This window comes from Pantoea sp. MBLJ3, from assembly GCF_000816655.1.
GTDB lineage: Bacteria > Pseudomonadota > Gammaproteobacteria > Enterobacterales > Enterobacteriaceae > Pantoea > Pantoea eucalypti.
This window is the reverse complement of record NZ_JSUT01000004.1, coordinates 115344-172407: the sequence shown is the minus strand read 5'-3', so window position 1 is coordinate 172407 and position 57064 is coordinate 115344. Positions and strand designations below refer to the sequence as shown.

Here is a 57064-nt window from a genome sequence, read left to right as displayed (position 1 = left end):
GCTGGATTGAAACCAACGACTTCGAGAAGGTGCCACCGGATCTGCGCTTCTTCGCCGGTGGTGACCGCAGTATTCGCGGTTACAAATACAAAAATATTTCACCGCGTGACGACGACGGCAAACTCACCGGGGCATCAAAACTCGCCACCGGATCGCTGGAATATCAGTATAACGTCACCGGTAAATGGTGGGGCGCGGTGTTTGTCGACTCAGGCGAAGCGGTTAACGACATTAAACAGAGCAATATCAAAACCGGTGCGGGTGTCGGTGTGCGCTGGTCTTCACCGGTTGGCCCCATCAAATTTGATATCGCCAGACCTATCGGGGATGACGAGGAGCATGGATTGCAATTTTACGTAGGACTGGGGCCTGAACTATGAAGCTGTGGAAAAAGGTCCTGATCGGTATTCTGATCTTTCTGGTTGTGTTATTGGGTGGCGTGGCATTTTTAATCGGGACCACGCCGGGACTGCATTTAGTGCTCAAGGGCGCATCGCGCTGGGTGCCTGGCCTGTCGATCAAACAGGTCGATGGCGGCTGGCGTAACCTGACCCTTAACGGTCTGCGCTTTGAGATGCCCGGCGTCAGTGTTGATGCCGGGCAGATTCACCTGGCGGTGGATCTCAACTGCCTGCTGCACTCCTCCGTGTGCGTCAACGATGTCTCCCTGCGCGATATCAGCGTGGTCGTCGACAGCAAGAAAATGGCACCTGCCGCCGCCGCACCGGAAGAGGAGAGTAGCAACACTAACCTCAGCACACCATACCCCATCACGCTGCGTCATCTTGGCCTGCACAACATCAATGTGAAGGTTGATGACACCGCGATCTCGCTGCTTGATTTCACCACGGGCCTGCAGTGGCAGGATCGTGCGCTGACGCTGAATCCGACCCATATCCAAAGCCTGCTGATTGCGCTGCCAAAAGCGGCAAAAGTGGTGAAGGAAGAGGTGGTCGATCCGAAAGTTCAGCAGCCGCATCCCGCTGAGAAACCGCTGGGCGAAACGCTGCAGGCGATGTTTGCGCAACCGCTGCTACCGGCATTGCCTGATTTCCGTCTGCCGCTGGATATTGACGTACAGCAGATTCTGGGCGAGCAGCTGCGCGTGACCGGCGACACCGATATCGCTGTCAGCCGGTTGTTGCTGAAAGCCAAAACCGCCGATCGGCAGATGCAGTTAACGACGCTGGAAGTGGACTCGAATCTGGGCAATCTGACGGGGAGTGGGCAGGCGACGCTGGCGGATAACTGGCCGGTCGATTTCTCCCTGAATGGCACGGTCAATACCGATCCGATTAAAGGCGAAAAGCTGGCGCTGAAACTTAACGGCGCGATGCGCGACACGCTGAAGCTGGGCCTGAATCTCTCAGGTCCGGTCAATGCGCGGCTGGATGCGACGACCCAACTGGCTGTCGCGGGACTGCCGCTGTCACTTCAGCTGACCAGTCCGCAACTGCGCTGGCCGCTAACCGGACCGATACAGTATCAGGCCGATAACCTGGACTATCAGTTCAAAGGCAAAGCCACCGACTATGTGATGTCACTGCAGACCGCCGTGAAGGGCGAATCTGTGCCACCGGCCAATGTCTCGCTGACGGGTAAAGGTAACGTTGAGCAGTTCAGCCTCGATCGCCTGCGCGTAACTGCGTTGCAGGGCAATATCGATCTCACCGCGCTGGTGGACTGGAGTAAGGCAATCAGCTGGCGTAGTGAGCTGACGCTGGCAGGGATCAATACTGCGAAACAGTATCCCGACTGGCCCGCGCGGCTGGATGGCAAAATCACCACGCGCGGCAGTCTGTATGGCGGCACCTGGCAGCTGAGCGTGCCGCAGCTTCAGCTAAAAGGTAACGTGAAAAAGAATGCCGTAACCGCTGACGGCTCACTGACCGGTAACAGCTACAACCAGTGGACGGTGCCGGGTATTAAGCTGGCGCTGGGACGCAACCATCTGGATGTAAAAGGGGCGCTGGGCGACAGTCTGGATCTTGATGCCAGTATCGATGCGCCACAGCTCGACAATGCGCTGCCGGGTCTGGGCGGCGTGGTCAACGGCACGATTAAAGCGCGTGGCACTCTGAAGGCACCGCAGCTGCTGGCCGATCTCAATGCCCGTGGTCTGCGCTGGCAGCAGATGCAGATTAATCGCGTCACCCTGAATGGCGATGTCCGCTCCGGCGAACAGGTCGCCGGTAAACTGCAACTTCGCGTTGAGCAACTGAAGCAGGATGCGCTGAACATCGGCCTGCTGACGCTGAATGCAGAGGGGAATGAGCGTCAGCATCAGCTGAAGCTGACTGTGCAGGGCAAACCGGTCTCGGGTCAGCTGGCGCTCAACGGCAGCTTTGATCGCCAGACCGAGCGCTGGAAAGGCTCGCTAAACGATACCCGCTTTGACACACCCGTGGGCGATTGGCGTCTGACCCGCGCCATGGCCATCGACTATCTGAACAGCCGTCAGACGGCGACCATCGGGCCGCATTGCTGGCAGAACCCCAATGCACAAATTTGTGTACCGGAGCCGATTGAAGCGGGCCCGGCAGGTAAGGCGCATGTGGTGCTGAACCGTTTTGACCTTGCGATGGTCAAGCCATTTATGCCGGAGGCAACCCAGCTCAGCGGCCTGTTCAGTGGCGATGTACGCGTTAACTGGACGGCGGATGGCAGCCTGCCAACCGGTACTGTGGCGCTGAAGGGTAACGGCGTAAAAGTGGTGCAGGATGTTCAGGGCAACAGCCTGCCGATCGCCTTTGACACGCTTAACCTGAATGCCGCACTGCGAAACGGTCGCGCACAGCTCGACTGGCTGATCCGCATTGCCAAAAACGGGCAGCTGGATGGCAACGTGCAGATCGACGATCCGCAAAATCGCCGCACGCTGGGCGGTAACGTGAACATCCGCAATATCTCGCTGGCGATGATCAATCCTGCGCTGATGCAGGGCGAGAAGATCAAAGGCAGCCTGAACAGCAGCCTTCGCCTGGGGGGAAGTGTGCAGCAGCCGCAGGTGTTTGGGCAGCTGGGTCTGACGGGTGTGGATGTGGATGGCAACTTTATGCCGGTCGATCTGACCGCCGCCAACCTGAATCTGGTGTTCAACGGTATGAGCTCGACCCTGAACGGACTGGTCCAGACTGCACAGGGCAACATTAATCTTAGCGGTAACGCCGACTGGAGCCAGCTCGATAACTGGCGTGCGCGCATTGCGGCGCAGGGCAGTCGGGTTCGCGTCACCGTTCCGCCGATGGTGCGTATGGATGTCTCGCCGGATCTGGTATTTGAAGCGACGCCAGCCGCCTTTAACCTTGATGGCAGCGTCGATATTCCGTGGGCGCGCATCACGGTGCAGGAAGTGCCGGAAAGCGCGACGGGCGTCTCGTCAGATGAGGTGATGCTGGATAAACAGCTGAAGCCGATTGCACCGCAAACCGCTGCGATTCCGATTAACAGTAACCTGGTGATCCACGTCGGCAACGATGTGCGCCTGTCTGCATTTGGTCTGAAAGCGAAGCTGAATGGCGATCTGAAAATGGTACAGGATAAGTCAGGACTGGGCTTAAACGGCCAGATCAACATTCCGTCCGGTCGCTTCCACGCCTATGGTCAGGATCTGATTGTGCGTAAAGGTGAGCTGCAGTTTGCCGGGCCGCCTGATCAGCCTTACGTTAACCTGGAAGCCATTCGTAACCCGGATGCGACGGAAGATGGCGTCACTGCCGGTCTGCGCGTGACCGGCCTTGCCGATGAACCTAAAGCGGAAGTCTTCTCCGATCCGGCGATGTCGCAACAGGAAGCGCTTTCCTACCTGCTGCGTGGTCAGGGATTAGGCAGCGACGGCGACAGTAACGCTCTAACGTCGGCACTTGTTGGCTTAGGGGTTGCACAAAGTGGTCAGGTTGTGGGTAAAATCGGAGAGACCTTCGGTGTCAGCAATCTCGCCGTTGATACTGCCGGTGTTGGCGATAGCCAGCAGGTGCAGGTCAGCGGCTACGTGCTACCGGGTCTGCAGGTAAAATACGGTGTTGGCATATTTGATTCACTGGCGACGTTAACCTTGCGTTACCGCCTGATGCCTAAGCTCTATCTGGAAGCCGTGTCCGGTGTGGATCAGGCTCTCGATTTGCTCTATCAGTTTGAGTTTTAGCAATGCGAATAATTGTCTACGGCAGTTTACGGCGCAAACAGGGAAACAGTCACTGGATGACCAATGCGCAGTGGCTGGGTGATCACCAGATTGAAGGCTTTGAGCTTTATAGTCTGGGCCATTATCCCGGCGTTATAGAGGGCAATGGAGCGGTACATTGTGAGGTGTACCGCATTGATGCCTCAACCCTGGCGGAGCTGGATGCGCTTCGCACCAAAGGGGGAGAGTACAAACGATTTCTGACTCAGACGCCGTTTGGCAGTGCATGGCTTTATGTTTATCAACGCTCAGTGGCAGGACGCCAGCGCATTATGAGTGGTGACTGGCTAAAGCGTGATGAGGAGCCAGAGGCCTGAACAAAAACACCGTCCATTTGGACGGTGTTTTTTTTTTCGACTTACAAACCGGCAGCAGAATTACTTCTTCTGTGCGCGCTCATAAGAGGAGATGATTTCAGCTTTAGCGGCTTCGGCGTTATCCCAGCCATCCACTTTCACCCATTTGCCTTTTTCCAGATCTTTGTAGTGTTCAAAGAAGTGGGTGATCTGTGCACGCAGCAGTTCTGGCAGGTCGTTCACATCTTTGATGTGATCGTACTCTTTAGAAAGCTTGGTGTGCGGAACGGCAACCAGTTTGGCATCTTCACCAGACTCGTCGGTCATTTTCAGCACGCCAACCGGACGGCAGCGGATCACGGAGCCTGGGACCAGTGGATACGGGGTTGGAACCAGTACGTCAACCGGATCACCATCCAGAGAAAGGGTATGGTTGATGTAACCGTAGTTGCACGGATAGAACATGGCGGTAGACATGAAACGGTCTACAAACAGGGCACCAGACTCTTTATCAACTTCATATTTGATCGGATCAGCGTTCGCTGGGATCTCAATGACAACGTAGATATCTTCTGGCAGGTCTTTACCTGCTGGCACCTGGTTCAAACTCATCTGGTATTCCTTCAGTAGTCGTATGTTGAGTGTCGGCTATTATAGCCAACTGACTCTGAATGTATGCCCCCTTTTTGGCGTTTCGGAATGCGCCCAAACGCTACTTAGCTGCCACAAACAGTGAAACAATGCCTGCGGCAATCAGTGGCCCTACTGGCACGCCACGAAAGAACGCGACGCCTATCACCGTACCAATCAGCAGACCTCCGATTACAGAGGGTTGTACGCTCATAAAATTCACGCCACGACCGCCCAGCCAGGCGACAAAAATCCCCACCAGAATCGCCACAATCGACTTCCAGTTGGCAAAGGATTTGATTAAGGTGGAGGCGGGCAATGAGCCGCTGGCCAGCGGCGCCATGACTGCCACAGTAAGAATAATGATGCCTAAGGTAATGCCCTGTTTTTCGACGTAGGGGAAGAACTGCGCCAGCGGGGTAATTTTAATCGCCAGCAGCACCAGAATCGAAATTGTGACCGCATTGTTGTGTACGAAATAACTCAGCACGGCGAGGCAAATCAGAATGATGGTCGAGGCGTAAGCAGCCATGGTTTCTCCCTGAAGGTTATGGAACGCACTGACTTCCGCCAGTGCAAAAGCCAGTTATCGATCAGCAGTCATCGGGATTCGCACAACTGCCTTTAGAAAGTGATTGCAACATCAGCGCCTGATTACGTACCAGGCTCAGATGCTGCGCGCTCAGGGCCACGCTACCCAGTGTTCCCTGAGAACTGAGCTGACTGCGACTCGCCTCCAGCCAGCTGTCGCGGTAGCTCAGCCAGGCACGCTGAGCGGCACGCAGTTTGTTCTTCGGTTCGCCGGAGAGCGTTTTCATCAGCTTGTTGTACTGCTTATTCATCGCCTGATCCCAGACCTTGCTTGCTGCCGCGTAGCACTGATTCATTGCAAGAGTCGTTGAGGCATTATTGAGGCAGCGATCAGGCGAAGCGTCTGACGGCATATCCTCTGCCAGCGCCGATGTGCTGAGGCAGATCAGCATCAGAAACAAACCTGGTTTCATTCTTTTCTCCGGATAACGGATGGGCGGCAATCAGCTTGATGGATGTTTCTGTGATGATCAAGTTGTTAACACTAATCAGCGTTAAAGTTTCGGACCGTTACTGCCGATAATTCCTCCGCTTTGAGGCCGCTTGAAATTCGCCTTTTCACATACACGGAAACTATCAGGATGAAACAGTTATCACTTCGCACGGGGTTGCTGGCTTTGCTGGCATTTATGACACTGCTGCTGTTGGCGGTGAGTTCTATGGGTATCGTGGCAATTAACAAAGGAAACCGCTCGCTGGATGTGGTTAACCGCATTCAGGGGATCGAGCTGAACAGTCTTTATAAGAGCAATTCAGATCTGATGCGTGCCCGCGCTAACGCGGCGCTGGCAGTGCGTAAAATTGAAATTGGTATGCTGGAAGAGGGCGCGGCAGTTACAAAACTCTCACAGGCGGATGTGGTGTCATCACAACTCAACCTGAAGCGCTTTGTGGACGCAGGAACGGTGACGGCGCACGGTAAGATGCTGGCGGATGCGGTTTCAGCCAGTTACAAAGCCTATCTCGACCAGGGCATCAAACCGATGATGGACGCGCTGGATAAGCAATATACCGACGAATATTACCAGCTGCTGGAAGGCAACCTGGCAACACTGGCGGCCAGTTACGATAAGGCGGTCACTGACTTCAGCCAGTTTGCTGACCAGGTCACGCAGGCTCAGCTGGTGCAGGCGGCCCAAAACGAAACCAAAATGAAAATCCTGATCGGTGTGGCAGGGATATTAACGTTGCTGCTGCTGGTGCTTGCCTGGCAACTGCTGCGCCGGATGCTGCTGCAGCCGCTGAACCAGGCGATTGTCCATCTTGAGCAGATCGCGGCGGGTGATCTGTCGCAGGCGCTGCCACCGTCCAGCAACAATGAGCTGGGCCGGCTTAACCATGCACTGAGCGGGATGCAGGACTCATTGCGGACCTCAGTGAGTCAGGTGCGTGAAGCGAGTATGCAGATCGACATCGGCAGCCGTGAACTGGCGGCCGGTAACGTCAATCTGTCTCAGCGCACCGAAGAGTCCGCCGCCTCGCTGGAGCAGACGGCGGCCAGTATGGAGCAGCTTACAGCCACCGTGCGACTTAACGCCACAAATGCTCAGCAGGCGAACCAGCTGGCAAGCGCGGTCTCCGATACTGCCGATCGCGGCGCTGAGGTCGTCAGCTACGTGATGGAAAAAATGAATGAGATCACCGAAAGCGCCAATCGTATCGGCGACATTCTCAGCGTGATTGATGGCATCGCTTTCCAGACTAACATCCTGGCGCTCAATGCCGCCGTGGAAGCGGCGCGTGCAGGCGAGCAGGGCCGTGGCTTTGCGGTGGTGGCAAATGAAGTGCGCACGCTGGCACAGCGCAGTGCTAACGCAGCCAAAGAGATCCGCACGCTGATCAGTGACTCACAGTCTCGGGTGAAAGAGGGCAGTGAGATGGCGACGCGCGCCGGGGAAACCATGGATGAGATTTCTGGTGAGGTGATGCGCGTCACGGCACTGATGAAAGAGATCTCGATGGCCTCCGACGAGCAGAGCCGTGGCATTGAGCAGGTCAATCTGGCCGTCACGCAGATGGATGCCGCGGCTCAGCAGAACGCCGCGCTGGTAGAGCAGGCAACCGCTGCGACTCAGTCGCTGGAAGCACAATCCGACCAGCTTCAGTCAACGATGGCGCAGTTCAGATTGCAGACAGCGTAAAAAACAGATAGGGCGCGAAATCGCGCCCTATCTATATGACTTTTTATACTACTTCCGGATTAACCCTGACGGCAATCCGGGAACTCAGCCAGGAAACGCTCAACGTCGTTCACCATCGCCTCGTTACCGCAGTAGAACGGGCAACGCTGATGCAGCGTGACCGGTGGAATATCCAGAATACGTCTCTGACCGTCGGTCGCTTTACCGCCCGCCTGCTCGGCCAGGAACGCCATCGGGTTGCACTCATACAGCAAACGTAGCTTGCCCTGAGGATGGCTGGCGGTACTTGGATAGAGGTAGATACCGCCTTTCAGCAGATTACGGTGGAAATCCGCAACCAGCGAGCCGATGTAACGTGAGGTATAAGGACGATGCGTTGGCAGATCCTCTTCCTGACAGAACTTCAGATATTTCTTCACACCCTGCGGGAAACGAATGTAGTTACCTTCGTTGATCGAATAGGTGTATCCGGTTGGCGGATAGGTCATACGTTCGTGACTGAGGCAGAATACACCCAGTGACGGATCATAAGTAAACGCATGCACACCTGCGCCGGTGGTATAAACCATCATGGTGGATGAGCCGTAGACCACGTAACCGGCAGCAACCTGCTTGTTGCCTGGCTGCATGAAGTCCGCTTCAACCACTGGCGTGCCGGGTTCGCTAACGCGATGATAAATAGAGAAAATGGTGCCGACGGAAACGTTAACGTCGATGTTAGAAGAACCATCCAGTGGATCCATTAACACCACGTACTTACCGTTTTCCTCACCTTCAAAGATAACGAACTCGTCTTCTTCCTCAGAAGCGATACCGGCGACGATGCCACGTGCTTTCAGTGCTGCCTTCAGTTTTTCGTTGGCAAACAGATCAAGCTTCATCTGCTGTTCACCCTGAATATTCTCCACGCCGCTGGCACCGAGAATATCCACTAAACCGGCTTTGTTGATGTCGCGGTGGATAATTTTGGCACCCAGCTTGATAGCTGAAATCAGCGCCGTCAGTTCACCTGTGGCGTGCGGAAAGTCGTGCTGCTTCTCGACGATAAATTCGCCCAACGTTTTCATAACACATTCCCTGAATCTTCGATGGAGTGGCAGCACGCGTAACAGTCTGCCAACGGATGCGTACGCAGTTTAGCCGAATGAACTTCAAAAACCATAGTCCTAATCCGTTTCTTCCGTCTGCGAGCGGCGTTACACTGTGCGCCGAACTTTTGAGTAATGGATCATGTTATGCGCATTCACATCCTCGGGATTTGTGGCACTTTTATGGGCGGTCTGGCGATGCTGGCACGTTCACTTGGTCATCAGGTGACCGGTTCAGACGCCAACGTTTATCCGCCAATGAGTACCCTGCTCGAACAGCAAGGCATTGAATTAACGGAAGGTTATGACGCCAGCCAGCTGGATCCGATGCCTGACTTAGTCATCATCGGCAATGCGATGACGCGGGGTAATCCTTGCGTGGAAGCCGTACTGGAACGCAACATTCCCTACCTCTCTGGCCCACAGTGGCTGCACGATTTTGTGCTGCGCGATCGCTGGGTACTGGCAGTGGCCGGAACCCACGGTAAAACCACCACAGCAGGCATGGCAGCGTGGATTCTCGAGGCATGCGGCCTTGAACCCGGCTTCATTATTGGTGGTGTACCAGGGAACTTTGATGTCTCAGCAAAATTAGGAAAAAGTCCATTCTTCGTCATTGAAGCGGATGAGTATGACTGCGCGTTTTTCGACAAGCGTTCCAAGTTCGTCCATTACTGTCCGCGTACCCTGATCCTCAACAACCTTGAGTTTGATCATGCTGACATCTTTGATGATCTGCGGGCGATCCAGAAGCAGTTCCACCATCTGGTGCGGATCGTGCCGGGTCAGGGCAAGATCCTGTTGCCGGAACATGATCCTAACCTCAAACAGGTAATGGCGATGGGCTGCTGGAGTGAGCAGGAGAGCGTTGGCGAGCACGGGCGCTGGCAGGCGAAGAAGCTGACCAACGATGCCTCTCACTGGGAAATCTGGCTCGACGGCGAAAAAGTCGGGGAAGTGAACTGGGGCCTGGTTGGCGAACACAACATGCACAATGGCCTGATGGCGATTGCGGCCGCGCGGCATGTCGGTGTGAAGCCGGAAGATGCAGGCCAGGCGCTGAACACCTTTATCAATGCACGTCGCCGGCTGGAGCTGCGCGGTGAAGTGAACAGCATCAAAGTCTATGATGACTTCGCGCATCATCCGACCGCGATTCTGGCAACACTGGCTGCGCTGCGCAGTAAAGTGGGCGGCAGAGCACGTATCCTGGCGGTACTGGAGCCACGCTCCAACACGATGAAGATGGGCGTCAGCAAAAACGATCTGGCCCCGTCTCTGGCGCGGGCTGATGAGGTCTTCCTGTTCCAGCCTCACCATATTCCGTGGCAGGTTTCAGACGTGGCAGAAGCGTGTATACCGCCTGCGCACTGGAGTGCGGATATCGATACCCTGGTCGAAATGGTGGTCAAAGCCGCTCAGCCAGGCGACACGATTCTGGTCATGAGCAACGGCGGGTTCGGCGGTATTCATCAGAAGCTGCTGGACAGGCTGGCCTGATATGACAGGCGCCCGACAGGGCGCTTATTTTGCAGGAAAATCCTGGTAAATCCTTTCATCTCTTGCCGTTACAAATCCGCTCAGACTTCCTGCCCTGGCCGTGCGCCGTCTGAGCACGTCTGCCATGGCATTACTTCGCTTCGGCCAGCTCGCGCAGATACTGGAAAATCTGACGTGCAGACTTCGGCGGCTTATTGCCCGCTTTCTCTTTCTGCGCGTTACGAATCATGCTGCGTAACTGCTGACGATCGGCTTCGGGATAGAGCGCGATCACATCGCCCATCGCCTCATCGCCCTGCTCAATCAGACGATCGCGCAACATTTCCAGTTTATGGAACAGCGCAACCTGCTGATTGTGGCGATTATTGAGCTTGTCCAGCGCAACACGAATCGGCTCCACATCTATACTGCGCAGCAGTTTACCGATCAGCTGCAGCTGACGGCGGCGACCCTCTTTCTTAATGCGCTGCGCCAGTTCAACTTCGTTACGCAGGCGCTCATCCAGCGGGATTTTATCCAGCGAGTTTTTACCCAGATCAACCAGTTCGGCACCCAGGCGCTTTAACTCTTCTGCATCGCGTTTAATTTCACTCTTACTGACCCAGATAATCTCTTCATCTTCTTCTTCGTCATTATCTGGCACATCGTCGAGCCACTCATCGGGCTGTTTGGTCATTTCCGGGCTCCCAAAAAAAAGAGGCTAATCGTACCAGTTTATCGGGTGACTGCGAAATTGTTCTCTGACTCTGATAGACTCAAATCATTCACACATAAGATTATGGGCAGGTCGATGAACGTATCTACTCAGGTTGCAGAACAGCGAAAAGTCCTGGAGCAGGCCATTGCGCAGGCACTTGAACTGGCTAAAGCAAGCACTGACAGCGCGGAAGTGGCAGTAAGTAAAACTACCGGCATCGGGGTCAGCACCCGCTATGGCGAAGTGGAAAACGTCGAATTCAACAGCGATGGTGCGCTGGGCATCACCGTCTATCATCAGAATCGTAAAGGCAGCGCCTCATCGACCGACCTCAGTCCGGACGCCATCAAACGCACCGTGCAGGCGGCGATTGATATTGCGCGCTACACGTCGCCCGATCCGTTTGCCGGCCCGGCTGACGCGGAGTTACTCGCGTATGATGCGCCGGACCTGGATCTCTACCATCCGTGGGAGATTGACGCCGACCGCGCCATTGAACTGGCGGCACAGGCGGAGCAGGCGTCGCTGCGTGCAGACAAGCGTATTACGAACACCGAAGGGGGCAGTTTCAATAGCCACGTCGGCATCAAAGTCTTTGGCAACAGCCACGGTATGTTGCAGAGCTATTGCTCAAGCCGCCACTCGCTCTCCAGCAGCGTCATTGCCGAGCAGGATGGCAATATGGAGCGTGATTACGCCTATACCATTGGCCGTGCGTTTGAGGATCTGAAAAGCCCGGAGTGGGTGGGTGCAGAGTGCGCACGCCGTACGCTCTCCCGTCTGGCTCCGCGTAAACTGCCGACCATGAAAGCCCCGGTGATTTTTGCTTCTGAAGTGGCGACCGGCTTGTTTGGTCATCTGGTGGGCGCGATCAGCGGTGGCAGCGTGTACCGTAAATCGACCTTCCTGCTGGATTCCATGGGGCAGCAGATCCTGCCGGAGTGGCTCACTATTAATGAGCAGCCGCATCTGCTGAAAGGGCTCGCCTCCACGCCATTCGACAGCGAAGGGGTGCGGACTCAGGCGCGCGACATCATCAAAAATGGTGTGCTGCAGACCTGGCTGTTGACCAGCTATTCAGCCCGTAAACTGGGCCTGACCAGCACCGGTCATGCTGGTGGCATCCATAACTGGCGCATTGCGGGCCAGGGCCACAGCTTTGACGAACTGCTGAAGCAGATGGGCACCGGATTAGTGGTGACTGAACTGATGGGCCAGGGCGTCAGCGCCATTACTGGGGACTACTCACGCGGTGCAGCCGGTTTCTGGGTCGAGAATGGCGTTATTCAGTACCCGGTCAGCGAAGTCACTATCGCCGGAAATCTCAAAGAGATGTGGCGCAACATGGTGACCATTGGTGACGATATTGAAACCCGCAGTAATATCCAGTGCGGTTCCGTGTTACTGCCTGAGATGAAAATAGCGGGACAATAAGATGGATTTCTGAAGCAGCCTGCAGGCTGCTTTTTTTTCATCACAATAAAAAGGAAATAATGATGCGTAAGCATGTGATTGCAATGTTGTCGGCTTCTCTGTTGTTCTCCAGCGTCAGCCTCTATGCGGCGGATCTGGAAAAGGATATGGACACGCTGAATGCGAACCTGAAAATCGTCAAGAAAAGTGACAATGCTCAGGAGATGCAGCAGGCGTTAACCAAAATGCGTGCCGCGGCGCAGGATGCCAAAAAATCAACGCCGGATAAGCTGGAAGGTCAGCCTGCTGACAGCGCGCAGGTCAAAGATTATCAGGCGGGCCTCGATTCGCTGATTGCGCAGATCGACGTGGTCAGTGCACTGGCGAAAGCCAACAACGTGGATGGCGCTAAGCGCGAAGCTGCTAAATTTGATGACATCCGCAATACCAACCATAAGAAATTCCGTTAATCAGATCGCCGGTCACCCTGACCGGCGATTTTTACCATCACTTCTGCTTATTACCGCGCCGTAAAGCCTCTTGCAACGCGCCTGTCGCCGCACAACATCGTCGTCTTTACCTGTTAAAACCCGCATTTTGCGCATTATGCGACGCCTGTCGCACAAAGCGTGCAGGCTGCGATCTGACGCACAACCTTCACGTCAATTTCCACTTACTGCTGGAAATGTTGCCTCTCCACAGTCGGGGTGATGACCGTTAATTTATTTTTAACGCGAATTATCCGATTTAACAGGAGTAGCAAGGTGAGCAATAAGGGCGTCCCGGTGTATGAAGCGTCACCGGAGAAAGTGCAGCAACTGGCTGACAGCGTAATGACGCAGATTGCGGCGCTCTATCAGCAGCATGGCATTCAGCCCAACGCGGTCCAGCAGCAGATGCTGCAATCCCATGTCGGCGCCATGGCGTCACGCTCGCTGAGCGGAGAGCCGCTGCCGGACGTGGAAGCGGAGCTGTTTGAAGATATTCCACCGGAAACCGTGGCACTGGCGCAGCAGGTGGTCGATCTGTTTGGCAATCTGCCCCGGGAAGAGGCCTGGCTGCTGTCAGTGCATATTGAAGTCGCGCGATCCAACAACTAGAGAGGAAGACAACATGGTAACAGTAGTGATTGGCGATCGTTTAGGTAAAGGCCAGAAAGTGGCTATTGGCATCGAAAAAGCAGGTGGCCGTGCTGTTGTGGTACCCGGTGTGGCGGCTGATATGAAACTGGGTGACGTGATGAAGGCAGAAAATGCCGATTTCGGTATCTCCTTCTGCGGCAGCGGCGGCGCTGGCGCCATTACCGCCCAGAACAAATATGGCTACAAAGCAAAGCATGGTATGCGCTCTATCGATGAGGGCGTCACCGCCATTAATGAAGGTGCCACGGTACTGGGTTTTGGTTTCATGGATAAAGAAGAGTTAGGCGAGCGGCTGGTGCAGGCCTGGAACAAGAAGCACGGCAGCTGATTATGAAAGAACAATACGTTACTCAGGTGACGGTCGAAGGCAAAGGCGATACCAAAGCGAAAGCCTTTGCAGACGCGCTGAGTCGGGTGCAAAACCAGGTTCTGCGCGCGACGCAAAAAATTCTGCTGCGCATCGAACCGCAGGATGTCCGGGTGCTGTGCGCGCAGGAGAGCGTCAAAACCGAGAAGTTTCTCTTCTTCTTTCTGGCACGTCAGCGGCGAAGCTTCAGCGTCACCCTGGAGATCACTGTCAGCGTCACCGTTTTCGACACCGAACGGGTGACGTTTACGGCGGCATCGTAAAACAGAACCTGTTTACATCAGCCCGCTACTGAACCGAATCTCAGCTGTCGCGATAGCGCGACGCTAAGACCGGAGCGACGCGGGCGCTGAGGCAGGATGGGTAAAAACGACAACAAGGTACAACAACATGTTTTTAATCATTTTGTTTAAGTCGTTGATCATTGGCGGACTGGTCGGTGTGGGTGTGGGGGCGGGTGCTGCACGCATGTTCCACGCGCCCACCACCCAGGGCATGGGCGCCTTTCGTACGCTGGGCGAGCTGAACTCGTGCGAAGGCGATCCGGCCTCTCATTTCTCCTTTGGTCTTGGCTTCTTTTTCAATGCCTGGGCATCGTCGGTTGCAGCCGGTTCATTCACGCAGGATGTCGATCACCGCATCATCCCAAACTGGGGCGCGGCCGCGCTGATGGTGAAGAATCGTAATGTGGCAGAGACGCTGCACGACCCGAAAAAAATGGCCATCGCCTGCGGCATTATCGGCATGATCGTCGTTGCCTTTCTCAACTCTACCGCGTCAGCTGTTCCCGCTGCGCTGCAGGTTACCGCAGTCAAAGTGCTGGTGCCCGCCGCTAACCTGCTGGTGAACACGGTGATGCCGGTAATCTTCTGGCTGGCAGCAATCGACGCAGGTAAAAAGTCAGGCTTCTGGGCCACCATTTTTGGCGGTCTGGCACAGCTAATCATGGGCAACGCCGTGCCTGGGCTGGTGCTGGGTATTCTGATCGGCAAAGGGGTGGAAGAGAGCGGCTGGAATCGGGTTACCAAAGTGATGATGACCGCTATCGTGCTGCTGTTTGTGCTGAGCGGCTTCTTCCGTGGTTTCGATATGAAGCTGCTGCAGTCCTTCCAGCTCGGCATTCCCGGCTGGCTCGACATGATCCACAACTCAGTCAGCGGCAAATAAGAGGCGATGCGATGAACGAAAATAAAGGCTTCTGGTATGCCGACTGGTCTTTCCCGATCTTTGTTGGCCTGCTCTCCTCGGGTGTCTTTGCCGGGACGCACATGTATTACCTCTACGGCATCGGCGCGTTCAACGAAGTGGCATTTGTGTCGATGCTGCGCGCAGGCATGGAGACCGGCGTCTACGGCGCAGTCGCCGCTTTTGGTGCCAGTTTCCTGTTTGCCCGCATTATTGAAGGTTCACTGGTGGGCATTCTGGATATCGGCGGGGCGATTCAGACCGGCGTCGGCCTGGGCGTGCCGGCACTGCTGCTGGGCGCGGGCATCGTCTTTCCGGTAGCGAATTTTGCGGCCTCGCTGGTGACGGGCCTGGTGATTGGTGTGGCGATTGGCTACCTGATTATTCTGGCGCGTAAATTCACCATCAATCAGAGCGACTCCACCTACGGCGCAGACGTGATGATGGGAGCCGGTAATGCCTCAGGGCGCTTTCTGGGTCCGCTGATTATCCTGTCCGCCATGGCGGCCTCGATTCCGATTGGTCTGGGTTCGCTGCTGGGTGCGCTGCTGTTCTATCTCTGGAACAAGCCGATCACCGGCGGTGCGATTCTCGGCGCGATGATCCTGGGTGCACTGTTCCCGATTGCTCTCTGATCTCACCGGCAGCCCGGCAGCGGGCTGCCGTTAAGGAGAAACCATGTACGACTTGATTATCCGCAATGCGCGCCTTAGCGATGAGCAGGTGGTCGACATTGCGCTGCAGGATGGCCGCATCGCCGCCGTGGGCAACGTGCAGGGCACGGCACGGCGCGAGCGCGATCTGGCGGCTCGCTTCTACCTCAGTGCGGGCTGGATCGACTCCCACGTTCACTGCTATCCCAAATCTCCCCTTTATCATGATGAAGCGGACGCGATTGGCGTAGCGCACGGTGTCACCACGGTGGTCGATGCAGGCAGCACCGGCGCAGAGCACATCGATGATTTCTACCAGCTGACGCGCGCAGCACAGACCCAGGTGTATGCGCTGATTAATATCGCCCGCACCGGCATCGTCACTCAGAATGAGCTGGCCGACATGACGCAGATCGACGGGGAGGCGGTGAAGCAGGCTGTAGCGCGACTGCCGGATTTTATCGTCGGCCTTAAGGCGCGCATCAGCGGCAGCGTGGTCGGTCAGAACGGCGTCCAGCCACTGATAAAAGCGAAGGCTATTCAACAGGCGAGCGGCGGTCTGCCACTGATGGTTCATATTGGCAATAATCCGCCCAATCTTGACCAGATTGCCGATCTGCTCACCACGGGCGACATCATCACGCACTGCTTTAATGGCAAACCCAACCGCATTCTGACGCCGCAGGGTGAACTCAAAGCAGCGGTTAAACATGCCATTGCGCGCGGCGTAAAACTTGATGTCGGCCACGGCAGCGCCAGCTTCAGCTTTGAGGTCGCCCGGGTGGCGATTGCGCAGGGCATTCTGCCCGACACCATCAGCTCTGACATTTACTGCCGCAATCGTCTGGCCGGGCCGGTTCACAGCCTGGCGCATGTGATGTCGAAATTTTTCAGCGTCGGCATGACGTTGCCGCAGGTCATCGACTGCGTGACGATAAACGCGGCCGCCGGATTGCGCCTGCTGCGTAAAGGCCAGCTGAAAGTCGGCTACGACGCCGATCTGACTGTTTTTAGCATCAAAGAGGAAACCCGGCCCTTTATCGATTCCGAAGGTGAAGAGGTCGCCGGTGAGAAGCAACTGGTTCCGCTGGCGGCGGTGGTCGCTGGTACGTGGATCGCCACTGAAGAAGGAATAGCGCATGACCTCGGTTTATGAAAAGTATGGCCTGAAGCCGGTGATTAACGCCTCTGGCCGTATGACGATCCTCGGCGTATCGACCCCATCGAGTGACGTGGTCGATACGGTGAAGTATGGCCTCGATCACTACTTCGAAATGAAAGATCTGGTGGATAAGACCGGTGCGTATATCGCCGGTCTGCTGAAAGTGGAGAACGCGCTGGTGGTCTCCTGCGCCTCGGCCGGAATCGCCCAGTGCGTGGCGGCGGTGATTGTAAAAGACAACGACTGGCTGGTGGATAACCTGCACGCCGCGCCGCTGACCGTTCCGCACCAGATTGTGGTGCCGAAAGGGCACAACGTGAACTATGGCGCGCCGGTCGGCAGCATGGTGGCGCTGGGTGGCGGGCAACTGGTGGAAGCGGGTTACAGCAACGAATGCTCACCTGCCCAGCTGGCGGCGGCGATCACGCCACAGACGGCGGCGATCCTCTATGTGAAATCGCACCACTGCGTACAGAAGAGCCATCTTGATGTGGCGCAGGCCGCGACGGTTGCGCGTGAGCATGGCCTCCCGCTTATCGTCGATGCGGCAGCAGAAGAGGATTTGCAATGCTACTACCAGGCGGGCGCCGATCTGGTGATCTACAGCGGCGCAAAAGCGATTGAAGGGCCGACCAGCGGGCTGGTGATTGGCAGACACCACTACGTTGAGTGGGTCAAACGCCAGACCAACGGCATTGGCCGCGCAATGAAAGTGGGCAAAGAGGGGATTCTGGGGCTGACCCAGGCGATTGAAAATTATCTGTCACAGCCAAAAATCAGCGGCGCGCAGATGGTGGAAAAAATGACGCCGTTTATTGAACAGCTTAACAGCCTGAACGGCGTGACAGCCCGCGTCGTGTGGGACAGTGCCGGACGCGATATCGCCCGCGCTGAAATTAAGTTCGATGAAGCCGCGATCCAGCAACGCACCGGCGATCTGGTGCAGGCGCTGAAAAAGGGCGATATAGCGATCTATTTCCGCGGCTATAAAGCCAACGAAGGAATCATTGAAGCGGATGTGCGCAGCGTCAGCGCCGATCAACTGCACACTATTTTTACCCGCATTCAGGCACTGTTAAACGGGGAGAAACACGCATGACGCTGACACCTAATTTTTATCAGGATCGTCTCTGCCTTAACGTCCTTGCGGGATCAAAAGAGAATGCGCGCGCTATCTGGCAGGCAGCAGAAGGGCACGTGCTGGTCGGCGTGCTGTCAAAAAACTACACCAGCAATGACGCCGCTATCGCTGATATGCGTGAATATGCTGCGCTGATCGATAATGCACTCTCGGTGGGCTTGGGCGCGGGCGATCCAAATCAGTCACAGATGGTCAGTGAGATTTCGGCGGTGCTGCAACCGCAGCATGTGAATCAGGTCTTTACCGGTGTCGCCACCAGTCGTGCGCTGTTGGGTCAGTCACAGACTATTGTGAACGGTCTGGTCTCGCCAACCGGCACGCCAGGTCAGGTAAAAATTTCTACCGGACCGCGCAGCGCAAAACGGCAGGATGGGATTGTGTCCATCGAAACGGCGATTGCGATGCTGCAGGATATGGGCGGCAGCTCGGTGAAATATTTCCCGATGGGCGGTCTGCAGGCGGTGGATGAGTACCGCGCTGTGGCGGAAGCCTGTGCAAAACAGGATTTCTGGCTGGAGCCCACCGGCGGCATCGATCTGGAAAACGTCGGCGAGATCATGCGCATTGCGCTGGACGCGGGCGTCAGCAAAGTGATCCCGCACGTCTACAGTTCGATCATTGACAAAGCCAGCGGAGAGACCCGCATTGACGATGTGAAGCAGCTGCTGGCCATCTGTAAAACAGTACTGGCCCGGTGATCGACACGATCTGCCTTTGACAGGCAGATCGTGCAGCATGGACGTTGCGTGACGAACGCCGTAGGCTGAAGTTTTCACTCTCTGTCAGCAAACAGGTAACGCTTGTGAGATTTCCCAATCAGCGCCTTGCGCAACTGTTCGATGCCCTGCAAAACGAAACGCTGCCTCAGGATGAGCTGGCGCGGCGTTTTGCCGTCTCGACACGCACCGTGCGTACCGATATTACGGCGCTGAATGCGCTGCTGGCAGATCATGGTGCGCAGTTTATCCTGAGCCGTGGCGCAGGTTATCAGCTGAAGATCGAGGATGCTCAGCGCTTTCAGCATCTGCAGCAGCATACCGCGTCGCCGCTGCGGGTGCCGCGTACCTCGCAGGACCGGGTTCGCTACCTCCTGACCCGTTTTCTTACCGCTGCCTATTCACTGAAACTTGAAGAGCTGGCGGAAGAGTGGTTTGTCAGCCGCGCGACCCTGCAGAACGATATGGCCGAGGTGCGCGAGTGGCTGGGTCGCTATCACCTCACCATTGAGAGTAAACCGCACTACGGCATGAAGCTATTTGGCAGCGAAGTGGCGATTCGGACCTGTCTCACCGACCTGTTATGGCAAATCGATCAGGCGATGCCAGAGAGTCCGCTGCTGACTATTGAAGCGCTGAACAGCGGCATGCTGGAGACGCTGCGTCCGCTGCTGCAAAGCTGTTTTGCGCAGCACAACATTCGCCTCAGTGATGAGGGCGAGCGCTATCTGCGGCTCTATTGCGCCGTTGCTGTGCGTCGCATCAGCGAAGGTTATCCGCTTAACGATCCCGGTGCTGAGGAGATTGGCGATGAGGTGCGTGAAGCGGCACATCAGCTGATTAATCTGATGCGTCCCCTGGTCAGCAAACCAATTTCACCCGCTGAAGAAAACTGGCTGCGGGTTAACATTGCCGCGCGGCGCATTCAGGCGATCGCTCCCAGCGCCATCAATGCCGATGACGCCGACGCGCTGGTGGATTACCTGCTCAGCTTTATCAACACGCACTACAACTTCAATCTGCAAAACGATCAACAGCTGCGAGCCGATCTGCTTACCCACATCAAAACCATGATTACCCGGGTGCGCTATCAGATTCACATCCCTAACCCGCTGCTCAGCAACATCAAGCAGCACTATCCGATGGCCTATGATGTCACCCTGGCGGCGGTGACCAGCTGGGGAAAATATACGCCTTACGTCATTACCGAGAATGAGATTGGCTTTCTGGTGCTGCATATTGGTGTCGGACTGGAGCGCCACTATGACGTGGGCTATCAGCGTCATCCACAGGTGCTGCTGGTGTGCGACAGCGGTAACTCCACGCTGCGCATGATTGAAGCGATGTTGCTGCGGAAATATCCGCAGTTGCAGGTCACGGCCCGCCTGTCACAGCGCGAGTATGAGGCGCGCAGTCGCATTGACGAAGATTTTGTCATCTCAACCATCCGGCTCAGCGAAAAAGAGAAACCCGTGGTGGTGATGTCACCGTTTCCCACCGGTTTTCAGCTGGAGCAGATTGGCAAGCTGGTGCTGGTCGATCGTACCCGGCCCTATATGTTGGCGAAATTTTTTGATGCCCAGCACTTTCATATCGTCGACAAGCCAATAACCCGGTCTGAGCTGTTTCGCCAGCTGAGCGATCAGCTGCAGGAGGAGGGGTTTGTGGATGAGGCGTTCTATCCGTCGGTCGAAGAGCGTGAAGCGATTGTCAGCACGATGCTGGGCGAAGGCATTGCGCTGCCGCACTCGCTGGGACTCCTGGCAAAGAAAACCGTGGTCTATACCGTGCTGGCCCCACACGGTATTCCCTGGGGAGACGATACCGCCTATGTCATCTTCCTGCTGGCGATCAGCAAAAGTGAATATGAAGAGGCGATGGCGATATACGATCTGTTTGTGACGTTCCTGCGTGAAAGGGCGATGACCCGACTGCGGGACTGCACCGATTTCACCTGCTTCAGGGCGGTGGCGATGGATTGCCTGAGTCGGCCATAGGCTTTTAGTTTTTCTTCGCCAGCAGGCGGGGGATCTCGCGCAGGCACCAGGATTTGGCTTCGCCCATGCTGTCGCGCCGCCACGCCATAATAATATCAACCTCGCGAGTGTATTCCGGACTCACCACGCGCAGACGGCCTTCCGCGATATCCTGCTCCACCAGTGAATAGGGCATGGTTGCGACACCCAGCCCCGCCAGCAGGGCACGGCGCTTATCATCCATGCTGCTTACGGTCAGGCGCTGCTGTTTATCCAGTAACTGCACGGTCAGCACCGGGCGCTCACGCGCGGTATCTGCCACTGCAATGCCCCGGTATTTCACCCGCGTCACTTCAGACTGAGGTTCAGGCTCGTTATGAATCGGGTGGTCAGCACTGGCGACGTAAACACTCATCATGGTGTAGAGCTTACGGGTATTGATCTCGGTGGAGGCACGGAAGTGCATATCGGGGGCGATCACGATATCGGCACGGCCCTGTTCCAGCCGCTCCCACGCGCCTGCCAATACTTCGGTAACCAGCGAAAATTGTGTATTGGCTTTGTCAGCCAGCTTTGTCACCAGCGGAAACAGTGCATCAATGGGCACCAGCGCTTCAGTAACGATGGTCAGATGGGTTTCCCAGCCACGCGCCAGCGCTTCCGCATCGGTGGTGAGCTTATCGGCCGCTTCCAGCAGTACCCGGCCACGCTCCAGCAGCATGCGTCCCACGTTGGTAAATTTAGTGCGGTGACCGGAGCGGTCAAACAGCACCACATCCAGCTCCTCTTCCAGCTTTTGCATGGTGTAGCTGAGGGCTGAAGGGACACGCCCCAGTTCATCTGCTGCTGCTGCAAAACTGCCACGTCGATCAATCGCATCCATAACGCGTAAAGATTCAAGGGTTAACGCACGCTCTTTGGCCATCCCGTTTCTCTGTCAGGAAATTTGAACATGCCGGGCAGATTAACTGGCTAACAATCCGGCGTCCAGACTTTTACCATGGGTGCATAAAGTCCGTGGCCGATCCTCGTCACCGGATGCCGGAGGTAAATAATGATAACGACACGCAGTGCGTCCGCATGTGGTCAGGCCGATTTCGGCTGGTTGCAGGGGCGTTACAGTTTCTCTTTTGGCCACTATTTTGATCCCAAACTGATGGGCTACGCATCGCTGCGTGTTCTGAACCAGGAAGTACTGGCACCGGGTGCGGCTTTTCAGCCGCGTACCTATCCTCAGGTCGATGTGCTGAACATCGTGCTGCAGGGTGAAGCTGAATACCGCGACAGCGAAGGCAACACCATCAGCGTGCGGGAAGGAGAGGCGCTGCTGCTCTCTGCCCAGCAGGGGGTAAGTTACACCGAAATTAACCTGAGCAAAGATCGTCCACTGACACGTATGCAGCTATGGCTGTCAGCCTGTCCTGAGCGCGAAAATCCGCGGATGCAAAAGATTGCCCTGACGGAAGGCCGGTTGTCTCAGCTGATCGCCTCGCCGGATGGGATAGATGACAGTCTGCAGTTGCGTCAGCAGGTGTGGATTCATCAGGTTGAGCTGGCGCCGGGCGAACAGCACTCGCTGCGGATACAGGGGCCACGCGCCTATCTGCAGTCAATTCATGGTTCGCTGGAGGCGATGTCCGGCACGGATCATCAGGAAAAGCTGGGCTGTGGCGATGGTGCGTTTTTGCAGGAAGAGAAGCTGTTGCAGCTGAAAGCGAAAACCGCGACCCGCGCGCTGGTCATCGATATTCCGGTCTGAAAATCGGGCAATAAAAAAGGCGGCCATAGCCGCCTTTTTGCGTTTTAGCGTGTTACTTCAGCATGGTAAAGGCGGTGGTAACGTGCTTCACGCCACTGACGCGGCTGGCGACATCAGCCGCGGCCTGCGCTTCCTGTTGTGTCACCAGACCCAGCAGGAACACTTCGCCATTCTCCGTCGTCACCTTCACGTTGGAGGATTTCACCTGATCGCTGCCCAACAGCTGCGAGCGGATTTTGGTGGTAATCCAGGTGTCTGACGACGTGGTGCCCAGCGTCACTTTCTGGCCGATGCGGATCTCGTTATAGACCTCGGTTGCGCCATCAACGCCCATGGTGATCTGTTTGGCACGATTGGCGATCTCCTGCGAAGGCGCCTGACCGGTCAGCAGCACTTTGCCCTGATAGGCGGTGGCGACAACGCGGGCATCGGTTTTAATCTGCTGATCTTTTGCCAGCGCGTTCGTGACGCGTAGCTCCAGCGTGCCGTCATCAACCTGTGTACCCACCGAGCGGGGATCCGTGGCCGTTTTGGTGGCAACAGCTGCGCCGCCAGCGACGACCGCCACGCAGCCCTGCAGTAGCATGGCGGTTAACAGAATAGCTATAGCATTCAATGCTTTCATTCGTGCTCCTTCAGTCATTCCTGATGGGGAAAGAGAGTGTTATCGATCAGATCGCATAAGCAATTCACGGTGAGCATATGCATCTCCTGAATACGGGCGCTGCGGTGCGACGGAATGCGGATTTCCACATCCTGCGGACCCAGCAGTCCGGCGAGCTCTCCGCCATCATACCCGGTAAGCGCAACGATAGTCATATCGCGTGTCACCGCTGCTTCTACGGCCTTAACGATGTCACGGGTGTTGCCACGGGTCGAGATGGCCAGTAACACATCACCTGCGTGTCCCAGCGCGCGTACCTGCTTGGCATAGATCTCATCGTGCAGACGATCATTCCCAATCGCGGTCAGCATCACGTTGTCGGCACTTAACGCCAGCGCCGGTAAGCTGGGGCGTTCGGTCTCGAAACGATTGATCATGCTGGCGGCGAAGTGCTGGGCATTGGCGGATGAGGCACCGTTGCCACAGCTCAGGATTTTATTGCCATTCAATAACGACTGCACCAGCGTCATGGCCGCGCGGGAGATGGCATCGGGCAACGCCTCGGCTGCGGCAATCTGAGTCTGAATACTTTCGGTAAAACACGCTTTAATTCTTTCCTGCACACGACCACCTGGTTCTAAACGTCTGCATTAAAGGCATTCGGCAGCCACTCGAGCGCCGTGCCGGTAATGGCGATGATGTCGAAACGGCAATTCACTGTTTCAAAACTGCCGCCGCGTTGCGCCAGCCAGAGAGCGGCAGCGCGCAGCAGCTTTTGTTGTTTATTCCGGGTTACGCTGGCGAGCGCGCCACCATAACGCGCATCGCGTCGGTAGCGGACTTCAACAAACACCCAACAGTGCCCGTCACGCATAATCAGGTCAAGTTCACCATTGCGAAAGTGAACATTACTGGCGACCCATATCAGGCCAGCCTGCTCCAGATAGCGCCGGGCATCTTCTTCATGTCCGGCGCCAATCTGACGGCGATTTAGTTGGCCGGTGCGATTTCGCCCCGGCGATACTGGTTCCATGTCAACTTCCTGTTGATCACACAATCCGTGTCGGCGCTGAGCTTGCCGGTATTGCCATCCAGCGTGAAGCCAGGTGACTGGCGCATCTGGTTAAAGTGGTTCGCCAGCGTCCAGGCATCCATACCCATGGCATAGAGGCGTACCAGCGAGTAGTCATTATTGAATGACTTCGATGTCTGCTGCATCAGGCCAGGATTGCTGCCGGAGAGCAGCGGAATATCGCTGAACTGCAGGCCATCCATTTCTAACCGGAAGTCCGGGCCAGCGCCGGCCTGCGCGCTGCGCGAACTGGCGTAGAGCGAGATATTGCTGCGACTGCCGGTGCGCATGGTGATCATCGGTTTGATCAGCTGCAGTTCATCCTGGGTTGAGACGATGTAGACCGCATCGATGCCACCGCCGCTGCTGGTGCTGACCACATCAGGCGTGCTCTGTTGCGGTGCCGGAATGGTCAGGCCCGCAATGGAAACGCCCTGCGGCTCAGCAGGTGCCGCATTGACCGGCGTACCTGACAGGCTGATGCCCGCGCCGCTGTTAATGCCCTGTTTCAGCTCAGCGGTCGAGCCAAAGCGCTGCTGCATGACGGTGCTGCCACCCAGCGTCTGCCACTCCTGTGCAAAAGCGTTTGTCACGCGATCGCCAAGGCCGCTGCGCGGAACCAGCAGCAGCGGCTGACGTTTGCCCTGGTCCCAGATATGGTGCGCGGCATCGCGTGCTTCGTCTTCAGGAGAAAGCGCAAAGTAGCAGATATTCGGATGGTTCTGGATCTTTTCCGGCTCATTGAGCGCCAGCACGTTTAAGGGGGTCTGGCTGTTGGCGACCTTCTCAACGTTGCTCTTCAGCAGTGGGCCAACCACGATAGTGGCGCCATCCTGCTGTGCCTGCTGCATCACCTGCTCAATCGGCTGGCTGCTGGTGTCATAGACCTTGATCTGAGCGTTGCTGGCCGGTGCGGCGGCGGCAGGCTGAGATTGAGGCTGTGACTGAGGCTGTTGCTGTTGCTGTGGTGTGGTGGTAGCAGACTGCTGCGGTGCGCTGATCGGATCGGCAGACGATCCCGCAGCGGCGGCAGGTTGCGCGCTGGCTGTTGCATCCGCAGCGGCGGGCTGGGCAGTTGCTGCCGCAGGCTGTGCGACCGGCGCGGATACGCCGTTCTTCGCGTCGTTAAAGCCTTTCTGGATGGCATTCGCGAACACCTGTGCCTGGCCATTCAGCGGCAGCAGCAGCGCGATGATGCTGGTAGAGGCTTTGGTGTAGTTCTGCATCTGGCTCAGCTGCGTCGGCAACGTTTTGGCCGCCGGGTTCTGCGGATAGCGAGTCTGCCAGTCTTTGATGCCGGACTTCAGCATTTCTGCATCCTGGGCATTAGCACGCCAGACCGCGAGCAGATCCAGCCAGCCCTGCAGCACATTTTCGTCGGCATTGATCACCAGGTTGCTGGCTTCCTGTGGCGACATCTGCGTCAGGGTCTGCCAGGTAGCGTCAATATTGGTCTGATGATCGGCGTCTTTCAGCAGCGGTTCCTGAGCAATATAGTTGCGCAGCAGTGAGAGTGAAGGGCGGCCCTGCGCGCTGGCAATTTGCAGGCTGTAGTAACGCGCCAGCTGATCCTGCGACAGTGCGCTGGTCTTTACCGCTGCTAACAGCGGTTCAGCGTCTTTGGATTTCTGCTGGGCAATCAACAACTGCGCTTTCAGCAGCAGAGATTCCTGTTGCTGCGTCTCAGAGAGCTGCTGCGGCAACTGGCTCAGTTGCTGAGTGGCCTCGGGATACTTTCCTTCCTTCAGCAGGGCGCGGATTGCGAGTAATTGCCAGTCGGTCTTGCTATCATCGCTGCTTTGCTGCGCTTGCTGCAGATAGTAAGCGGAGCTGGCGGTGGCTGGCCCCTGAATATTGACGGTTGAGGTTTGCGGCGCCTGACCGCTACATGCGGCTAAAATCAGCCCGGCAAGAATGACAGGCAGAAAGCGTCCTGCTTTATGACGAACGACTTTTGAAGGAAGCATACTGTATCCAGTGATGTTTTTTTCAAGATGCTCAATATTAAATCGGCAATTCGGATGAAACAATGAAACAACTCGATCGGGCAGAGATTTCTGCCAGCACGCTCTACATCGTTCCAACCCCGATTGGTAATTTGGGTGATATCACCCAGCGGGCGCTGACGGTGCTTTCGAGCGTCGATCTGGTCGCTGCGGAAGATACACGTCATACCGGGCTGTTGCTACAACATTTCGCCATCAATGCGCGACTCTTCTCACTTCATGACCACAACGAGCAGCATAAGGCTGAGCTGCTGCTGACGAAGCTGCAAGAGGGTCAAAGCATAGCCTTAGTTTCCGATGCTGGCACGCCGCTGATTAACGATCCGGGCTACCATCTGGTGCGCCGCTGCCGTGAAGCGGGCATTCGTGTAGTGCCGCTACCGGGCGCCTGTGCCGCCATTGCCGCATTGAGCGCCGCAGGACTGCCATCCGATCGTTTCTGTTACGAAGGGTTTCTGCCCGCAAAAACCAAAGGCCGTTGCGATGCCCTGCGAGCACTGGTGCAGGAGCCACGCACGCTGATTTTCTATGAATCAACCCATCGTTTAATCGACAGCCTGCAGGATATGGTGAGTGAGCTGGGGCCTGAGCGCTACGTCGTGCTGGCTCGTGAGCTGACCAAAACCTGGGAGTCGATTTATGGTGCGCCGGTCGGCGAGCTGCTGGCCTGGGTCAAAGAAGATGAGAATCGTCGTAAAGGCGAGATGGTGCTGATTGTTGAAGGGCACAAGGTTGACGATGACGATGCGTTACCCGCTGATGCACTGCGTACGCTGGCGCTGTTGCAGAAAGAGCTGCCGTTGAAGCGCGCGGCTGCGCTGACCGCTGAGATCCATAGCGTGAAGAAGAATGCCCTCTATAAGTATGCGCTGGAGCAGCAAGAGGCGTGACAAATGCCTTCGGATGTCCTATTATCCCGCGCCGAAGCTGACCAGACAGTCGCCGCTTTGTCGTCGTCCTCACTTGTGGGGAGACGGGCAGAGGGGAGGAAAGTCCGGGCTCCATAGGGCAGGGTGCCAGGTAACGCCTGGGAGGCGCAAGCCTACGACCAGTGCAACAGAGAGCAAACCGCCGATGGCCCAGAAATGGGATCAGGTAAGGGTGAAAGGGTGCGGTAAGAGCGCACCGCGCGACTGGCAACAGTTCGTGGCACGGTAAACTCCACCCGGAGCAAGGCCAAATAGGGGTTCACAAGGTACGGCCCGTACTGAACCCGGGTAGGCTGCTTGAGCCAGTGAGCGATTGCTGGCCTAGATGAATGACTGTCCACGACAGAACCCGGCTTAACGGTCAGCTTCGACTTTTTACCAGAAACCCCGCTCCGGCGGGGTTTTTGCTTTTGCGGGCTATGTGCAGGCAGCGATGAATGACTGTCCACGACGCTCTCTATGAAAAGAACGCGGCTTAACGGTCAGCGTCGACTTTTTACCAGAAAACCCGCTCCGGCGGGGTTTTTGCTTTTGCGGGCTATGTGCAGGCAGCGATGAATGACTGTCCACGACGCTCTCTATGAAAAGAACGCGGCTTAACGGTCAGCGTCGACTTTTTACCAGAAACCCCGCTCCGGCGGGGTTTTTGCTTTTGCGGGCTATGTGCAGGCAGCGATGAATGACTGTCCACGACGCTCTCTATGAAAAGAACGCGGCTTAACGGTCAGCGTCGATTTTTTACCAGAAAACCCGCTCCGGCGGGGTTTTTGCTTTTGCGGGCTATGTGCAGGCAGCGATGAATGACTGTCCACGATGCGCTCCATGAAAAGAACGCGGCTTACCGGTCAGCGTCGATTTTTTACCAAAAACCCCGCTCCGGCGGGGTTTTTGCTTTGTGGCGCTATACGAATGCAGCTTAACCGCGGCCGTGCGGTTCATCCCAGTCAAACGCTGGCCCAAGCGAAATCACGCCGTTCGGGTTGATGGTCTTGTGACTGCAGTAATAGTGATGACGGATATGCGGCAGATTGACTGTCTCTGCAATGCCCGGCATCTGATAGATATCACGCAGGAAACCGCTCAGGTTTCTGTAATCACTGATCCGGTGGCGATCGCACTTAAAGTGAGTCACATAGACGGGATCAAAGCGCACCAGCGTGGTCCACAAACGCAGATCCGCTTCGGTCAGCTGATCGCCGGTAAGATAGCGATGCTGGCCCAGAATCTGCTCCAGCCGCGACAGCGAGTGGAAAAGCGCCGTTACAGCTTCATCGTATGCGGACTGCGACGTCGCAAAACCCGATTTATAGACGCCGTTGTTCACCGTGTCGTAGATCCAGCTATTCAGCTCATCAATCTTTTCGCGCAGTGCAACGGGATAGTAGTCACCGGCACGGGCACCGACCGCATCAAACGCACTGTTGAACATGCGGATGATATCAGCCGATTCATTGCTGACGATGGTGTTCTGCTGCTTGTCCCATAATACCGGCACGGTTACACGGCCACTGTACTGCGGGTCAGCATGCAAATAGAGCTGATAAAGGAACTCGTTCTGATAGAGCTTATCGCCCGTCGCATCCTGAAAGGTGTCATCGAAGGTCCAGCCGTTCTCCAGCATCAACGGATGCACCACGGAGACGTCGATCATGCTATCCAGACCCTTCAGCTGACGCATCAGTAGCGTACGGTGCGCCCAGGGGCAGGCCAGCGAGACATAAAGATGATAGCGATCGCGCTCAGCAGCAAATCCCGCTTTGCCCACCGGGCCGGCGCTACCGTCCGCCGTGACCCAGTTGCGAAAAGCCGACTCTGAACGTTTGAAACGTCCGCCGGTAGATTTAGTATCGTACCAGGTGTCATGCCAGACACCGTCAATTAACTGTCCCATAATGGCTCCAATGCAAGCAGGGCGGGGAAATGTCCCCGCCCTGCTAAGTATATGTGGCATTACGCTTTATGTGAGATTAGCGCGCAATCGCCTATGATTTTCTTTTGCTGATCAGGCGATCAATGCTGTATGCGCCTGGACCCACCAGACCTAACACCAGGAAACCACCCGCGATAGAGAGGTTTTTCATGAACATCAACTGATTCACACCTTCGGCAAAGTTACTGTGAAACAGAAACGCGGTCAGGATGGTGAAGCCTGCAGTGAACAGGGCAGTGAAACGGGTCAGGAAACCAAACAGAATGGCCAGACCGCCGCCAAACTCCAGCAGAATAACCAGCGGCAGCATAAAGCCAGGGACGCCCATCGCTTCCATATATTGCTGAGTACCTGCATAACCGGTGATCTTGCCCCAGCCGGCCGTAATGAACAGGATTGGCATCAGGATGCGAGCCACTAATAAACCGACATCTTCGAATTTTTTCATCATCTACTCCAGCGCTATCAGGAATGCAGGGCAAGCTGCCCGCAGGGTTTATGCCCGCTGAAAGCACTACTGCGTTCATTGGGTTGATGGCTGGAGATGATAATCGCGGAGTGGAAAGGTTGTAAGCGAGATATACTGTCTGTGTTTTTCAGAAAATCTGATGAAGAAAAGCCGGCCTTTTCAGGACCGGCTATTAACAAAATTAACGCGGTGGCAGAGCCGATTTAATCATGCGCCAGGTACTCCAGGCACCGAATCCCCGTTTGGCCCAGCGTAAGAGCTTACTGGGACTACGAATTGAGTAGACGGCCAGCGCGCTGCTGCCAATAGCCAGATAGCGACGTAAGCTGAGGAAAGTAAACCAGCCACGATCGTAATGGGCGGTCCCTTCCAGCCAGTCACGCCGCGCAGCGCTTAAATCCAGCCGCTGCTGCTGCACATGCTTAAGCAGTTCATGGATGCGTTCTTCACGCTCGCGGCGGCTCATCAGCGTTGTTCCTCAAGCAAATTACGATCAGTTTCCAGCTCTTTACGCGTATGGCGTAACAGCGTTGACTGACGCGACTTGTGAAGTGTCCAGAGTCCCAGAATGACCGCCAGCAGGAACAGTGTGCCGGTTGTGATGCCAATGGCCATCAGACGGTACTGTGCATCTACTGCCCAGATGATCAGAACCATCAGGCTCATCAGACCAAATGCAGTGAACAGCATGGTCAGGCCAACCATCAACAGCAGCTGAATCAGGTTAGCTTTCTCATGCTCCAGTTCCACCACTGCCAGACGAACACGCGTCTCGACCATGCCAACCAGCGTGGTCACAATACGCTGGCCGATGTTAATGACCCCTTTAGCCGGGCCGTGGTTATGCTGTGAGTCAGCCATAGTTAACGACGCGAAATGAGCATGCCCAGTGCGACGCCAATCGCTGCACCGATGCCCACACCATGCCATGGATTTTCACGCACATAGCCTTCAGCTCTCTGTGCCGCTTCACGCGTAGTCGCAGCGATGCGCTCGCTTGATTCGCCCAGACGTTCACGTGAGCTGTCCAGCGCATCACGCGCTTTGCTGCGAAGTTTATCCAGCTCACCTTTGGATTTTTCAGTACTGCTGCTCAGTACTTCTTCCAGGGTATCGGCGAGGTTTTTCAGTTCAGCACGCAAATGTTCCGATGATGTGTCTTTAGACATAAAATACTCCTTTAACATCAGTTGGTTAATTCCAATTAATAGGGCTCCGCCTGTAACTTTTTCAGTTCCCGGCGCGCTTCATCCAGTTTTTGTTGTCGCTTAGCAATCTTTTCCCTGTCATGGCCCTCTTCACGCTCTTCCCTGAGTGCGTGCTCACGCTCTGCAACTTTCTGCTTTTGCGCGTTAATTCTTTCCAGATGGGCGGCTTCAAGCTTTTTATCGCTGCAATCTGCCCGGACTTCGGTCAGCGCGCGCTCCAGACCATTAACCCGGCGCTGGTTGTTATGCTTTTGCGCCATCCCAATTTCACGCTGAATATCCTGCTCTTTCTGCTCACACAGCGATTCTGCTGCCAGCAGCGAACCCGATAGCGAAAACAGAGCAATGCCCATCAATACTTGATATTTCATCGGTCCTGAACCTTCCATTGCGACCTGACTCCTCATCACCTGCGCGATCTTGTGCCTGCGGGTGCTAAGAATCGACTCTCGCTTAAGCATAGACACCGATAGTAAAAAGTTCAAAGAAGACCGGGAGATAGAGCGGCTTTCAGACCGTCGCGGCATGCGGCAACGGTCTGAAAAAGAGGGAGAGGGGGATTACGCCAGCGAAAGGTGCTGAGAGTGATCGTGCTGCGCCACAATAAAGCCTTGTGGCAACAGGCGGCGCAACACCTTCTGTGCTGCCAGACTCTGTTCTTCGCTGTCAAAATGAATGATCAGCGCATCACCCGCGGGCGTTATGCTTTTGATACGAATACCTTGTGCGCTTAATTGCTGATAGAGATAAAAACCATCTGGCAGCGTTGCACCTGCATGAGAAACCCGAATCTGCACCACTGTCTCGTGCTTCATCAAAGGTGGGATCGCACAGAGCGCGACCAGCGCAAACGCGCCAGCAATCAACCACGGTAACCACCGTTTAGGAATAGCCTGCAGCAGTTTCATTACTCGGCTTTCCCGTTTTGATTCGCCTGTCGTTTACGCCATAACACCACCAGCGATCCCACCAGGCCAAATACCAGCAGCGCCAGTGGCAGCATCATCAGGAAAAACATCATCTCATCTTCGTAACGACGGAAAATCGGGGTTTTTCCCAGCGCGAAGCCGATTACGGTCAAAATTACCACCCACAGGAATGCACTTACCCAGTTAAAGAACTGAAAACGGGCATTGCTGAGGCCTGACAGCCCGGCAATGGTGGGCAGCAGCGTTCGGACAAAGGCGATAAAGCGACCAATCAGAAGGGCAGATAAGCCGTGACGGTGAAACATGCTGTGCGCGCGCAGGTGGTATTGGGCTGGCAGATGAGAGAGCCATTTCTGAACCGTGGGCGTATTACCCAGCCAGCGGCCTTGTATGTAGCTCACCCAGCAGCCCAGACTGGCGCCGGTCGTCAGAACCAGAATCGTTAAAGGGAAACTCATGGTGCCTTTGGCAATCAGTACGCCGACCAGAATCAGCAGACTGTCACCTGGCAGGAATGCGGCAGGAAGAAGGCCATTTTCTAAGAATAAAATCATGAACAACACGCCGTAAATGGCCCATACCAGCGTGGGATCGGAGAGAGTCTCATAGTCCTGTTGCCACAGGGCATGCAGCAACGCTTGCAAAATATCCATCAATCATTCCTGAACATCATTGTTAAACATGTCCCACAGGGACTTAAACGCAGACCGGCATTTCGTTATAAATTTTAGGCGCGCAGCCTGGGCGGGATTTTCCGGATCCTTCCAGAATCGATTGTTAAATCAGCAACTTTATAAACCCTTGTCGCAAAGGGTAATAAAAGGGCGATAACTGTAACAAAAATCGCCTGTCTGAGACAGTAAAACTCTCTTGCGAACAGGAGTTTTACCTTGTGAAACGCCCTGTAAAAAGGAGCTTTACATGACCTGACACTATTGCAGATTAACTGACCATCTCAGGCTGTTTTCAGGCGCTTTTAGCGGGCGTTATTGGACCCATCAGGCAGGATGACCGGATTCTCACCGAACATGTAACGATCCACGTTAAATTCAAAATCATCCGCCGTCGCGTTAAACAGCATCTGTTTAGTATTTTCCAGATGTTGCCACATCGCCAGTTTGCTGGCGGCGGGATCTTTACGCATCAGCGCTTTGAGGATCTGATCGTGGTCGTCGCACCAGCTGAGAATGCTGCGCTGGTCGATATGTTCATGAAGTTTGAGCCAGTAGGGATTGTGCAGGCGGTGCAGCCACATTTTTTCAACGATGGCGGCTAAAGCACTGTTCTGGGTGGATTGCGCGATGCGCACATGAAACTGCATGTCCCACTCGGAATCACGGAAGTGATCCTCCTGGCGGGCTTTTTCCTGAATCGCCATCAGGTCGATAATGTCCTGACGCGTGACCTGGGTGGCTGCGAACTCGGCCACGTTACTTTCAATGAGCTGGCGCGCCTGCAGTAGCTCAAACGGGCCAAAGGTGGCAAATTCCAGCTGGCTGCTGGTGGGGGCGATGCGATTCTGCTGCTGGCTGGCAATGACGTGAATACCCGATCCTTTACGGACCTCAACATAGCCTTCCACTTCCAGCATGATGATCGCTTCACGGACAACGGTGCGGCTCACTTCCATCTCTTCGGCAATCAGGCGTTCAGCAGGCAGTTTGTCGCCCACCGGATAGATTCCGGTTTCAATGCGGCTTTTGAGCTCGCTGGCAAGCTGTTGGTAGAGTCGACGGGATTCAGTGAGGTCCATAGCACAATCCTGGTAGCAGACAGATAAGTTGTTATACCACTTCAGGCGGTGCGAGGAAATGGGCTGGCTCGCGCCAGCCCGGCAAATCAATTGTGAACGGCGCTGGCTGGTGGAATCACCGTTTCCGCTTCCAGCTCTGAAATCGGTTTATTTTTCAGGACTGTCCAGATCACTGCGGCACCCAGCAGATCGAACACCGCCAGGGCAGCAAACAGCGGGCTGAAGCCCAGCGTATCGGCCAGGGCACCCACGACCAGCGCAAACATCGTGCTGGCGGTCCAGGCTGCCATGCCGGTCAGGCCGTTAGCCGTCGCGACTTCATTACGGCCGAAAACGTCTGACGACAGGGTAATGAGCGCACCTGAAAGGGCCTGATGCGCAAAGCCGCCGACGCACAGCAGACCAATGGCGACGTAAGGGCTGGTGAACAGGCCAATGGTGCCTGGCGCAATCATTAACAGCGCACCCATCGTCACCACCATTTTACGGGAAACGATCAGGTTAACGCCGAACCAGCGCTGAAACAGCGGCGGCAGATAGCCGCCCAGGATGCAGCCGAAGTCCGCGAACAGCATCGGCATCCAGGCGAACATCGCAATCTCTTTCAGATTGAAGCCGTACACCTTAAACATAAACAGCGGAATCCAGGCGTTGAAGGTTCCCCACGCCGGTTCTGCCAGAAAACGCGGCAGAGCAATGCCCCAGAACTGGCGGTTACGGATAATCTGCAGCGCCGACATTTTGCGGGTGTTGCCGGTCTGATGCTGCGCTTCCTGACCGGAGATAATGTAGTCGCGCTCTTCATCACTCAGCTTCTTCTGCTGTTTCGGATGTTTGTAAAACACCAGCCAGCAGAGTGCCCAGACCATGCTCAGCACACCGGTCATGATAAAGGCCATCTGCCAGCTGTGTGCCACGATTGCCCAGACCACCAGCGGCGGAGCCAGCATCGCACCGATAGATGAACCGACGTTGAAGTAGCCCACCGCGACCGAACGCTCTTTGGCCGGGAACCACTCACTACTCGCTTTGAGACCCGCCGGGATCATCGCCGCTTCAGCCGCACCGACGGCGCCACGCGCCAGAGCAAGGCCGCCCCAGCTGCCTGCCATCGCCGTGGCGGCACAGAAGATTGCCCACAGCACAGCAAACACGGCGTAGCCGACTTTGGTGCCCAGCAGATCCAGCACATAACCCGCCACCGGTTGCATCAGCGTATAGCAGGCTGAATAGGCCGCAATGATGTATGAATACTGCTGCGTAGTGATATGCAGCTCTGTCATCAATGTCGGGGCCGCCACGGCGATGGTATTACGGGTCAGATACCCTAATACCGTACCGATCGTCACCAGTCCAATCATGTACCAGCGTAACCCTTTGATCTTACGCATCCTCTACCTCTTCCAGTTCTGTATGCGGTCTTGCCGCTGTTGTTATCTGGAGCGGGACAGCCCGTGATGCAGCTCTGCTCACGCCCGCAGGTTCTGTCTGAGCAACCCTGTTCTTACCTTGCCATTTGTGGGCCGCTAACGACCTCACGATAGGACGAGAGCCTAACTTGTTATACAACTTTAAAAGTTGAGAGCCATCACAAAAACCCTTTCTGCACTGTGGGATACTGGAAACCTGCGTAATGACAGCCATTTAGCGCGCTGCGGGCGACAAAAATGTCCATAACGGTAGCCAGACATCGCCGTTTATGTGAGCAGGATCGCAAATAAATCCGTAACGGACTAAAATTGGTATGATAACTTTGGGCCATCAGTGGTTCAGTAGATGAGGAAGCATGTATGTCACGTTTCATGACCGAGGATTTTTTGCTGGATAGTGAATTCGCCCGCCGTCTCTATCACGACTACGCGAAGGATCAGCCGATTTTCGACTATCACTGCCACTTACCGCCGCAGCAGATTGCCGAAAATTATCGCTTTGCCAATCTTTATGACATCTGGCTGAAGGGCGATCACTACAAGTGGCGGGCAATGCGCGCCAACGGTGTGGCTGAGGCGTTCTGTACCGGCAACGCCAGCGATCGTGAAAAGTTTGACGCCTGGGCGCGTACCGTGCCGCACACCATCGGCAACCCGCTCTATCACTGGACCCACCTGGAATTACGCCGGCCTTTCGGCATTACCGACACGCTGCTTTCTGAGAAAACCGCCGACAATATCTGGCATCGCTGCAATGAACTGCTGGCGCAGGATAGCTTTACCACGCGTGGCATCATGCAGCAGATGAAGGTGAAGATGGTCGGCACCACAGACGATCCGCTGGATGACCTGCGCCATCACCGCGCGCTGGCAGACGACACCAGTTTCAGCGTTAAAGTGCTGCCAAGCTGGCGTCCGGACAAAGCCTTTAATATCGAAGCCGACACCTTCCTGCCGTGGATTGAGACGCTGGAACAACTGACCGACATCAGCGTGCAGCGTTTTGACGATCTGCGCAGCGCACTGTATCAGCGGCTGGATCACTTTGCGGCGCATGGCTGTAAAGTCTCGGATCACGCGCTGGATGTGGTCTGTTATGCCGAGGCGGACGACGCCACGCTGGATGTGATTCTGGCGCGCCGTCGCAGCGGTACAGCACCGAATCCGCACGAAACGGCGCAGTTCAAAACGGCGGTACTGGTCTGGCTGGGCTGCGAATATGCCCGCCGTGGCTGGGTACAGCAGTATCACATTGGCGCACTGCGCAATACCAACCCACGCCAGTACCAGTTGCTGGGGCCGGATGTGGGCTTTGACTCCATTAACGACCAGCCGCTTGCTGAACCGCTGGCCCGCCTGCTGGGCGCACAGAACCTTAATAATGCGCTGCCGAAAACCATCCTCTATTGCCTGAATCCGCGCGATAACGAAGTACTGGCGACGATGGCAGGCAACTTCCAGGGTGAAGGTCAGGCGGGGAAAATGCAGTTTGGTTCCGCCTGGTGGTTCAATGACCAGCTGGACGGTATGCAGCGTCAGATGACCCAGCTGGCGCAGATTGGCCTGCTGAGCCGCTTCGTCGGGATGCTGACCGACAGCCGCAGCTTCCTCTCTTACACCCGCCACGAATATTTCCGCCGGTTGCTGTGCCAGATGATTGGCCGCTGGGTAGAGCAGGGTGAAGCGCCAGCCGATGAAGCGCTGTTAGGCCAGATGGTTCAGAACATCTGCTTCAACAATGCCCGCGATTACTTCGGCATCGAGCTGGGAGCCTGATGATGAAAAGGCTAAACCGCCACGACTTCCCGGGCGCACGCTATCGCGACCGGGTGATTCAGTTCGGCGAAGGTAACTTCCTGCGCGCCTTTATTGACTGGCAGATTGACTGGCTGAATGAACATCAGGGCACCGATGCCGGAATTGTGGTGGTGCGGCCGCGCAACCGTGAAGTCAGCGACAGCCTGAATCAGCAGGATGGCCTCTACACCACGCTGATCCGCGGACTCAACGATCAGGGCGAGCAGGTCAGTGAAACCCGGCTGATCCGCAGCCTCAACCGTGAGATCCAGCCCTGGCAGCAGTTTGGTGAATTTATGGCGCTGGCCCGGAATCCCGACCTGCGCATGGTTTTCTCCAACACCACTGAGGCGGGCATCGCCTTTGTTGGCACGGATCAGCTCACCGATCAGCCCGCCAGCAGCTTCCCCGGCAAACTGACGCAGCTGCTGTGGGCGCGCTATTCCCATTTCAATGGCGCCAGCGATCGTGGCTGGCTGGTGGTGCCGTGTGAGCTGATTGACCATAACGGCGACGCGTTGCGCGATCTGGTGCTGCGTTACGCCGATCACTGGCATCTGCCATCCGAATTTAAAACCTGGGTTCATGAGCACTGTGCTTTCTATAACACCCTGGTTGACCGCATCGTTACCGGCTTTCCGGCGGAAAGCGAGCAGTTGCAACGTGAACTGGGTTATGAAGATCGCTATCTGGTGGCGGGCGAAGTCTACTACCAGTTTGTGATTCAGGGGCCGTCGGCGCTGTTCAGTGAAATGAAACTGGCGGCGCTGTCGCCACACGTGCGTCATGTGGATGACATTGCGCCCTATAAAGCGCAGAAAGTGGCGATCCTCAATGGCGCACATACCGCGATGGTGCCGGTGGCGTTTCTGGCCGGTCTTGAAAGTGTCGGGGAGGCGATGGCCGATCCGGCGATTGCCGGATTTGTGGATAACCTGCTGCGTCATGAAGTGATCCCGACGCTGGATCTGCCAGCCGATGAACTGCACGCCTTTGCTGATGCGGTACAACGCCGCTTCCGCAATCCGTTCATTCGCCATGCGCTGCTGTCGATTGCGCTTAATGGCATGACCAAGTTCCGCACCCGTCTGTTGACGCCACTGCTTGCCGCGCATCAGCAAACGGGCAACTGGCCGACACACATCACTTTTGCGCTGGCGGCGCTGATCGCCTTTTATCGCGGCGAGTCAGCCGGTAAAAGCTGGCCATTACAGGATGAGCCGCAGTGGTTACAGCACTACGCCGACGCCTGGAAAGCACTTGATGCGGATCAGCTGTCACCGCAACAGCTGGTGCACGGCGTGCTTAGCGACGCGCAACACTGGGGCGAAGATTTAACCCGTCAGCCCGGACTGGCTACGGTTGTCACCCAACACCTGCAAAATATCATCGCCCACGGAATGCGTGAGGCGCTGAGCCAACTGAGATAACGCTATGCAAGACGCAATTAAAATTGACCCCCGCGACAATGTAGCCGTGGCGTTACGTGACTTAGAGGCGGGCGCCACCATAGAGCTGCCACCACTGAGTGTGTCGGTGCAACAGGCGGTCGGGCGCGGGCATAAATTTGCCCTGCAGCCTATCGCCCAGGATGAGCTGGTGATCAAGTATGGGTTGCCGATTGCCCATGCCACCCAGCCTGTGGCCGCCGGTGAGTTAATCCATTCGCAGAACGCCCGCACCAATCTCAGCGATCTGGATGAGTATGCGTATCAGCCTGAGTTCGTGACCTTACCGCCGCAGCCGGGTGATCGTGAGGTACAGATCTATCGTCGTGCTAACGGCGAAGTCGGCATCCGCAATGAGCTGTGGATCCTGCCGACCGTCGGCTGTGTAAACGGCATTGCGCGTCAGATCCTGCAGCGTTTCCTGAAAGAGACACAGGAGGCCGAAGGAATCGATGGCGCATTCCTGTTCAGCCACACCTTCGGCTGTTCGCAACTGGGGCAGGACCACGAAAATACCCGCACCATGCTGCAGAATATGGTGCGCCACCCTAATGCGGGTGCGGTGCTGGTGATTGGTCTCGGTTGTGAAAACAATCAGGTCGATGTTTTCCGTGAGACCCTCGGCGCGTTTGAAAGCGACCGGGTCGAATTTATGGTGTGCCAGCAGCATGATGATGAGGTTGAAGCCGGGCTGGAGCGCCTGCATGCCTTGTATGAAAAAATGCGGCATGACCGGCGTGAACCAGGCAAACTCAGCGAGCTGAAGTTTGGTCTGGAGTGCGGCGGTTCGGACGGTTTGTCTGGCATCACGGCCAACCCGTTACTGGGGCGTTTCTCGGACCAGATGATCGCTAATGGCGGCACGACCGTGCTGACTGAAGTGCCAGAAATGTTTGGCGCAGAGCGGATTCTGATGAGTCGCTGTCGCGACGAAGAGACCTTCGGCAAAACAGTAGCCATGATCAATGACTTCAAGCAGTACTTTATCGATCACCAGCAGCCCATCTACGAGAATCCGTCGCCGGGCAATAAAGCAGGCGGCATCACCACGCTGGAAGAGAAGTCACTGGGCTGTACTCAGAAAGCGGGGCAGAGCCAGGTCGTCGATGTGCTGAAGTATGGCGAGCGGTTAAAAACGCCTGGTCTCAATCTGCTGAGTGCGCCGGGCAATGATGCGGTCGCTACCAGTGCGCTGGCAGGAGCCGGTTGCCACATGGTGCTGTTCAGTACCGGACGCGGCACGCCATATGGCGGTTTTGTGCCAACAGTGAAGCTGGCGACCAACACGCCGCTGGCGGAGAAGAAACCGCACTGGATCGACTTTAATGCCGGACGATTGATCGAGGGCATGAGCATGGATGCGCTGCTGGAAGATTTTGTCGACAGCATTGTGGCGATTGCCAGCGGTCAGCCGACCAACAACGAGAAGAACGACTTCCGCGAGCTGGCGATTTTCAAAAGTGGTGTGACGTTATAGTCTGCCGGACGAAATGGCGGTCTTGAGGTCGTCATTACCGTCGGTTAATCCTGTGCCCTTCGCGGATGGCAGAGTCCGATCGCAAAGTCGCTTAAAGCATCCCTGCTCGCTCGGCCCGCGCCTTCCCTGGCGCGGGACGCTTTGCTCTTCGGACTCTGCCACCCGCTCTTTGAGCTTTTGAGCTATCTGAAAGATTAAGCCCGGCTGGTTTCGCGCTCTGCTTCTGCCTGACAGACGGCGGCAGTAAACAGAATATCAGTAGAGGAATTCAGCGCGGTTTCCGCCGAATCCTGCAGTACGCCGATAATAAAGCCGACCGCCACCACCTGCATCGCCAGGTCATTCGGAATGCCGAACATATTGCAGGCTACCGGAATCAGCAGCAGCGAACCGCCCGCCACGCCCGATGCACCACAAGCGCAGAGTGACGCCACCAGACTCAGCAGAATCGCCGTCGGCACATCAATGCTGATCCCCAGCGTATGCACCGCCGCCAGCGTCAGCACGGTAATCGTGATCGACGCACCCGCCATACTGATGGTTGCGCCCAGAGGAATCGACACCGAATAGGTATCCTCATCCAGATCCAGACGTTTCGCCAGCGCCATATTCACCGGAATGTTGGCAGCAGAACTGCGGGTAAAGAAGGCGGTGACGCCACTTTCACGCAGGCAGGTGAAGACCAGTGGATAAGGGTTACGGCGGATTTTAGAGAACACCAGCATCGGGTTCACCACCAGTGCCATCAGCAGCATACAGCCGATCAACAGCGCCAGCAGATGCGCATATTGCCACAGTGCCCCAAAGCCGGTTGAAGCCAGAATCGATGCCACCAGACCGAAAATACCGACTGGCGCGCAGCGGATGACGCAGCGTACCAGCCAGGTTACGGCATGAGACGCATCATTCAGCAAGGCGCGGGTGCTGTCACTGCTGTGACGGAACGCCAGCCCCAGGCCAATGGCCCACACCAGAATGCCAATATAGTTAGCCTGCATCAGCGCGGTGATTGGGTTGGCGACCATGCTCATCAGCAGCCCATGGAGCACTTCGGTGATGCCGGAAGGAGGAACGATTTCCGTGGTGCCTGCCGCCAGTGTAAGTGTCTGCGGAACCAGATGGCTGAAGACCACCGCGACCACCGCCGCGAAAAAGGTGCTCAGCAGATAGAGCATGATAATTGGCCGGATATTACTTTTCTGGCCCTGCTGGTGGTTGGCAATCGAGGCGATCACCAGCATCAGTACCAGCAATGGCGCGACCGCTTTCAGCGCACTGACAAACAGTTCACCCAGCAGACCGACTGCCAGCGCGGCATCGTGTGAAATCCAGGCGAGCGCCACACCAGCGATCAGCCCAATCAAGATTTGCTTCACCAGGCTTCCGGCGAGCAGCGTGCCCAGTCGTGCGGAGAAAGTTTTCTGCATAATATTTTCTGTATTTTGTCGCGGATGTAGTTTCAGACGCGATGTTTTACATCGGCTAAAACGGTTTGCCCGGCGGAGTATAAGGAAAACATCAGATGAGAAAAGAGAAAGTTCTGTCAGTGTGGCGCAGGTCAGATTTTAATTATGCTGAATAGTGGAAGTGTGACAGAGGGATGAAATGGCACGACAGTCTGTCGCAAAATAAAACAGGGGCATACGCTGCCCCTGCAGGTAATTATGGTGCGATCTTTTTCTGATCTCTTTTGCGGTTAACCCAGGCATTAATCAGCAGGGTTGAGGCCAGAATGGCGCCGACCACACCCAGTGAGATACCAACCGGGATATGGTACAGGTCCACAATCAGCATCTTAAAGCCGATAAACACCAGCACAATCGCCAGACCATACTTCAGCATCGAGAAGCGTTCTGCCACGTTTGCCAGCAGGAAGTACATGGCACGCAAGCCCAGGATAGCGAACAGGTTTGAGGTCAGCACGATGAACGGGTCGGTGGTTACGGCGAAAATGGCCGGGATACTGTCGACGGCAAAGATCACATCGCTGAGTTCCACCATGATTAGCACCAGCAGCAGCGGGGTCGCAAACAGCACGCCGTTTTTGCGGGTAAAGAACTTCTCGCCGTCGAGATCATCGGTCATGCGTAAATGCTTACGCAACCAGCGCACCACCGGTTTGTCACCCACTGCACCGTCATCCTCTTTTGCCAGCGCCATCTTCACACCGGTAAACAGCAGGAAGGCACCGAACACATAGAGGATCCAGCTGAACTGGGTGACCAGCCAGCTACCGGCAAAGATCATGATAGTACGCAGCACGATAGCGCCTAACACGCCGTAGATCAGTACACGGCGCTGCAGGTTAGCCGGAATAGAGAAGTAGCTGAACAGCATCAGCCAGACGAAGACGTTATCTACCGCCAGCGCTTTTTCCAGAACGTAGCCGGTCAGGAAGGCGAGCGTCTGGGTGTTAGCGACTTCACGTCCCACGCTGCCCTCCAGATACCACCAGAAAGCGGCGCTAAACAGCAGTGAGACGGAAACCCAGATCAGCGACCAGACAGCCGCCTGTTTGAAAGACATGTTCTGCGCGCCGCGGCGTCCCTGCAACAGCAGGTCGATAGCCAGCATGATAAGCACCACAACCGCAAAGCTGCCCCAGAGTAAAGGCGTACCCACAGTTTGCATATTCGTATCCTGTCTTAAAAAGAAAAAAACGGCTGAAGTCAGAAGACGTCAGCCGCTTATTTTTGTGTAAGCAAACCTCGCCTTCCGGCAAGGTCTCACTTACAACACAGAAATCGATTCCGGGTTGCCTGATGACCGGATGCTTTCGCAACGTAGTGACGATCAATCAGCTTACAAGTTACTCCCCTTTGCAGGAGAGTAAGTTACGTTTTAGCCGCACAGGAAGCAACCTATCCCAGACATATTTAGAAATATTTACACAGCAGCCTGATCGGCCGGGAAGATAACACCGGTCTGGCGGCGGATTTCGGTCAGAAGCGCGGCGGTAATCCGCGAAATCTCCAGTCCGGGATGGTCCACCTGACGCTGCTCAACCAGCCGGGCAAACGCGGCCACTTCATATAGCATGGTGTTGATATGCTGCGGCTCACTCAGCGCCTGCTTTTCAGCACCACGAGGAATAAAGGTCAGCTTCTGGCACTCCGAAAGCTTCTCAATGACCAGCGTACCCGCTTCACCCTGAATTTCGCTGGGCAGTGAAGAGTCACTCACCTTGGAATGCAGAATCGTCACGTCGAAATCGCCGTAGCTCAGCACCACCACGCCATGGGCATCCACGCCGCTCTCCAGCAACGTCGCGGTGGCCTGCACACGGTCTGGCTCGCCCCATAGTGCTACTGCCGATGCCAGGCAGTAATAACCGATATCCATGACTGAGCCATTCGACCAGCGGGGATCAAAGGTATTAGGGTTCTCGCCGTTAAGATAACGCGGATAACGTGAGGAGTACTGGCAGTAATTCAGCAGGGCTTTTCGCAGTGTACCCACGTCTGGCAGCGCCTGCTTCAGCCGCTGGAAGTTTGGCAGGCTGGCGGTTTTAAACGCCTCGAACAGCACCACCTGATGCTCACGGGCGCAGGCGATCATCTGCTCCACTTCCGCCAGGTTAGAGGCCAGCGGTTTTTCGCAAATCACATGCTTGCCGTGCGACATAAACAGCAGCGCCTGTTGGCAGTGCAGGGCATTGGGGCTGGCAAGATAGACCGCGTCGATCTCCGGGCAGGCGGCCAGGGCATCCAGTGAGGTAAAGGTCTGTTTGCAGGGATAATCAGCAATAAAGGCGTCGGCCTGCTGCTGACTGCGTGAGTAGACCGCACAGAGCTTCATCGCTCCGGTTTCATGGGCGGCATCAATAAACTGGCGTGTAATCCAGTTTGTTCCCACAATGGCAAAACGAATCACGTCATCTCTCCGGCAGCGTTAAAGCGGCAGAGTAACATCTCCCCGAGGCGGTGCAAGGGGGCCGGGTACGCAAGGATTGATCCTGCGATCCGCATTCCAATAATATGCTGAAGCCATGATATTCAGGCATCAACCAGGGAGCGAAGGTGAAAGCAAGTAAGCACGCATTAAACTGGACCACACTACTGATCGCCATTCCGGTCGGGTGTGCGGCGTCGCTGGTGACGCTGGCTTTTCGCGGCGTGATAGAACTGATCAACCATCTGCTCTTTGCCCGAAGTGGCGAAATTACCGAATCCCTGCATCTCTGGCCGTGGATCTTCTGGCCGCTGCTGGTGGGGGCGGGCGGGGTGCTGGCGGGCTATTTTTTGCGTTATGCGGTCGCCATTGAGCAACAGCAGACGGTGAAAACGGATTATCTTGAAGTGATCAACGCCCGACTCGATGCGGTACCGACGCGAACCTCGCTGTTCCGTGCCTTATCGTCGATTGCCAGTATCGGCAGCGGTGCGTCGATCGGTAAAGAGGGGCCGATGGTGCAGCTTTCGGCGCTGTGCGGCAGTGCGATTGGCCGCCTGTTACCGGCCTCACTGAACCTGAAAAACAGTGACGTGGTGGCGATGGCGGCTGCGGCGGGCCTGGCGTCGGTCTATCATGCGCCGCTGGCCTCGGCGATTTTTGTGGCGGAGATTGCGTTTGGCATTTCTGCGTTGCAGCGGCTGATCCCTCTGATTATCGCGTCGGCGACAGCGGTGATGACCATGTGGACGCTGGGCTTCCGCAGCGCGCTCTATCCGCTGGCAGACGCAAACTTCGCCATGGATCTCAGCAGCCTGTTGATGACGGTGGTCATTGGTTTGAGCGCCGGTCTGGCGGGCTGGCTTCTGATTAAATGCATCGCCCGCAGCAAAGTGTTGTTCAGCGGCATCGCTTCTCTGCCCTTGCGCCTGGGCGCGGGTGGATTCGCCGTCGGCTTACTGGCGCTGATCTCAACTGATATTCTCGGCAACGGCTACGAAGTGATCGTCAAAGTCATGGCAGGCGACTATCTGCTGCCGGGATTACTGCTGTTGCTGGTGCTGAAGACCCTCGCCACCAGCCTGTCTGTGGGGTCCAACGCTGTCGGCGGACTCTTTACGCCTTCGCTGCTGATAGGCGCGCTGCTTGGGGTGATTATCGCGATGATCGGGGCGGCGCTGCATCTGCCGCTGGGCAATGTGCTGCTTTATGCCGCGATTGGCATGGCGGCGGTGCTGGCGGCGGTCAGTCAGGCGCCATTGATGGCGATGCTGATGGTGCTGGAGATGACGCTGAATAGCAGCCTGCTGTTTCCGCTGATGATAGCAACGGTGCTGGCGTCGATGGTGGTTTATCGCCTGCAATCCGCCAGTACCTATCCAGTGGTGAGTCATCACTTCAGCCGTTCAGAAGCGAAATACGATTTCGATAACATGCGCATTGCTGAGCTGATCATTCCTGGTGCGGCGTTGCAGCCGGAGGAGTCAGTGGGGCAGGCGCTGGCGGTCAGTTCGCTGAAGCGTGAGCGCTACGTCTATGTGATCAACGCCGCAGGTGCTTTCCTCGGTGTGGTCTCGATCCATGAGATTTCGCGCCGGGTGCTGGCGCAGGAGATTACTCTCGACTCACCGGTACAGTGTGTCATGGATCAGGATTTCCCGGTGGTCTATCAGAATCAGAGTATGCGTGAGGGGTGGGAGGCGTTTGCGGCGGTGACGCTGGAACGACTGCCGGTGCTGAATAATCCTCAGGAGCGACGCTTTCTGGGGGCGCTGACTAAAACCAGCCTGATTCAGAAAGCGCAGGAGTTTCTTTAAGCCGCATTGCCGCGCATCGCCTGGTCAGTCATCCACAGGCGTGCGTCAAATTCGAGCTGGTGGTAATCCGGCTCCATATGGCAGCAGAGCTGGTAAAACGCTTTATCGTGGTCTTTCTCTTTCAGGTGGGCCAGCTCATGCACCACGATCATCCGCAGAAATGGCTCAGGGGCGAGGCGGAAAAAGGTTGAGATACGGATTTCCGCTTTCGCCTTGAGTTTGCCGCCCTGAATCCGCGAGATAGCCGTGTGCAGCCCGAGTGCATGCTTCATCACCTTGATCTTGTTATCCCACATCACTTTGCTGATTGGCGGCGCGTTGCGCATATAGCGGTTTTTCAGCGCCTGCGTGTAGTCATACAGCGCCTTATCACTGATCACGTCGTGGGTGTCAGGATAGCGTTCCTGCAGAAATGCACCTAAGCGCTGGTGGGCGATTAGCGTCTGGACCTGCTCAAGAAGAGGGGCAGGATAACCCTGAAGGTAGATCAGTGAGGACATTAGGGATTCCTGGCGAAAGACAGTATACTGCGCCCCCGATTTTGGGGCGAAAATCAATCAAAGTGTACCACGCCGGAGAATTCATGAGCCAACTTGAACTGAACGATCGCACACTGATCCTGCATCGCTTCCCGCAGATGCGTGACGAAAGTCCATTACAAGCCTGGGATGCGGCTGATGAATACCTGTTACAGCAGGCGCTGCCAGAAGGACCCGTGCTGATCTTCAACGACAGCTTCGGGGCGTTAACCTGCGCACTGAATCCGCGCACTGTCTGGCACGTCAGCGACTCCTGGCTGAGCCAGCAGGCCGCTCGTCAAAATCTGAGCTTCAATGAGATGGATGACAGCAACGTGCACTTTGTTGATAGCCTGGCTGAGCTGCCCGCGGCTCCGGCGGCGGTGCTGATTAAAGTGCCTAAAACGCTGGCGCTGCTGGAGCATCAGCTGCGTGCCATTCGTGAAGTCGTCACGCCAGATACGGTGATTGTGGCGGCGGCGCGCGCCAAAGAGATCCACAACTCGACTCTGCAGCTGTTCGAACAGATCATCGGTGAAACCAAAACCTCACTGGCCTGGAAAAAAGCGCGCCTGATCTACAGCCAGTTCAGTCAGCCTGAACTGCGTGAGGCCACGCCGACGCTGGTCTGGCCGCTGGATGGCACCTCTTATCAGATCCACAACTACGCTAACGTCTTCTCGCGTTCTTCGCTGGATATCGGCGCACGACTGTTTGTGCAGCATCTGCCGGAAAACATTGAAGGTGAGATTGTCGATCTGGGCTGTGGCAACGGTGTGGTAGGACTGGTGGCGCTGGAGCAGAATCCGCAGGCCGAGGTGCATTTCCTTGATGAGTCTTATATGGCGGTCGCCTCCAGCAAGCGGAACGTAGAAGTAAACCGTCCTGATGACCTGTCGCGCTGTCAGTTCCTGGTGAATAACGTGCTGAGCGGCTATCCATCAGATCGGCTGCACGCGGTGCTGTGCAACCCGCCATTCCATCAGCAGCACGCTGTTACCGATCATCTGGCATGGCAGATGTTCCGCGATGCGAAACGCTGCCTTCAGTATGGCGGCGAGTTGCGCATTGTCGGCAACCGCCACCTCGATTATCACCACAAGCTGAAGAAGTTGTTCGGCAACTGTACACTGATCGCCTCAAACCAGAAGTTTGTGGTGCTGCGCGCGGTGAAAATGCGCTAGTCAGATCGTCAAAGCGAGTTGCGTCGCCTGTGCTATCGCGCGGCGCGCATCCAGTTCCTCCGCGACATCTGCGCCGCCTATTACGGTTACCACCTGTCCTTTTGCACGCAGCGCGGCTTCCAGTTCGCGCTGCGGCTCCTGGCCGGCACAGATAATCACGTTATCGACCTCCAGCAGCAGCGTTTCACCGTTACGCCTCAGGTGCAGGCCGCTGTCATCAATGGCCAGATATTCAATGCCGCCCCACATCTCCACGCCGCGCGCCTGAAGGCTGGTGCGATGAATCCAGCCGGTCGTTTTTGCCAGCCTGGCACCCGGTTTCCCTGATCGGCGCTGCAATAGCCAGATTTGCCGTGATGCGGCAGGCGGCTGTGGGGCAACCAGGCCGCCGCGCTGTGTAAGGCTGTGGTCGATGCCCCATTCTGTGTAAAACGCCGCCAGATCCTCGTCATGCGACGGCTGAGACAGATACTCCGCCACATCAAAGCCAATCCCACCCGCGCCAATAATCGCCACCCGTTTACCCACCGGGCGCTTATCGCGCAGCACCTCCAGATAACTCAGCACGCTGTGGTGATCGATGCCCGGAATAGCCGGTGTACGCGGCTTAATGCCGGTTGCGAGCACCACTTCATCGGCGTCACTCAGCTGATCGGGCGTGACCCGACAGCCCGTCTGAACCGTCACGCCTGCTGCCGCCAGTTGATAGCGGAAATAACGCAGCGTTTCACTGAACTCAGATTTGCCGGGGATCTGCCGGGCAATATTGAACTGACCGCCAATCCCGGGCGCGGCCTCATAGAGCGTCACCTGATGTCCGCGCTGCGCCGCCTGCAGGGCAAACGCCATTCCGGCCGGGCCGGCACCCACCACTGCCAGTCTGCGCGGTGCGGTGCTGGCGATGACCGGCATCAGCGACTCATGGCAGGCGCGTGGATTGACCAGGCAGGAGGTGATTTTACCGGCGAACACCTGGTCAAGGCAGGCCTGATTACAGGCGATGCAGGTGTTGATGCTGTCCGGTTCGCCGCGCTGCGCTTTGCTGACAAAGGCGGGGTCGGCGAGGAAAGGGCGTGCCATCGACACCATATCGGCACAGCCCGACTGCAACAGGGCCTCAGCGACAGCGGGATGGTTAATACGGTTGGTGGCGATCACTGGCACCGAAACGTGGGCACGCAGGCGCTGCGTCACCCAGGCAAAGGCCGCGCGCGGCACGCAGGTGGCGATGGTCGGGATGCGCGCTTCGTGCCAGCCGATGCCGGTATTGAACAGCGTGACGCCGCACTGTTCCAGCTCGCCCGCCAGCAACAGGGTCTCCTCCAGCGAACTGCCTTCTTCGATCAGGTCGAGCATCGACAGCCGGAAGATAATGATAAAAGCGTCACCGGTTGCGGCGCGAACCGCGCGGGTAATTGCCAGTGCGAACTGCATCCGCTGCCGGAAGTCGCCGCCCCAGCGGTCGGTGCGCTGATTGGTGTGTTTCACCAGAAACTGATTAATCAGGTAGCCTTCGGAACCCATGATCTCCACACCATCGTAACCTGCCTGCTGGGCAAGCCGTGCGCAGCGGGCGAAGTCCTCAATGGTCTGTTCAATCGCCGTCTCGCTCATCGCCTGTGGCGTAAACGGGTTGATGGGTGCCTGACGGGCGGAGGGCGCGACCAGATCGGGCTGATAGCTGTAACGGCCAGTGTGCAGGATTTGCAGGGCGATTTTGCCCTGATGCTGATGCACCGCCTCCGTAATCTGCCGATGCCAGCTACATTGTGCTTCATCGGTGAGCATCGCGCCATGCGCGGTGGTAACACCCTGCGCATTGGGGGCGATGCCGCCGGTGACAATCAGCGCTACGCCTTCCCGTGCCCGCTCGCCGTAGAACGCCGCCAGCCGGGCTGCGCCATCCGGATGCTCTTCCAGGCCGGTATGCATCGACCCCATCAGAAAGCGGTTTTTCAGGCGGGTAAAGCCAAGATCCAGCGGCGTAAACAGCGCAGGATAATCAGGATTGACGGACATGGTAGTCACTCACAGCAAAGTGGTCGGATGAGTTTACTCTAGCCCCTTCTGCATTAAAAAAAAGTGAAAGAATGTCAGGGTGTGAGTGAAATCATAAACATCGGCAGGTGAGCAGGGCGAGCGAGCGCAGGGAACCCGGGCCTTAAGCAACACGGCCATCCGTGGCGTGCGTGGCTTTTAATGTTTCTGGCTCTGAAACCGTTAACGCCGCCGGATCCACGAATAGCGCGAACGATAGCCGCTGCTATGGTGGGTATTGAAGCGGTAGCTGGAACCGCTCTCGGCCATGCAATAGGTGCAGACATTAACGTTGTCGATCTGCGCGGCCGGCACACCCGCGTTGACCAGCAGCTGCGTCGCCAGTGCGGGCAGATCGAACCAGACACCCTGCTGATGGGCTGCGGCCTGTGGACGTTGTGCTTGTGGGTTTACCGGTTGATTCCGGTGCCAGCGTAGCCCGCTGGCAAACGCTGGGTTCTGCGCAATCTCCGCCAGCTGCGGTTCGGCCAGCTCATAGCAGCAGGGGCCCATCGCCGGGCCAATCGCCACCACCAGATCCTGCGGGTTGCAGCCCTGCTCGCCCAGTTTTTCCACGGCGCGGGTCAGCACACCCGCCAGTGTGCCCTTAAGTCCGGCATGCACCGCCGCCACGATCCGCTGTTGGCGGTCGGCGAACAGCACCGGCAGACAATCGGCGGTGTAGACCGCTACCGGTCGCATTCCGCTGCCGATCACGCCATCGGACTCACAGCTTTTGGGCGGAATGTTCTCACTATCGGTGACCACGGTTGCGCTGTGGCGCTGATGTCCATAGGCGGCATCGGCGGGAGGTGGCTCACCGGCTGGCTGAAACGCATAATCGAGCCACTCCAGCGAATCGAGCAACGGCGAGCGCGGGATCACGGCCATAAGAATCTCCTGTTATAACAGCGTGCGTTGGGCTGCCAACAGCTTACGTTAACTGCTACATTTTTGAAGCTTCTCCTCAGACCTTTCTCACCTTAAGGATGAAATGATGAAAACCTCCGCAAAACTCGCAGCATCCGGACTGGTCGCGCTGCTCCTGACCGGCTGCGCCTCGTCGACACATCAGACCGCGCAACAGCAACTCGGTCAGCAATCGGTGCTGGCTGTAAACTGGTTCCAGCAGTCTGGCGAATATCAGGCGCTGACCTGGCAGGCGTTTAACACCGCGCGCATGGCATTTGATCAGGCACCGTCGCTGACCGGCAAACCCAAAGCGGTGATTGTCGATCTGGATGAAACCATGCTGGATAACAGCGCCTACAGCGCGTGGCAGGCGAAAAACGGCCAGCCGTTCAGCAGCAAAACCTGGTCAGCCTGGACGCAGGCGCGTCAGGCGAAAGCGGTGCCGGGCGCGGTTGAGTTCGCGCGTCATGTGACAGAAAATGGCGGCACGCTGTTTTATGTGTCGAACCGCGATCAGAAAGATTACGCTGCCACGGTCGCCAATATGCAGCAGCTCGGCTTCCCTGACGTCAGCGATAAAACGGTACGTCTGAATACCGACAGCTCCAATAAGCAGGCACGTTTCGATGCCATCAAAAATGCGGGCTATAACGTGGTGCTTTACGTCGGCGATAACCTCAACGATTTCGGTGGGGCGACCTGGCATAAGGGTAATCAGACGCGTCGCGATTTCGTGAATCTCAACCATCAGCAGTTTGGTACGCAGTTCATCGTGCTGCCCAATCCACTCTACGGCGACTGGGAGAGCGGAATGGCGGAAAACTACAATAAGCTGACCCCGGAACAGCAGTTGTCGGTGCGTGAATCACGTCTGCAGAGCTGGAACGGTAAATAATTCGTCAAGAAAAAGAGCCTGCTCGTTCAGGCTCTGTTTATTATTGGTCCTTATTTACTTACTGTCGTCACTATTTTCCTGCAAATTAAATTAATCATCTCTTGCTCCCTTCTTAACTCAATACAGGTATATCTGACTGGCTTATACCCATTAAGCCGGTTGATTGTGCTAATGGTTAATTTTTTAATTAAGAGGATTCCTGGTGAAATGAGCGCTGGCTGGTATGGTGCTGAAAAACCCCTTTGTTAATGCTTGTATTTATTTGTCAGCATTAACTTTAGTTAATTTTCTAACTACATGTTTTTGATTCATTAAAAATGAATTCTGGCTTTTCCCTTTCGTCTTTGCTGCTTAATTAAATTTACGTAACCCTGACTCTTACTGACGGAAAATTGACAAAACCCGTGAGAACAAAGCGTTGTGAAATATTGCCCGTGCATTGGAAATGGTTAGCGTCTATAACCTTTTTCTGTGATTCAGTTCTTATTTCCCTGGCGGCTCATGCTTTATTTGTGTGCCGACACATGTTGTGGTTAGCCAGGATGCGACATCCCGGTAGTAGAGAGAAGATGATTGTGACGACACTTAAACCCTTATTAGCGAAAAATCGCAGTTGGGCCTTGCAGCGCCGCCAGCGTAATCCGGATTATTTTAAAAAATTCCTTCATCAGCAAAAGCCGCACTCACTCTGGATAGGTTGCTCTGATAGTCGCGTTCCGGCTGAGGTATTAACCGGCTCCCATCCTGGCGAACTCTTTGTACATCGTAATATCGCCAACATGGTGATTGAGGACGACGACAATTTGCTGAGCGTACTGCAATACGCGCTCTTCTTTCTCGGTGTGAAACGCATTGTCCTTAGCGGCCACTATGGCTGTGGCGGCGTAGAAGCCGCGCAAAACCTGCCGGGCAGCGTGCTGGACGGACAGGAAAGCGCGCTGGCGAGACGTATTCAGACGCTGCGAAATGATATTCAGCAGGGGCTGGCAGAAAGCCCGGCCTCAGACGTGGCGCCGGGTGAACAGCTTGATCGGCTGGTTGAGGCCAACGTGAAGGCGCAATTCGCCAGACTGGTGAAATCTGAACCGGTCCGGCAAATCTGGCAATCGGGCCAGGAACTGGAGGTGTTTGGTTGTGTTTATGACCTGCGCTCCGGTCATCTCAAAGAACTGATTCATCAATCTGCAGAGGAACCTTCATTATGAACCTCGATACCCTGCGTCGCGATATTCCGGCGGGTCTGGTGGTGTTTCTGGTCGCCTTACCGCTCTGTCTTGGCATCGCACAGGCCAGCGGATTACCGCCGTTTGCCGGTCTGCTGACGGGTGTGATTGGCGGTCTGGTCGTGACGTCGCTGAGTCCATCCCGATTTGCCGTCAGCGGCCCGGCAGCGGGCCTGGTCACTATCGTGGTCGCCTCAATGGCGTCGCTAGGCAGTTTCTCCGCGTTTCTCACTGCACTGATTATTGCCGGGGCGCTGCAATGCCTGTTTGGTCTGCTGCGTGCCGGACGGTTTATTTCGCTGGTGCCGGGCAGCGTCATCAAAGGGATGCTGGCGGCGATTGGTTTGCTGCTCATCATGCAGCAGATCCCGGTGGCACTGGGTGCCGCTGGCGATGCGGAGCTGGTGTCGCTGGTGACCGGCGAGATGACCTTCTCGCTGCCCGCCATCCTGGTAGCGGGTGTCGGTCTGGCCATTTTATGTCTCTGGACCACCGCACCGGTTAAACGGATCAAAGCGCTGGCCTGGATCCCCGGCCCGCTGATAGCCGTGCTCATCGGCTGCCTGGCTACCGTGCTGGGTGGGAGGCTGTTTCCTGAGATGACGCAGGGTCTGGCTCGCATTTCGCTGCCCGCTTTTGACAGCGTCTCTGCGCTGGTGGCGGAGCTGGAAACGCCTGACTGGATGGCCTGGCAGAATCCGCAGGTCTGGGTGGTTGCGGTGACCTTAGCACTGGTCGCCAGTCTGGAGACCCTGCTGAGCCAGGAGGCGCTGAAAAAACTGCGTCCTCAGACGCCCGCGCCGTCGCCTAACAAAGAGATGTTCGCGCAGGGTATTGGTAACCTGGCGGCCGGTTTCCTTGGGGCGATGCCGATCACGGCGGTGATTGTGCGCAGTTCAGTGAACGTCAGTGCGGGTGCGCAGACCAAATTGTCGATTTTCATTCACGGTGTACTGCTGCTGATTTGCGGCATGTGGTTCAGCGAGATGCTGAATGCCATTCCGCTGGCCAGCCTCGCTGCCGTACTGCTCTATACCGGTTATAAACTGGCGACACCGCGACTGTTCGTTGAGCAGTTCCGGATGGGCGCGCAGCAATACGTGCCGTTTCTGGCCACCATCATCGGGATTATCACGCTGGGTATGCTGGTCGGTATTGGTATCGGTATCGCCACGCAGATCCTCTATAGCATCTATAAGAGTCATCGCAACGCGCTGCAGCTCACCCGCTATGATGACCACTATGTGCTGCGCTTTCAGCAGAACCTGACCTTTATGCATAATCCCAGGCTCCAGGGATTGCTGGATGAGATCCCGGAGAACAGCGTGGTCATCGTTGATAACGACAATGCGGAATATATCGATCCCGACGTCAAAGCGGTGCTGAAAGATTTTGGCGATAACGCTGATAAACGCGGCATTCGCCTGAGTCAGTGGCCGGTTGCGGTAAAATAGCGATAAACGCAACGGTAAAGTCGTTTGAGAGGCAAAAATCGGATATCTCGGATATCCGATTTTTTTATTTGCGAGGCATAATAAGTCCCCAATTTTTACTGTCATCTGATGGGGTTAGACTCTTCAGGGTCACTTTGCGGAGTCAGCCCAGGAAGGGCGGTTGACCGCCGGATGACAGTGAGAGTATCCAGGATTTAATCATTCTGACACCACGCGCCTGTGCAGGCTGACGTGGACAGCCAGCCTCTCTGCGACAAGGTCCGGATGTATGCGCATGCAGCTGTTTGAAGAGCACAACGCTAAGAAGAACGCATTTTCGCTGTTTTTAGTGACGTTGTTATTTTGCTTTATCGGCGGACACCTGCGCATCCCACAGGAGCTGTCACTGTTCTGGCCAGTCAACGCGATCGTCACTGGCATTATCGTCCGAAATCCTTATCTGCATCAGACCCGCTATTACCTGGCTACGTTTGCTGGCATGGTGTTTAACGACACTGTTTTTTCAGGCTGGGCGCTTTCTGCCTTCACGCTGAACCTGGCGAATCTTCTGTTTGTGCTGATAGCGGTTACGCTGCTGATAAAACATCTTCAGAATGATTCCGGAAGGGAGCGCATTATCAATGTGCTACGTATTTTCCCCGCCTGCCTGCTGGCCGCGTTAGCCTGTGCCAGCTGGGGGGCACTGGCACAGCAGGCTGATTTCACTGTCGGTCTGGCGATCGCCTGGGGTGAGTGGTTTAGTGAGCAGTTCTCTACCGGGCTCATGGTACTGCCGTTTTTGCTGACGCGTGACTGGTCGTCGCTGTCGCCCCGCCAGTTTTTGCAGCTGCGCAAGCTGGCACCCGTTATCGCTCTGATCTTTTCGATGATGATTGGGGCAATAATGGGTGGCGCAGGTAGCCTGACGTTACCGGTTCCGGCGCTGGTGTGGTGTGCCATCGTGTTGCCGATGCCGCTGACCAGCCTGGTGATTCTGCTGAGCGGTATTGTCGAAATCATTCTGGTTTCGCACGGCGTAATGAACATTCAGGGCGATGATACCCTCCTGCTCGTCAGCCACCTGACCTCGGCGCGATTGGGTGTGGCGACTATCGCAATTAGCCCGCTGATCGTGGCCGCGAGCATGGATGCCATTCGCCAGCTGAATCAACGGCTCGCGCTGCGCGCGAATTACGATTTCCTGACCCGGCTGCTGTCGCGTTCCGGCTTATATGAAAGCCTGCGTGCGGAGCCTATTTTCCCGGATCGTAAGGTGGGCGTGATCCTGCTGGATGTCGACTACTTCAAAGCGATTAATGATAATTTTGGTCATGACGCGGGTGACAGCGTGCTGGAAGAGATCGCTCGCCGGATGCAGCAGGTTATCGGTAAAGAGGGACGCGTCTGCCGGTTTGGCGGAGAGGAATTTGTGGTGGTGCTGTTCGACCAGAATCCCGCAAAGCTCTATTTTCTCGCCGAGAGCATCCGGCAGAAGATGGCGAAAGAGAAATTCTGGCTACAGGGCAGTACGGCTACCGTGACCGTCAGTCTGGGACTGGCGCATAGCAGTGCCGGAGAAGCGACGGAGTGGCACCGTGTGATTAACCGGCTCATTTCGGCGGCGGATAAAAACCTCTATCTCTCGAAGCGCAATGGCCGTAATCAGACCTCACCCGTCAACTATTGCGGCATCTCCAGCGACGTGGCATAACGCCACGCCGCCGGAGCGGGTCAACTGACGCTGCTTTTCAGCGTGCTGGCCTGCTGGTGGCGTTCAATCGCCAGGTCGATCAGACGGCTGATCAGATCCTGATAGCTGAGCCCGGCTGCCTGCCAGAGTTTCGGGTACATGCTGATGTTGGTAAAGCCGGGCAGGGTATTCACTTCATTGACGATAATTTCGCCGTCGTCAGTCAGGAACACATCGACGCGCGCCATGCCAAAGCACTCCAGCGCGGTAAAGGCCTTGATGGCGACGTCACGAATCGCATCGCTGGTTTCCGCTGCGATGGCCGCCGGGACCACCGTCTGTGCTCCGTTCTCAGAAATATATTTGGTGTCATACGTGTAGAAGGCGTCATGCACCACCACTTCGCCGCAGGGGCTGGCTTCAGGTGCATCGTTGCCCAGCACCGCGCACTCAATCTCCCGACCTTTTATCCCCTGTTCAATCAGTACTTTGCGGTCAAAGGAGAAAGCCAGTGCCAGCGCGGCATCAAACTCTTCAATGCTATCTACTTTGCTCACGCCCACTGAAGAACCCTGGTTGGCGGGTTTGATAAATAGCGGCAGTCCAAAGCGGGCAATCACGGCCTCTGGATCCAGATGGGCGCGTTGTGCCTGAGTGACGCTCAGCCACGGCGCGACGTTGAGGCCGGCATCGCGTAGCAGGCGTTTGGTGAAATCTTTGTCCATGCTCACCGCAGAACCCAGCACATCGGACCCGACGAACGGTAAAGAGGCCATACGCAGCAGACCCTGCAGAGAACCATCTTCACCCAGCGTACCGTGAACAATCGGGAAGATAACGTCGATTTGCGACAGTGGATGGGCGTTGTGACGGGTGATGATCTGCTGCTGCGTCTTGCCCGGCACCAGCGCCACATCTTCAGCGGCGTGATTCAGTGCGATCAGCGCCGGATTTTCAGCGTTAAGTAAGAAGTTGGACGCATCATTCAGACGCCAGTGTCCCTGTTTGTCGATGCCCAGCAACACCACGTCAAACCTGGTTTTGTCGATCGCCTCAAGGATATTTTTGGCCGACTGCAACGACACCTCATGCTCGGCCGACTTCCCGCCAAACACGATCCCTACCCGCAACTTTGTCATCTGTTTTGCCCACTGAAAAAATCAAAACCACAAGATAGCATGGGGTTTGCGCGGGTTAAATTACCTGAAATCTAAATGCTGGCGACAGTAATTGCCTCGTCAGGCTGTTTTAATCGCAGCTACCTTTTCTCCATACGTTATCGACAGGTCGCAGGGATAACTTCGGATGAAGAGCGGTTGCAGATCAGAAAGGATAAGAGATGACTAAATCTGACGATCAGGCAGAGGGCAATGCGGGATATCGCCAGGTTTGGCTGGAGAATATCACAACCCGTTGTCGTACCTTACCCAGTATGGTGTTGCGGGCGCTTTCGGGATAATGATCTGCGATGTGGCGATGACGCCACATTCAGGACTATCGCTGACGATTCGCGGTGCCGCTTGAGAGGATGAAAACTGTGAGCTGAGGTAAAACGGTCAGCGTGGAAGATAGCTTCTGCAAGTTTCGCTTGTGTTCACACCAGCAAATATGAGGATGAGTACGTTTTCTCAGTTGCTCTCATCTTTGTGCGGCACATCATTTCTTTTTTGGTCGGGCGTTATCTTGCATAAAGGTTCGTAGGCAAGACCTGAGATCTTCCTGGTGTCCTTGGCGGGCTTCTTCTCCTTTCGCTTTCCCGACATGACAGGCCA

At 56.0% G+C, this 57064-nt stretch carries 54 protein-coding genes and 1 other RNA gene (1 of these 55 running past the window's edge); 28 read left to right on the top strand and 27 right to left on the bottom strand.

Translation table 11 applies throughout. The annotated features are described in order from the left end of the window. The 3 genes in view from NP77_RS06080 to NP77_RS06070 are tightly spaced (at most 2 nt apart) and all read left to right on the top strand, a layout consistent with a single transcriptional unit that may run on beyond the window. Positions 1–380 carry the 3' portion of an autotransporter assembly complex family protein gene (locus NP77_RS06080; RefSeq protein ID WP_003855515.1) on the top strand. It extends 1360 nt beyond the left edge of the window, so 380 of the gene's 1740 nt are visible here — the last part of the coding sequence; its start codon lies beyond the left edge, outside the window; it ends in the stop codon at positions 378–380. Beyond that, positions 377–4144 (top strand): translocation/assembly module TamB domain-containing protein, encoded by a 3768-nt coding sequence (locus NP77_RS06075; RefSeq protein WP_039659421.1) that lies wholly within the window; start codon positions 377–379, stop codon positions 4142–4144. Before NP77_RS06080 ends, NP77_RS06075 begins: the two co-directional genes overlap by 4 nt. Before the next feature lie 2 nt (positions 4145–4146). Next, positions 4147–4500 carry a gamma-glutamylcyclotransferase gene (locus NP77_RS06070; protein WP_008925784.1) on the top strand — a complete coding sequence of 118 codons (354 nt, stop codon included), beginning with the start codon at positions 4147–4149 and terminating at the stop codon, positions 4498–4500. A 60-nt stretch (positions 4501–4560) separates the two neighbouring features. Here NP77_RS06070 and ppa read toward each other — a convergent pair whose 3' ends face one another. From ppa to NP77_RS06055, 3 genes are all read right to left on the bottom strand, one after another. Further along, positions 4561–5091 carry an inorganic diphosphatase gene (gene ppa, locus NP77_RS06065; RefSeq protein WP_003855519.1) on the bottom strand — a complete coding sequence of 177 codons (531 nt, stop codon included), beginning with the start codon at positions 5089–5091 and terminating at the stop codon, positions 4561–4563. Positions 5092–5191: 100 nt separating this feature from the next. Further along, the gene (locus tag NP77_RS06060; protein ID WP_039659419.1) at positions 5192–5641 is read right to left on the bottom strand and encodes a DUF441 domain-containing protein; all 450 of its coding nucleotides are present in this window, start codon (positions 5639–5641) and stop codon (positions 5192–5194) included. Between the two features lie 61 nt (positions 5642–5702). Next, positions 5703–6113, bottom strand: a complete 411-nt coding sequence (locus NP77_RS06055) for a lysozyme inhibitor LprI family protein (protein WP_039659418.1) — start codon at positions 6111–6113, stop codon at positions 5703–5705. 168 nt (positions 6114–6281) lie between these two features. Here NP77_RS06055 and NP77_RS06050 point away from each other — a divergent pair, with 168 nt between their 5' ends. After that, positions 6282–7841 (top strand): methyl-accepting chemotaxis protein, encoded by a 1560-nt coding sequence (locus tag NP77_RS06050; protein WP_003855522.1) that lies wholly within the window; start codon positions 6282–6284, stop codon positions 7839–7841. A gap of 59 nt (positions 7842–7900) precedes the next feature. Here NP77_RS06050 and fbp read toward each other — a convergent pair whose 3' ends face one another. After that, positions 7901–8908 carry a class 1 fructose-bisphosphatase gene (gene fbp / locus NP77_RS06045; protein WP_003855523.1) on the bottom strand — a complete coding sequence of 336 codons (1008 nt, stop codon included), beginning with the start codon at positions 8906–8908 and terminating at the stop codon, positions 7901–7903. 168 nt (positions 8909–9076) lie between these two features. Between fbp and mpl the strand changes: the two genes are divergently transcribed. Further along, entirely contained in the window at positions 9077–10429 is a 1353-nt protein-coding gene (gene mpl / locus NP77_RS06040) for a UDP-N-acetylmuramate:L-alanyl-gamma-D-glutamyl-meso-diaminopimelate ligase (protein WP_003855524.1), read from the top strand. Between the two features lie 130 nt (positions 10430–10559). On the opposite strand, the gene yjgA is transcribed toward mpl, so the two are convergent. Further along, positions 10560–11105, bottom strand: a complete 546-nt coding sequence (gene yjgA, locus NP77_RS06035; protein WP_003855525.1) for a ribosome biogenesis factor YjgA — start codon at positions 11103–11105, stop codon at positions 10560–10562. 114 nt (positions 11106–11219) lie between these two features. Between yjgA and pmbA the strand changes: the two genes are divergently transcribed. The 11 genes from pmbA (at position 11220) to NP77_RS05980 (ending at position 20902) form a co-directional block, all read left to right on the top strand. After that, positions 11220–12560 (top strand): metalloprotease PmbA, encoded by a 1341-nt coding sequence (pmbA, locus tag NP77_RS06030; protein ID WP_039659416.1) that lies wholly within the window; start codon positions 11220–11222, stop codon positions 12558–12560. Positions 12561–12622: 62 nt separating this feature from the next. Then, positions 12623–13009 carry a cytochrome b562 gene (gene cybC / locus NP77_RS06025; RefSeq protein WP_003855527.1) on the top strand — a complete coding sequence of 129 codons (387 nt, stop codon included), beginning with the start codon at positions 12623–12625 and terminating at the stop codon, positions 13007–13009. A gap of 294 nt (positions 13010–13303) precedes the next feature. Next, positions 13304–13639, top strand: a complete 336-nt coding sequence (locus tag NP77_RS06020) for a glycine dehydrogenase (protein WP_003855528.1) — start codon at positions 13304–13306, stop codon at positions 13637–13639. 13 nt (positions 13640–13652) lie between these two features. Then, the gene (locus tag NP77_RS06015) at positions 13653–14009 is read left to right on the top strand and encodes an SFCGS family glycine-rich protein (protein WP_003855529.1); all 357 of its coding nucleotides are present in this window, start codon (positions 13653–13655) and stop codon (positions 14007–14009) included. Positions 14010–14011: 2 nt separating this feature from the next. Beyond that, positions 14012–14311 carry a DUF4312 family protein gene (locus NP77_RS06010; RefSeq protein ID WP_003855530.1) on the top strand — a complete coding sequence of 100 codons (300 nt, stop codon included), beginning with the start codon at positions 14012–14014 and terminating at the stop codon, positions 14309–14311. Positions 14312–14438: 127 nt separating this feature from the next. Then, positions 14439–15215 (top strand): DUF4311 domain-containing protein, encoded by a 777-nt coding sequence (locus tag NP77_RS06005; protein ID WP_008925780.1) that lies wholly within the window; start codon positions 14439–14441, stop codon positions 15213–15215. A gap of 11 nt (positions 15216–15226) precedes the next feature. After that, positions 15227–15868, top strand: a complete 642-nt coding sequence (locus tag NP77_RS06000) for a DUF4310 family protein (RefSeq protein WP_008925779.1) — start codon at positions 15227–15229, stop codon at positions 15866–15868. A gap of 43 nt (positions 15869–15911) precedes the next feature. Continuing rightward, positions 15912–17042, top strand: coding sequence for an amidohydrolase/deacetylase family metallohydrolase (locus NP77_RS05995; protein ID WP_039659412.1), 1131 nt, complete (start codon positions 15912–15914; stop codon positions 17040–17042). Further along, positions 17026–18147 (top strand): DgaE family pyridoxal phosphate-dependent ammonia lyase, encoded by a 1122-nt coding sequence (locus NP77_RS05990; protein ID WP_039659410.1) that lies wholly within the window; start codon positions 17026–17028, stop codon positions 18145–18147. The genes NP77_RS05995 and NP77_RS05990 overlap by 17 nt, the downstream gene beginning before the upstream one ends. Continuing rightward, positions 18144–18887: a KDGP aldolase family protein gene (locus NP77_RS05985; RefSeq protein WP_039659409.1), complete on the top strand. Its 744-nt coding sequence runs from the start codon at positions 18144–18146 to the stop codon at positions 18885–18887. Before NP77_RS05990 ends, NP77_RS05985 begins: the two co-directional genes overlap by 4 nt. 104 nt (positions 18888–18991) lie before the next feature. Next, positions 18992–20902, top strand: coding sequence for a transcription antiterminator (locus NP77_RS05980; RefSeq protein ID WP_008925775.1), 1911 nt, complete (start codon positions 18992–18994; stop codon positions 20900–20902). A gap of 4 nt (positions 20903–20906) precedes the next feature. On the opposite strand, the gene NP77_RS05975 is transcribed toward NP77_RS05980, so the two are convergent. Then, positions 20907–21806, bottom strand: coding sequence for a LysR family transcriptional regulator (locus NP77_RS05975; RefSeq protein ID WP_003855535.1), 900 nt, complete (start codon positions 21804–21806; stop codon positions 20907–20909). A 129-nt stretch (positions 21807–21935) separates the two neighbouring features. Between NP77_RS05975 and NP77_RS05970 the strand changes: the two genes are divergently transcribed. Next, positions 21936–22640: a pirin family protein gene (locus NP77_RS05970; RefSeq protein WP_003855536.1), complete on the top strand. Its 705-nt coding sequence runs from the start codon at positions 21936–21938 to the stop codon at positions 22638–22640. Positions 22641–22692: 52 nt separating this feature from the next. Here NP77_RS05970 and dolP read toward each other — a convergent pair whose 3' ends face one another. The 4 genes from dolP to NP77_RS05950 are packed head-to-tail and all read right to left on the bottom strand — an operon-like array spanning position 22693 to position 26283. Continuing rightward, positions 22693–23265, bottom strand: a complete 573-nt coding sequence (gene dolP, locus NP77_RS05965; protein WP_008925774.1) for a division/outer membrane stress-associated lipid-binding lipoprotein — start codon at positions 23263–23265, stop codon at positions 22693–22695. A 14-nt stretch (positions 23266–23279) separates the two neighbouring features. Continuing rightward, positions 23280–23867 (bottom strand): DnaA initiator-associating protein DiaA, encoded by a 588-nt coding sequence (gene diaA / locus NP77_RS05960; RefSeq protein WP_003855538.1) that lies wholly within the window; start codon positions 23865–23867, stop codon positions 23280–23282. 14 nt (positions 23868–23881) lie between these two features. Next, entirely contained in the window at positions 23882–24277 is a 396-nt protein-coding gene (locus NP77_RS05955; RefSeq protein ID WP_003855539.1) for a YraN family protein, read from the bottom strand. After that, a complete protein-coding gene (locus NP77_RS05950; protein WP_039659407.1) occupies positions 24235–26283 on the bottom strand; it encodes a penicillin-binding protein activator in 2049 nt (682 codons plus the stop codon). Before NP77_RS05950 ends, NP77_RS05955 begins: the two co-directional genes overlap by 43 nt. A 62-nt stretch (positions 26284–26345) precedes the next feature. On the opposite strand from NP77_RS05950, the gene rsmI reads away from it, so the two are divergent. After that, a complete protein-coding gene (gene rsmI, locus NP77_RS05945) occupies positions 26346–27212 on the top strand; it encodes a 16S rRNA (cytidine(1402)-2'-O)-methyltransferase (RefSeq protein WP_039659404.1) in 867 nt (288 codons plus the stop codon). 33 nt (positions 27213–27245) lie between these two features. Further along, positions 27246–27624, top strand: an RNA gene (rnpB, locus tag NP77_RS22595) — RNase P RNA component class A. Positions 27625–28167: 543 nt separating this feature from the next. Here rnpB and NP77_RS05940 read toward each other — a convergent pair. The 10 genes from NP77_RS05940 to NP77_RS05895 all read right to left on the bottom strand — a co-directional run bounded on the left by NP77_RS05940 (position 28168) and on the right by NP77_RS05895 (position 34931). Next, on the bottom strand, positions 28168–29142 hold the full coding sequence (locus tag NP77_RS05940; protein ID WP_039659403.1) for a glutathione S-transferase family protein: 975 nt from the start codon (positions 29140–29142) through the stop codon (positions 28168–28170). A 91-nt stretch (positions 29143–29233) separates the two neighbouring features. Beyond that, positions 29234–29629 (bottom strand): DoxX family protein, encoded by a 396-nt coding sequence (locus tag NP77_RS05935; protein ID WP_008925770.1) that lies wholly within the window; start codon positions 29627–29629, stop codon positions 29234–29236. Positions 29630–29831: 202 nt separating this feature from the next. Beyond that, positions 29832–30116 carry a YqjK-like family protein gene (locus NP77_RS05930; protein ID WP_033733988.1) on the bottom strand — a complete coding sequence of 95 codons (285 nt, stop codon included), beginning with the start codon at positions 30114–30116 and terminating at the stop codon, positions 29832–29834. Next, the gene (locus NP77_RS05925) at positions 30116–30511 is read right to left on the bottom strand and encodes a phage holin family protein (RefSeq protein ID WP_003850226.1); all 396 of its coding nucleotides are present in this window, start codon (positions 30509–30511) and stop codon (positions 30116–30118) included. Before NP77_RS05925 ends, NP77_RS05930 begins: the two co-directional genes overlap by 1 nt. A 2-nt stretch (positions 30512–30513) precedes the next feature. Continuing rightward, entirely contained in the window at positions 30514–30819 is a 306-nt protein-coding gene (locus tag NP77_RS05920) for a YqjD family protein (RefSeq protein WP_003850224.1), read from the bottom strand. A 35-nt stretch (positions 30820–30854) separates the two neighbouring features. Further along, positions 30855–31229 carry a DUF1090 domain-containing protein gene (locus NP77_RS05915; RefSeq protein WP_033743157.1) on the bottom strand — a complete coding sequence of 125 codons (375 nt, stop codon included), beginning with the start codon at positions 31227–31229 and terminating at the stop codon, positions 30855–30857. A gap of 189 nt (positions 31230–31418) precedes the next feature. Beyond that, positions 31419–31766 (bottom strand): EnvZ/OmpR regulon moderator MzrA, encoded by a 348-nt coding sequence (gene mzrA, locus NP77_RS05910; protein WP_003850221.1) that lies wholly within the window; start codon positions 31764–31766, stop codon positions 31419–31421. Then, on the bottom strand, positions 31766–32440 hold the full coding sequence (locus NP77_RS05905) for a DedA family protein (RefSeq protein ID WP_003850219.1): 675 nt from the start codon (positions 32438–32440) through the stop codon (positions 31766–31768). Before NP77_RS05905 ends, mzrA begins: the two co-directional genes overlap by 1 nt. Before the next feature lie 323 nt (positions 32441–32763). Beyond that, on the bottom strand, positions 32764–33540 hold the full coding sequence (gene exuR / locus NP77_RS05900) for a transcriptional regulator ExuR (protein ID WP_003850218.1): 777 nt from the start codon (positions 33538–33540) through the stop codon (positions 32764–32766). Between the two features lie 86 nt (positions 33541–33626). Continuing rightward, on the bottom strand, positions 33627–34931 hold the full coding sequence (locus NP77_RS05895) for an MFS transporter (protein WP_003850215.1): 1305 nt from the start codon (positions 34929–34931) through the stop codon (positions 33627–33629). Positions 34932–35330: 399 nt separating this feature from the next. Here NP77_RS05895 and uxaC point away from each other — a divergent pair, with 399 nt between their 5' ends. The 3 genes from uxaC to NP77_RS05880 are packed head-to-tail and all read left to right on the top strand — an operon-like array spanning position 35331 to position 39692. Beyond that, positions 35331–36746 (top strand): glucuronate isomerase, encoded by a 1416-nt coding sequence (gene uxaC / locus NP77_RS05890; protein ID WP_039659401.1) that lies wholly within the window; start codon positions 35331–35333, stop codon positions 36744–36746. Positions 36747–36748: 2 nt separating this feature from the next. Then, entirely contained in the window at positions 36749–38197 is a 1449-nt protein-coding gene (locus NP77_RS05885; RefSeq protein WP_039659453.1) for a tagaturonate reductase, read from the top strand. Positions 38198–38201: 4 nt separating this feature from the next. Beyond that, the gene (locus NP77_RS05880) at positions 38202–39692 is read left to right on the top strand and encodes a UxaA family hydrolase (RefSeq protein ID WP_039659399.1); all 1491 of its coding nucleotides are present in this window, start codon (positions 38202–38204) and stop codon (positions 39690–39692) included. Positions 39693–39886: 194 nt separating this feature from the next. Here the strand turns inward: NP77_RS05880 and sstT are convergent, their stop codons facing one another. The 3 genes from sstT to NP77_RS05865 form a co-directional block, all read right to left on the bottom strand. Continuing rightward, positions 39887–41119: a serine/threonine transporter SstT gene (gene sstT / locus NP77_RS05875; RefSeq protein ID WP_039659397.1), complete on the bottom strand. Its 1233-nt coding sequence runs from the start codon at positions 41117–41119 to the stop codon at positions 39887–39889. Positions 41120–41354: 235 nt separating this feature from the next. Next, the gene (locus tag NP77_RS05870) at positions 41355–42323 is read right to left on the bottom strand and encodes a TerC family protein (protein ID WP_039659395.1); all 969 of its coding nucleotides are present in this window, start codon (positions 42321–42323) and stop codon (positions 41355–41357) included. Between the two features lie 255 nt (positions 42324–42578). Then, positions 42579–43565 (bottom strand): Gfo/Idh/MocA family protein, encoded by a 987-nt coding sequence (locus NP77_RS05865; RefSeq protein WP_039659393.1) that lies wholly within the window; start codon positions 43563–43565, stop codon positions 42579–42581. A 146-nt stretch (positions 43566–43711) separates the two neighbouring features. Between NP77_RS05865 and NP77_RS05860 the strand changes: the two genes are divergently transcribed. Further along, complete coding sequence (locus NP77_RS05860; protein WP_003850202.1) at positions 43712–45400, top strand: chloride channel protein; 1689 nt, start codon at positions 43712–43714, stop codon at positions 45398–45400. Here the strand turns inward: NP77_RS05860 and NP77_RS05855 are convergent. Continuing rightward, entirely contained in the window at positions 45397–45900 is a 504-nt protein-coding gene (locus tag NP77_RS05855; protein ID WP_008925761.1) for a M48 family metallopeptidase, read from the bottom strand. The two genes, NP77_RS05860 and NP77_RS05855, sit on opposite strands and share 4 nt — an antisense overlap. An 83-nt stretch (positions 45901–45983) precedes the next feature. Here NP77_RS05855 and rlmG point away from each other — a divergent pair, with 83 nt between their 5' ends. Beyond that, a complete protein-coding gene (gene rlmG, locus NP77_RS05850; protein WP_039659392.1) occupies positions 45984–47102 on the top strand; it encodes a 23S rRNA (guanine(1835)-N(2))-methyltransferase RlmG in 1119 nt (372 codons plus the stop codon). Here rlmG and NP77_RS05845 read toward each other — a convergent pair whose 3' ends face one another. Then, positions 47103–49121 (bottom strand): NADPH-dependent 2,4-dienoyl-CoA reductase, encoded by a 2019-nt coding sequence (locus NP77_RS05845; RefSeq protein ID WP_039659390.1) that lies wholly within the window; start codon positions 49119–49121, stop codon positions 47103–47105. A gap of 201 nt (positions 49122–49322) precedes the next feature. Continuing rightward, the gene (locus NP77_RS05840) at positions 49323–50030 is read right to left on the bottom strand and encodes a polyphenol oxidase family protein (protein ID WP_008925758.1); all 708 of its coding nucleotides are present in this window, start codon (positions 50028–50030) and stop codon (positions 49323–49325) included. Positions 50031–50136: 106 nt separating this feature from the next. On the opposite strand from NP77_RS05840, the gene NP77_RS05835 reads away from it, so the two are divergent. The 4 genes from NP77_RS05835 to NP77_RS05820 all read left to right on the top strand — a co-directional run bounded on the left by NP77_RS05835 (position 50137) and on the right by NP77_RS05820 (position 55313). Continuing rightward, a complete protein-coding gene (locus NP77_RS05835) occupies positions 50137–50946 on the top strand; it encodes a 5'-nucleotidase, lipoprotein e(P4) family (protein WP_008925757.1) in 810 nt (269 codons plus the stop codon). A gap of 569 nt (positions 50947–51515) precedes the next feature. Beyond that, positions 51516–52151, top strand: coding sequence for a carbonic anhydrase (locus NP77_RS05830; RefSeq protein WP_008925756.1), 636 nt, complete (start codon positions 51516–51518; stop codon positions 52149–52151). Beyond that, on the top strand, positions 52148–53623 hold the full coding sequence (locus NP77_RS05825) for a SulP family inorganic anion transporter (protein ID WP_039659387.1): 1476 nt from the start codon (positions 52148–52150) through the stop codon (positions 53621–53623). The genes NP77_RS05830 and NP77_RS05825 overlap by 4 nt, the downstream gene beginning before the upstream one ends. A gap of 268 nt (positions 53624–53891) precedes the next feature. Continuing rightward, complete coding sequence (locus tag NP77_RS05820; protein WP_039659386.1) at positions 53892–55313, top strand: GGDEF domain-containing protein; 1422 nt, start codon at positions 53892–53894, stop codon at positions 55311–55313. 20 nt (positions 55314–55333) lie between these two features. Here the strand turns inward: NP77_RS05820 and ddlA are convergent, their stop codons facing one another. Continuing rightward, on the bottom strand, positions 55334–56431 hold the full coding sequence (ddlA, locus tag NP77_RS05815; RefSeq protein WP_039659385.1) for a D-alanine--D-alanine ligase: 1098 nt from the start codon (positions 56429–56431) through the stop codon (positions 55334–55336). Positions 56432–57064 lie beyond the last annotated feature (633 nt).

Bases quoted from the DNA above. Each gene is read 5' to 3' on its own strand.
- NP77_RS05870 (WP_039659395.1), bottom strand. From the start codon at position 42,323: ATGCAAACTGTGGGTACGCCTTTACTCTGGGGCAGCTTTGCGGTTGTG.
- ddlA (WP_039659385.1), bottom strand. From the start codon at position 56,431: ATGACAAAGTTGCGGGTAGGGATCGTGTTTGGCGGGAAGTCGGCCGAG.
- NP77_RS05925 (WP_003850226.1), bottom strand. From the start codon at position 30,511: ATGGCTGACTCACAGCATAACCACGGCCCGGCTAAAGGGGTCATTAAC.
- NP77_RS05835 (WP_008925757.1), top strand. From the start codon at position 50,137: ATGAAAACCTCCGCAAAACTCGCAGCATCCGGACTGGTCGCGCTGCTC.
- pmbA (WP_039659416.1), top strand. From the start codon at position 11,220: ATGAACGTATCTACTCAGGTTGCAGAACAGCGAAAAGTCCTGGAGCAG.
- NP77_RS05920 (WP_003850224.1), bottom strand. From the start codon at position 30,819: ATGTCTAAAGACACATCATCGGAACATTTGCGTGCTGAACTGAAAAAC.
- NP77_RS05820 (WP_039659386.1), top strand. From the start codon at position 53,892: ATGCGCATGCAGCTGTTTGAAGAGCACAACGCTAAGAAGAACGCATTT.
- cybC (WP_003855527.1), top strand. From the start codon at position 12,623: ATGCGTAAGCATGTGATTGCAATGTTGTCGGCTTCTCTGTTGTTCTCC.
- NP77_RS05905 (WP_003850219.1), bottom strand. From the start codon at position 32,440: ATGGATATTTTGCAAGCGTTGCTGCATGCCCTGTGGCAACAGGACTAT.
- NP77_RS06015 (WP_003855529.1), top strand. From the start codon at position 13,653: ATGGTAACAGTAGTGATTGGCGATCGTTTAGGTAAAGGCCAGAAAGTG.
- dolP (WP_008925774.1), bottom strand. From the start codon at position 23,265: ATGAAAGCATTGAATGCTATAGCTATTCTGTTAACCGCCATGCTACTG.
- NP77_RS06000 (WP_008925779.1), top strand. From the start codon at position 15,227: ATGAACGAAAATAAAGGCTTCTGGTATGCCGACTGGTCTTTCCCGATC.
- mzrA (WP_003850221.1), bottom strand. From the start codon at position 31,766: ATGAAACTGCTGCAGGCTATTCCTAAACGGTGGTTACCGTGGTTGATT.
- NP77_RS05970 (WP_003855536.1), top strand. From the start codon at position 21,936: ATGATAACGACACGCAGTGCGTCCGCATGTGGTCAGGCCGATTTCGGC.
- NP77_RS06060 (WP_039659419.1), bottom strand. From the start codon at position 5,641: ATGGCTGCTTACGCCTCGACCATCATTCTGATTTGCCTCGCCGTGCTG.
- yjgA (WP_003855525.1), bottom strand. From the start codon at position 11,105: ATGACCAAACAGCCCGATGAGTGGCTCGACGATGTGCCAGATAATGAC.
- NP77_RS05845 (WP_039659390.1), bottom strand. From the start codon at position 49,121: ATGTCCGTCAATCCTGATTATCCTGCGCTGTTTACGCCGCTGGATCTT.
- NP77_RS05990 (WP_039659410.1), top strand. From the start codon at position 17,026: ATGACCTCGGTTTATGAAAAGTATGGCCTGAAGCCGGTGATTAACGCC.
- sstT (WP_039659397.1), bottom strand. From the start codon at position 41,119: ATGCAGAAAACTTTCTCCGCACGACTGGGCACGCTGCTCGCCGGAAGC.
- rsmI (WP_039659404.1), top strand. From the start codon at position 26,346: ATGAAACAACTCGATCGGGCAGAGATTTCTGCCAGCACGCTCTACATC.
- NP77_RS05895 (WP_003850215.1), bottom strand. From the start codon at position 34,931: ATGCGTAAGATCAAAGGGTTACGCTGGTACATGATTGGACTGGTGACG.
- NP77_RS05985 (WP_039659409.1), top strand. From the start codon at position 18,144: ATGACGCTGACACCTAATTTTTATCAGGATCGTCTCTGCCTTAACGTC.
- mpl (WP_003855524.1), top strand. From the start codon at position 9,077: ATGCGCATTCACATCCTCGGGATTTGTGGCACTTTTATGGGCGGTCTG.
- NP77_RS06070 (WP_008925784.1), top strand. From the start codon at position 4,147: ATGCGAATAATTGTCTACGGCAGTTTACGGCGCAAACAGGGAAACAGT.
- NP77_RS05830 (WP_008925756.1), top strand. From the start codon at position 51,516: ATGATTGTGACGACACTTAAACCCTTATTAGCGAAAAATCGCAGTTGG.
- uxaC (WP_039659401.1), top strand. From the start codon at position 35,331: ATGTCACGTTTCATGACCGAGGATTTTTTGCTGGATAGTGAATTCGCC.
- NP77_RS05940 (WP_039659403.1), bottom strand. From the start codon at position 29,142: ATGGGACAGTTAATTGACGGTGTCTGGCATGACACCTGGTACGATACT.
- NP77_RS05855 (WP_008925761.1), bottom strand. From the start codon at position 45,900: ATGTCCTCACTGATCTACCTTCAGGGTTATCCTGCCCCTCTTCTTGAG.
- rlmG (WP_039659392.1), top strand. From the start codon at position 45,984: ATGAGCCAACTTGAACTGAACGATCGCACACTGATCCTGCATCGCTTC.
- NP77_RS06005 (WP_008925780.1), top strand. From the start codon at position 14,439: ATGTTTTTAATCATTTTGTTTAAGTCGTTGATCATTGGCGGACTGGTC.
- NP77_RS05885 (WP_039659453.1), top strand. From the start codon at position 36,749: ATGAAAAGGCTAAACCGCCACGACTTCCCGGGCGCACGCTATCGCGAC.
- NP77_RS06050 (WP_003855522.1), top strand. From the start codon at position 6,282: ATGAAACAGTTATCACTTCGCACGGGGTTGCTGGCTTTGCTGGCATTT.
- NP77_RS05975 (WP_003855535.1), bottom strand. From the start codon at position 21,806: ATGGCCAAAGAGCGTGCGTTAACCCTTGAATCTTTACGCGTTATGGAT.
- NP77_RS05995 (WP_039659412.1), top strand. From the start codon at position 15,912: ATGTACGACTTGATTATCCGCAATGCGCGCCTTAGCGATGAGCAGGTG.
- NP77_RS05915 (WP_033743157.1), bottom strand. From the start codon at position 31,229: ATGAAATATCAAGTATTGATGGGCATTGCTCTGTTTTCGCTATCGGGT.
- NP77_RS06010 (WP_003855530.1), top strand. From the start codon at position 14,012: ATGAAAGAACAATACGTTACTCAGGTGACGGTCGAAGGCAAAGGCGAT.
- NP77_RS05950 (WP_039659407.1), bottom strand. From the start codon at position 26,283: ATGCTTCCTTCAAAAGTCGTTCGTCATAAAGCAGGACGCTTTCTGCCT.
- NP77_RS05840 (WP_008925758.1), bottom strand. From the start codon at position 50,030: ATGGCCGTGATCCCGCGCTCGCCGTTGCTCGATTCGCTGGAGTGGCTC.
- NP77_RS05825 (WP_039659387.1), top strand. From the start codon at position 52,148: ATGAACCTCGATACCCTGCGTCGCGATATTCCGGCGGGTCTGGTGGTG.
- NP77_RS06075 (WP_039659421.1), top strand. From the start codon at position 377: ATGAAGCTGTGGAAAAAGGTCCTGATCGGTATTCTGATCTTTCTGGTT.
- ppa (WP_003855519.1), bottom strand. From the start codon at position 5,091: ATGAGTTTGAACCAGGTGCCAGCAGGTAAAGACCTGCCAGAAGATATC.
- NP77_RS06055 (WP_039659418.1), bottom strand. From the start codon at position 6,113: ATGAAACCAGGTTTGTTTCTGATGCTGATCTGCCTCAGCACATCGGCG.
- fbp (WP_003855523.1), bottom strand. From the start codon at position 8,908: ATGAAAACGTTGGGCGAATTTATCGTCGAGAAGCAGCACGACTTTCCG.
- NP77_RS05880 (WP_039659399.1), top strand. From the start codon at position 38,202: ATGCAAGACGCAATTAAAATTGACCCCCGCGACAATGTAGCCGTGGCG.
- NP77_RS05955 (WP_003855539.1), bottom strand. From the start codon at position 24,277: ATGGAACCAGTATCGCCGGGGCGAAATCGCACCGGCCAACTAAATCGC.
- exuR (WP_003850218.1), bottom strand. From the start codon at position 33,540: ATGGACCTCACTGAATCCCGTCGACTCTACCAACAGCTTGCCAGCGAG.
- NP77_RS05930 (WP_033733988.1), bottom strand. From the start codon at position 30,116: ATGAGCCGCCGCGAGCGTGAAGAACGCATCCATGAACTGCTTAAGCAT.
- NP77_RS05935 (WP_008925770.1), bottom strand. From the start codon at position 29,629: ATGAAAAAATTCGAAGATGTCGGTTTATTAGTGGCTCGCATCCTGATG.